The 47,694-nt window shown below is 74.1% G+C and carries 33 protein-coding genes and 2 pseudogenes (1 of these 35 only partly in view); 11 read left to right on the top strand and 24 right to left on the bottom strand.

Annotation, left to right across the window (positions count from 1 at the left end; all coding sequences use genetic code 11):
- The first annotated feature begins 579 nt into the window (after nt 1–579).
- From ACIA8O_RS04890 to ACIA8O_RS04870, 5 genes and pseudogenes are all read left to right on the top strand, one after another.
- Nucleotides 580–1,420: pseudogene (locus ACIA8O_RS04890) on the top strand (IS5 family transposase).
- 202 nt (nt 1,421–1,622) lie between these two features.
- Entirely contained in the window at nt 1,623–2,249 is a 627-nt protein-coding gene (locus ACIA8O_RS04885; RefSeq protein WP_396292093.1) for an Imm21 family immunity protein, read from the top strand.
- Nucleotides 2,250–2,456: 207 nt separating this feature from the next.
- A complete protein-coding gene (locus ACIA8O_RS04880; protein WP_396292092.1) occupies nt 2,457–3,089 on the top strand; it encodes an SMI1/KNR4 family protein in 633 nt (210 codons plus the stop codon).
- Between the two features lie 116 nt (nt 3,090–3,205).
- A complete protein-coding gene (locus tag ACIA8O_RS04875) occupies nt 3,206–3,568 on the top strand; it encodes a hypothetical protein (RefSeq protein ID WP_396292091.1) in 363 nt (120 codons plus the stop codon).
- Nucleotides 3,565–4,389 (top strand): hypothetical protein, encoded by an 825-nt coding sequence (locus ACIA8O_RS04870; protein WP_396292090.1) that lies wholly within the window; start codon nt 3,565–3,567, stop codon nt 4,387–4,389. The genes ACIA8O_RS04875 and ACIA8O_RS04870 overlap by 4 nt, the downstream gene beginning before the upstream one ends.
- Before the next feature lie 358 nt (nt 4,390–4,747).
- Here ACIA8O_RS04870 and ACIA8O_RS04865 read toward each other — a convergent pair whose 3' ends face one another.
- On the bottom strand, nt 4,748–6,343 hold the full coding sequence (locus ACIA8O_RS04865; RefSeq protein WP_396292126.1) for a TolB family protein: 1,596 nt from the start codon (nt 6,341–6,343) through the stop codon (nt 4,748–4,750).
- Between ACIA8O_RS04865 and ACIA8O_RS04860 the strand changes: the two are divergent.
- Nucleotides 6,258–6,850: pseudogene (locus ACIA8O_RS04860) on the top strand (IS630 family transposase); the annotation flags it as partial. The gene ACIA8O_RS04865 and the pseudogene ACIA8O_RS04860 overlap by 86 nt on opposite strands.
- A gap of 251 nt (nt 6,851–7,101) precedes the next feature.
- Here the strand turns inward: ACIA8O_RS04860 and ACIA8O_RS04855 are convergent.
- The 6 genes from ACIA8O_RS04855 to ACIA8O_RS04830 form a co-directional block, all read right to left on the bottom strand.
- Nucleotides 7,102–11,232, bottom strand: coding sequence for a trypsin-like peptidase domain-containing protein (locus ACIA8O_RS04855; protein ID WP_396292122.1), 4,131 nt, complete (start codon nt 11,230–11,232; stop codon nt 7,102–7,104).
- Between the two features lie 92 nt (nt 11,233–11,324).
- On the bottom strand, nt 11,325–11,681 hold the full coding sequence (locus ACIA8O_RS04850; RefSeq protein ID WP_396292089.1) for a CU044_2847 family protein: 357 nt from the start codon (nt 11,679–11,681) through the stop codon (nt 11,325–11,327).
- Between the two features lie 155 nt (nt 11,682–11,836).
- The gene (locus ACIA8O_RS04845; RefSeq protein WP_396292088.1) at nt 11,837–11,962 is read right to left on the bottom strand and encodes a hypothetical protein; all 126 of its coding nucleotides are present in this window, start codon (nt 11,960–11,962) and stop codon (nt 11,837–11,839) included.
- Between the two features lie 402 nt (nt 11,963–12,364).
- Nucleotides 12,365–12,895, bottom strand: a complete 531-nt coding sequence (locus tag ACIA8O_RS04840; RefSeq protein WP_396292087.1) for a hypothetical protein — start codon at nt 12,893–12,895, stop codon at nt 12,365–12,367.
- Between the two features lie 47 nt (nt 12,896–12,942).
- Nucleotides 12,943–15,339 carry an FtsX-like permease family protein gene (locus ACIA8O_RS04835; RefSeq protein WP_396292086.1) on the bottom strand — a complete coding sequence of 799 codons (2,397 nt, stop codon included), beginning with the start codon at nt 15,337–15,339 and terminating at the stop codon, nt 12,943–12,945.
- 1 nt (nt 15,340) lies between these two features.
- A complete protein-coding gene (locus ACIA8O_RS04830) occupies nt 15,341–16,156 on the bottom strand; it encodes an ABC transporter ATP-binding protein (RefSeq protein ID WP_396292085.1) in 816 nt (271 codons plus the stop codon).
- Between the two features lie 109 nt (nt 16,157–16,265).
- Here ACIA8O_RS04830 and ACIA8O_RS04825 point away from each other — a divergent pair, with 109 nt between their 5' ends.
- Together ACIA8O_RS04825 and ACIA8O_RS04820 are read left to right on the top strand one after the other, a co-directional pair.
- Nucleotides 16,266–17,507, top strand: a complete 1,242-nt coding sequence (locus tag ACIA8O_RS04825) for a sensor histidine kinase (RefSeq protein WP_396292084.1) — start codon at nt 16,266–16,268, stop codon at nt 17,505–17,507.
- Between the two features lie 11 nt (nt 17,508–17,518).
- Nucleotides 17,519–18,151, top strand: coding sequence for a response regulator (locus ACIA8O_RS04820; protein WP_396292121.1), 633 nt, complete (start codon nt 17,519–17,521; stop codon nt 18,149–18,151).
- A gap of 31 nt (nt 18,152–18,182) precedes the next feature.
- On the opposite strand, the gene ACIA8O_RS04815 is transcribed toward ACIA8O_RS04820, so the two are convergent.
- The 11 genes from ACIA8O_RS04815 to ACIA8O_RS04765 form a co-directional block, all read right to left on the bottom strand.
- The gene (locus ACIA8O_RS04815; RefSeq protein ID WP_396292083.1) at nt 18,183–19,130 is read right to left on the bottom strand and encodes an ABC transporter ATP-binding protein; all 948 of its coding nucleotides are present in this window, start codon (nt 19,128–19,130) and stop codon (nt 18,183–18,185) included.
- Nucleotides 19,127–22,105, bottom strand: coding sequence for a hypothetical protein (locus ACIA8O_RS04810; protein WP_396292082.1), 2,979 nt, complete (start codon nt 22,103–22,105; stop codon nt 19,127–19,129). Before ACIA8O_RS04810 ends, ACIA8O_RS04815 begins: the two co-directional genes overlap by 4 nt.
- A gap of 151 nt (nt 22,106–22,256) precedes the next feature.
- Complete coding sequence (locus tag ACIA8O_RS04805; protein WP_396292081.1) at nt 22,257–25,613, bottom strand: FtsX-like permease family protein; 3,357 nt, start codon at nt 25,611–25,613, stop codon at nt 22,257–22,259.
- Between the two features lie 720 nt (nt 25,614–26,333).
- Entirely contained in the window at nt 26,334–26,999 is a 666-nt protein-coding gene (locus ACIA8O_RS04800; protein ID WP_396292080.1) for an HAD family hydrolase, read from the bottom strand.
- Between the two features lie 36 nt (nt 27,000–27,035).
- Complete coding sequence (locus ACIA8O_RS04795; RefSeq protein ID WP_396292079.1) at nt 27,036–28,448, bottom strand: hypothetical protein; 1,413 nt, start codon at nt 28,446–28,448, stop codon at nt 27,036–27,038.
- A gap of 38 nt (nt 28,449–28,486) precedes the next feature.
- Complete coding sequence (locus tag ACIA8O_RS04790; RefSeq protein WP_396292078.1) at nt 28,487–28,981, bottom strand: hypothetical protein; 495 nt, start codon at nt 28,979–28,981, stop codon at nt 28,487–28,489.
- A 195-nt stretch (nt 28,982–29,176) separates the two neighbouring features.
- The gene (locus tag ACIA8O_RS04785) at nt 29,177–30,550 is read right to left on the bottom strand and encodes a hypothetical protein (RefSeq protein WP_396292077.1); all 1,374 of its coding nucleotides are present in this window, start codon (nt 30,548–30,550) and stop codon (nt 29,177–29,179) included.
- A complete protein-coding gene (locus ACIA8O_RS04780; RefSeq protein WP_396292076.1) occupies nt 30,547–31,554 on the bottom strand; it encodes a RimK family alpha-L-glutamate ligase in 1,008 nt (335 codons plus the stop codon). Before ACIA8O_RS04780 ends, ACIA8O_RS04785 begins: the two co-directional genes overlap by 4 nt.
- A gap of 75 nt (nt 31,555–31,629) precedes the next feature.
- A complete protein-coding gene (locus ACIA8O_RS04775) occupies nt 31,630–34,053 on the bottom strand; it encodes an MFS transporter (protein WP_396292075.1) in 2,424 nt (807 codons plus the stop codon).
- Nucleotides 34,050–35,273: an acetyl-CoA carboxylase biotin carboxylase subunit family protein gene (locus tag ACIA8O_RS04770; protein WP_396292074.1), complete on the bottom strand. Its 1,224-nt coding sequence runs from the start codon at nt 35,271–35,273 to the stop codon at nt 34,050–34,052. The genes ACIA8O_RS04775 and ACIA8O_RS04770 overlap by 4 nt, the downstream gene beginning before the upstream one ends.
- A gap of 30 nt (nt 35,274–35,303) precedes the next feature.
- A complete protein-coding gene (locus ACIA8O_RS04765) occupies nt 35,304–36,368 on the bottom strand; it encodes a pyridoxal-phosphate dependent enzyme (protein ID WP_396292073.1) in 1,065 nt (354 codons plus the stop codon).
- A 233-nt stretch (nt 36,369–36,601) separates the two neighbouring features.
- Between ACIA8O_RS04765 and ACIA8O_RS04760 the strand changes: the two genes are divergently transcribed.
- Nucleotides 36,602–37,930 (top strand): AMP-binding protein, encoded by a 1,329-nt coding sequence (locus tag ACIA8O_RS04760; protein WP_396292072.1) that lies wholly within the window; start codon nt 36,602–36,604, stop codon nt 37,928–37,930.
- A gap of 217 nt (nt 37,931–38,147) precedes the next feature.
- Here the strand turns inward: ACIA8O_RS04760 and ACIA8O_RS04755 are convergent, their stop codons facing one another.
- Together ACIA8O_RS04755 and ACIA8O_RS04750 are read right to left on the bottom strand one after the other, a co-directional pair.
- Nucleotides 38,148–38,903 carry a DUF1775 domain-containing protein gene (locus ACIA8O_RS04755; protein ID WP_396292071.1) on the bottom strand — a complete coding sequence of 252 codons (756 nt, stop codon included), beginning with the start codon at nt 38,901–38,903 and terminating at the stop codon, nt 38,148–38,150.
- 78 nt (nt 38,904–38,981) lie between these two features.
- Nucleotides 38,982–39,425, bottom strand: a complete 444-nt coding sequence (locus ACIA8O_RS04750; protein ID WP_396292070.1) for a hypothetical protein — start codon at nt 39,423–39,425, stop codon at nt 38,982–38,984.
- Nucleotides 39,426–39,622: 197 nt separating this feature from the next.
- Between ACIA8O_RS04750 and ACIA8O_RS04745 the strand changes: the two genes are divergently transcribed.
- Both ACIA8O_RS04745 and lnt read left to right on the top strand, forming a co-directional pair.
- Nucleotides 39,623–40,666 (top strand): cation diffusion facilitator family transporter, encoded by a 1,044-nt coding sequence (locus ACIA8O_RS04745; protein WP_396292069.1) that lies wholly within the window; start codon nt 39,623–39,625, stop codon nt 40,664–40,666.
- Nucleotides 40,667–40,814: 148 nt separating this feature from the next.
- The gene (lnt, locus tag ACIA8O_RS04740) at nt 40,815–42,425 is read left to right on the top strand and encodes an apolipoprotein N-acyltransferase (protein ID WP_396292068.1); all 1,611 of its coding nucleotides are present in this window, start codon (nt 40,815–40,817) and stop codon (nt 42,423–42,425) included.
- 37 nt (nt 42,426–42,462) lie between these two features.
- On the opposite strand, the gene ACIA8O_RS04735 is transcribed toward lnt, so the two are convergent.
- From ACIA8O_RS04735 to ACIA8O_RS04720, 4 genes are all read right to left on the bottom strand, one after another.
- Nucleotides 42,463–42,903, bottom strand: a complete 441-nt coding sequence (locus ACIA8O_RS04735) for a WD40 repeat domain-containing protein (protein ID WP_396292067.1) — start codon at nt 42,901–42,903, stop codon at nt 42,463–42,465.
- Nucleotides 42,887–43,576, bottom strand: coding sequence for a hypothetical protein (locus ACIA8O_RS04730; protein WP_396292066.1), 690 nt, complete (start codon nt 43,574–43,576; stop codon nt 42,887–42,889). The genes ACIA8O_RS04735 and ACIA8O_RS04730 overlap by 17 nt, the downstream gene beginning before the upstream one ends.
- A complete protein-coding gene (locus ACIA8O_RS04725) occupies nt 43,462–44,556 on the bottom strand; it encodes a trypsin-like peptidase domain-containing protein (RefSeq protein WP_396292065.1) in 1,095 nt (364 codons plus the stop codon). Before ACIA8O_RS04725 ends, ACIA8O_RS04730 begins: the two co-directional genes overlap by 115 nt.
- Before the next feature lie 135 nt (nt 44,557–44,691).
- Nucleotides 44,692–47,694: the 3' portion of an AfsR/SARP family transcriptional regulator gene (locus ACIA8O_RS04720; RefSeq protein WP_396292064.1), read on the bottom strand. The gene runs 195 nt beyond the window's last position; the window shows 3,003 of its 3,198 coding nt (coding positions 196–3,198); its start codon lies beyond the right edge, outside the window; its stop codon occupies nt 44,692–44,694.

Below are 47,694 nucleotides of genomic sequence, written 5' to 3'. Positions count from 1 at the left end.
CTCCCACCTCGGCCACGTCAGCCCACTCACCTACGAAGCCACCCTCGCGACCACTTCAACTACACTCACGCAAGCCGCATAAGACGTGTCCTCACTTCAGGGGGAAGCCCCGGTGTAGGCCCACTCCTCCACCATCTCTTTGTCGAAGTCCCACTCACTCACCGCTGCTTCCTCATGGTCCGGGGTGGCCCGACCGTACTGACAGGATCGAGTTCCGTGCCCCTCATTTTCATGCTTCGTAACGATGCGCTCGCTTCCAGCGCCGGAGGGCGTCGAGGACATAGCTGGCCCAGAAGCGGTACGCCGCACGGTCGACTTGGCCTACCGCTTGACGCCTTGGCTCCCTGACTGGGCGTTTCGCTCCTGAATACATCTGTTGCTCCTGTTTCGGGGCCCTCCCAGGCGTGTTGCCTGTGGCGGCCCTGGGGTTGGAATGGCAGGAGTGAAGTGTGTGCACGGAACCGCGCCTGACTTGCACTTCTCGTCCTGTCTCATCCCAGGACGCCTGGCTGGGGCGAGTTTGCGTGCTGAGCTACGAGGGCTCTGGGCCGAAGTGAAGTTCCGCAGTATGCCGTCATCATGACGGATCGTCGGCCGTATCCGAGTGACCTGTCCGATGCCCGCTGGGCACTGGTCGAGCCCACCCTGACCGCCTGGCGCCAGGCCCGCACCGAACGCGCCCTGGATTTCGGCCGCCCACCCGAGCACGACCTGCGCGACCTGCTGGACGCGATCCTCTACGTCGACCGCACCGGCATCCCCTGGCGCTACCTCCCGCACGACTACCCACCCTGGGAAACCGTCTACGCCTACTTCGCCCGCTGGCAGAAAGACGGCCTGTTCGAGCAGCTCAACAGCCTGCTGCGGCGCCTGGTCCGCGCCGCGGAGGGCCGCGACCCGGAGCCGACGGCCTGCATCCTCGACTCGCAGAGCGTGAAGACCTCCACCAACGTCCCCGCCGCCGGCCAGGGCATCGACGCCGCGAAGAAGATCGTGGGAAGGAAACGCAGCATCGTCACCGACACGATCGGCCTGCTGCTGGCGGTGCTGGTCACCGCCGCGAGTGTCCAGGACAACGCCGCCGGCCGGCGCCTGCTGACCCGCATCTCGGCCGAGCACCCCACCGTCCGCAAGGCCTGGGCCGACATGGGCTACAAGAACGCCGCCATCGAACACGCAGCCACTCTCGGCATAGACCTCGAGATCGTCCGACGCGACCCCGCTACCAGGGGATTCGTCGTCCAGCCCCGCCGCTGGGTCGTCGAGAGAACCCTCGGCTGGCTCATGAACCACCGCCGCCTCGCCCGCGACTACGAAGCACTGCCGGCCTGCTCCGAAGCCATGGTCCACGTCGCCATGATCAACCTCATGACCCGCCGCCTCACCGGGGAGACCACCCCCCACCTGGCGCGGAACATGAACCTCAGGACCAGGGACGAAACGCCCAGTGAGATGTCTCAACCGACTCCTCGGACAGCTCTTCCACTGCCTCCAGAACCGCCAGCTCTTCGACGAACAACACGCCTTCTCAGTCCCGCAAGGGCCCGCTGCAGCGGCGGCGTAACCGCCGAGGGACAGCCCCGGTCCGCCCAGCTGTCACAGCCCAGCGTCACACTGCGCGCATGACTTCTGATCGACACGCTGACCATGAGGCCCCCGAGCCAGGCTGGGTCGACTCCATGGGAGGCCCGCTGATTGTCGTCCCGGTGTCCGCGCTGGAGCAGTGGGACGGCTGCACCGAGACCGGCATGATCGTCGGAGACGGTGACCAGCCGGACGACTACGATCGCGCCTGTGCGGTCGGGGACCTGGCCGAGGTGATCAGCCTGACCGGCCACAGCACCGTCTCAGCGCTGGTGCTGGGCGACGAGCCCTCCAGCACCTGCTACATCGCTGAGCGGCGAGCCTTCGTGCGCTGGCTCGCCGCCGACTCCGATGCCGAGTTGCTCGCCGCCGCCGAGGCGATGCTGAACGATCCGACGACTCCGTGGGAGGACTGCGGGGTGTGGCAGACCGACGGACCGGCCGTCCTGATGGATTCGGCCGAGGCCGGCCAGAGCCTCGGTGTGCCCTACCCGGACGGCAGGGGCCAGCCCGAGCAGGCCCCGGTGCCTGTGCCGGCGGGCCGCTGGCGGGTCCGCGCGTTCCACGACTGGTCCAGCGAGTCCACGTGGGTCGGAGTGGTCCAGCTCCTGCCGGAAGTTGATGCCCAGCCAGCAACTGCACTGTCAGCCCCGGCTACCGCTTGACGTCCTAGCGCCCTGAGATGTTTCAACCGACTCCTCGGACAGCTCTTCCACTGCCTCCAGAACCGCCAGCTCTTCGACGAACGCCAAGCCTTCATTGCCCCTGTCACGTCGTCAGCAGCGGCCGCCGCGTGACCCATCGGTTCACTGCCCGAGCAAGCAGCCGAGCCCTTGGTCCGCCGCGTCGGACACGTGAGGCAGGATGACGTCATGAGTCAGCAGATCTTGCCCCCGTCAGAGTCATGGCGCCGGATCGACGCTTGGCTGGCGACGCACTCCGCTGCCGACCTCGCCGTACTCAACCCTCCGGCGACACCGGACGAGGTTCGGGACGCGGAACAGACCCTCGGCATCCAGCTGCCCAACGACCTCGCCGAGTCACTGCGCTGCCACAACGGGCTGAGCACCTGGGCGACCCTCCTGCCCGAGCAGTCTCCCCTGTCGGTGAGCGGAATCGTGGACCGCTGGCAGACCTGCATGAACGTCGCGACCGAGAACGACGGCTTGACCACCCGCACCTGGGACGATGAGCCCTGGTGGCATCCGCTCTGGGTGCCCTGGGCAGAGAGCGCCGACGGCGTGGCACAGGTCATCGACCAACGGCCCAGCCCACAGGCGGGGCGTCTGGGCTGGGCCGGCCACAGCGACGGCGGAGACTTCACCGACTCGTGGCCTGGGCTCGCACATCTCCTTCACGCCGTCGCGCAAGCACTTCACCACGGTGGAGGTGTCCGCGACCTCCACCCCTACCTCACCGAGGAGGGCGATCTGTGGTGGGACGAAGAGGATGCCCACGAGTTGAACGGTCAGCCGCTGAGACCGGCCCCGGTTGGACTGTCCTGACGGTTGACACGGACCCGTGCTCAGCCAACCACCGGGGCACGACCCGCTCTGAGGCGCTCATGGCCGCTGGCACGGCTTGACATCTTGGCTCGCTGAGATGTCTACGGTGGTCGGCCATGGGCTACGACATCCACCTCACCCTGCGCGCGAACTGGTGGGACGACGAGGGCGAGGACATCAGTGCTCCGGAGTGGCGGGCGGTCGTGGAGGCCGACCCCGAACTGGTGATGATCCCGTCCCCGCAGGACTGGGCCGGGGACGTCGAGGTCGTCCTGGGGGAAGGGCAGTCGGACCGTTGGCCCCTGTGGTGGCGGGACGGGCGGATCTCGACCAAGAACCCGGGCGACGCCGTCATCCTGAAGATGTGTCAGGTGGCGAAGCTGCTGCACGCACGGGTCCAGGGCGACGACGGCGAGCGCTACGAGGCGTCGGTCTCCGGTGCCACCGAGAGGCTCGTCGTCGTACCGTGGGGCCCATGACGATCATGTGGAGCGGGCCGCGGAGGCTCGGGGTGGCGGACGGCGGTGCCCGGTTGCAGTTCGCGGTCGAGGAGAGGAAGGGTGCGGCCGGACGCAGGGTGCTGACGGTCGACGGGCAGCCGGCGTTCGAGCTGAGCTTCTGGTGCGGAACCTGTCCGTTGCTGTTCCGGCGTCTGGAGGGGTCGACGGAGACCCTGTCACCGGAGAACACGCTGGAGCGACTCGCGGAAGGACTGGCCGGGTTCGACGAGGGTGTGCTGGAGACCTTCGGGGCGCTGCTGCCCGAAGGCGAGTACCTGCCGATGCTGCTGCGGGTGGAGCCGCGGTTGATCGTTCCCGGCAAGGCCGGGGACTACTTCGGCGAGGAGCAGGTGACCACCTGGGGAGTCGACCAGTTCTGGGGCCTGCCGGAGTACCCGCACACGCCGTACTACCGCACCTTCGAGACCGCGGTGGACGCCGCCGCCCACCTCTACGAGTTCGTCGTCCCGATGGTCCCGCCGACCTGGAACACACGGGAGCGCGTCGAGGAGTACGCCCTGCTCATGGAGCGGGGAGCCGTCCCGACGGCCGTGGCGGTGGCGACCCTCGACGTGTGCGAACCCGCCGCCGGCACCCCCGACGACCACTACCGCCACTGGGGGTTGACCCACTTCCTGCTCGACGGCCACCACAAACTGGAAGCCGCAGCCCGCACCGGCCGCCCGGTGCAACTGCTCTCACTCCTGGCCCTCGACCAGGGCCTGGCGACCACCGAGGAGACCACCCGCCTGCCCGACCTGCGCACCCGCCCCAGGTCGGCCCGGTCGAGCACCGTCTGAACGCCCCTCGGCCCCTCAGCCTCCGAGGGTGCCCGTGCACGTCATGCACCGGCTCGTCGCCCTGGTCCGTGCCGGGGCCCGCTTCGAACGCGGCCATCGCGTCGAACACCCCGACGTCCCTCCACTGCCGGAAGCGATTGTGGACCGTCGACCGGGGCACCGAACTCCCGAGGCATCGCCCACCACTGACCGCCACTGACCACCCGTGCGAAACCGCCGGATCACACCCTTGAGCTGCAGGAACACGAACTCCCAGTCAGCATCGGTCAGTTGCACTCGCGTCACTCGACACGGTCTACCGGTCCGGGCGCGGCCACACAGCCGAAACCCGCACATTGATCACCACCAGACACGCACCCTAGTCGGCCGGTGCGCGGTTGACGGCGGCTCGTAGCTGCAGCCAGGTCGGATCGGTCGCGGCGGTCTCGGTCACGGCGGCAAGGTCGCCCTGGGACCAGGTGCCGCTGCCGTCCGTGATGAGGAGGTGGGGCTCCAGTTCGCCGTCTTCCGGCACGTCGTCGGTCGATGCCAGGAACGTCGCGGCCTCGTCGCCCAGTACGGCGGGGGCGGTGGGGTGCGTCGACAGCAGGAGCAGTTCGCCGTCGGCACGGGCGGCCAGCAGGTGGCCGGTCGCGGTGGCGGTGAGGGCGGAGAGGGAGAGGCCGGAGAGCAGGTCGTGCTCGACGGCCGACCGGGCGGTGACGTCCAGTTCGATCAGGGTTCCGGTGGGAGAGCCGATCCAGAGCACGCCCGGTGCGGCACCGAACGCGAGGTTCTGGCGCGGCCACTGGCCGGGATCGTCGGGCTCGCCGAGCGAGGTTGACAGGACCCTTTGCAGGGAGGGGAGTTCGAAGACGTCCACGGAGTCGAAGTACGCGTTGCCGCGGATCGCGAGGTGTCGTCCGTCCGGGCTGAACAGTGGGGTCCCGTAGCCGTCGACGTCCAGGATCAGGGCGTTCCGGAGCTGCCGCATCGTGCCCCCGGCCGGGCGGGCGAAGAGACAGAAGGTGGTGCTTTGGTCACTGACCAGGGTGGCGAGGAGCTCGCCGGAGGGGTGGGCGGCCACGCCGGTGTCCCAGCCGCGGGCCGTGGTGGTGGCGCCGGTGGCGAGGTCGAGGACGTCGGAGGTCTCCCATCCGTCGGCGGACGGCGAGGCCCAGAGGTGGCCGCCGTCGGGGCTGAACGCGAGGCACTGGTAGGGGGTCGGGGAGGGTTCGACGGCCGACGGACCGTCAGGCGTCCAGCGGGTCAGGGCGGTTCCGTCGGTGACGAAGAGCAGCGGTTGCTCGGGGTGCCAGGCCAGCGGGAGGCAGCCGCCGGGCCACCAGGCGGACCGGTCGTCCGCGGGCTCCGAATCGACGCCGACGGGGGCGAGCTCGCGGAGTTGCCCGTCGGCGAAGTCCCAGATCCGGACCAGACGGCTGCCGGCGGCGGTGGCGGCCGCCAGCGGGAGGCGCGGGTGGCAGGTCAACTGCTCCACCGGGGGGCCGTCGCCGGTGTGGACACGGGCCAGGACTGCGATTTCGGTCATGGGCTCACCGTAGGACCGGGGTGTGACGGAGACCGGCCGGTTCTCCAGCAGTGCACGACAGGCCCGGTGCCGGCGGCGCTTCGGGGCCCGGCGGCGGAGCGAACGGCGGGCCGCCCCCTGTCGCAACGGGCTCCAGGCCTCCTCGTCGCGGGCGAGTTCGTCCCCGGGGGAGGTCGAGGAGCCCCTCCGGAGCACCCGCTGGCGGGCCACGTGGACGACGGCCCGCATGTTCGACTGCCAGGCCGCGGCGATGTCGAACGCGGCGTCCTCGAGATGCCGTTCGGCGCTGAGTTCGCCGTGTCCGGTGTCGATCCGCAGGCCTCGCCGGGACTGGTACCGGGCGGTCGTGCTCTGCGTGGACGAGAAGTCCCAGATCCAGGCGCTGGACCGGTCCCAGCCAGTGCTGCCGATGATGCCGGGCATGCCCGAACGCCGCACCCACGACTACCTACGGCACGGCATCACCAGCCTGTTCGCCGCCTTCAACATCGCCGACAGCACCGTCATATCGGCACTGCACCACCGCCACCGGGCGATCGAGTTCAAGGAGTTCCTGATCACGATCGACAAGGCGGTGCCCGCCGGACTCGACGTGCACCTCGTCTGCGACACCTACGCCACCCACAACACCTCCGAGATCAGGACGTGGCTCGGCAAGCACCCCCGCTTCCACGTCCATTTCACCCCCACCGCTCCTCCTGGATGAACCAGGTGGAGCGGTGGTTCGGCCTGCTGACCGACAAGCTCATCCGCCGTGGTGTCCACATCTCCGTGAAGGCACTGGAGGACGACATCGCCGCGTGGATCGACACCTGGAACGAGAACCCGCGGCCCTTCACCTGGACCAAGACCACCGACGAGATCCTCAACTCCCTCGCCGACTACCTCACCAAGGTCGGAACCACCAACCGGCAAACAGAGCAAAGCTGACCCTCAGGATTTCTGGCGCAGCACACTAGCCGGAGGCCTGCGGCAGGATTTGCTGCCGCAGGTGAGCCGGTCAAGGGCGACCCGCTGTACCCAGTTGGCTCGCTCCCTGGCTGGTGACAACAGCGGCGCCCGATGAGCTGGCGCACAGTGCGGAGGCTCACCCGTGCCGGACGGCTGCCGGTCATCTGACCGGCAGCCCCGCTCTGCAGGCGGGTCGTCAGACGGTGGCGGCGATCCGTTCCCGTACCGGCTCAAGGGGGCGGGCAGAGCGGGTGGGTCGGCACTTGTACAGGCAGGCTCCTTCGTTCGTCCTCGGTGAAGGACCGGTAGCCGATGATCCGGCACAGTCTTCTGCGCCAGTCGGCCGGATCGAGGACGAGGGTCGTACCGTTCCGCTTCTCGTCGGAGTAGAGAACAGCCTTGCCGCCCCTGGCCACACTGTGGAAGGAGAAGGGGTTCTGCCGTTGGCTGTCCGCTCGGCGTCCGAAGTCGTACGAGTCCACGTACGCCTGCTTACCGGGCCGATAGATACGGACCGCGTTGTTGGCTGCGATCATGAAGCGACCGTCGCCGTCGAGGAACCGGGCGTCCCACTCCTGCTGATCTACTCCGGTCACTCCCGGCAGCGGCCCAACCTCGCGACGCAGGGGCTCACGGCGCCACATTTCCACCCTCGCACCTTGGAGCATCAGCCCGAAGTACTTTCCCTCGGAGTCGAACCCGACGCCGGTGATGTCGTTGTGGCCGGTGTCGAGTGAGGCGGTGATGCGGCCCGTGCTCAGCTCGATGACGTTGAGGACGGGGCTGCCCTCGCTCCACGCGACCACCATGCCCTCCTGCGGATAATCGCTGACGTTGGGATAGGGGTCGCGGAGGACGGTCGCGATGTCGAGGCGGGTCCGCAAAAGGCCGGTGCGGGTGTCCCATCGTTCGACCGTGGTGCCCGAGACCGTAAGAAGGTCACCGGGCCGGCCAAAGTCGAAGAGGTACCTGAGCTCGCCGGGCTTGCCGTGGACCGTCGGTGGAGGCGTGGCAGTGATCCGGACAGAGGGGCGCAGCGTGCCGGTCTCGCGGATCATCACGGTGTTGGCCCCGTCCCGTAGGGCAACGAGGGTGTTGTCGACGTTCAGTCGGAGCAGGTCCTCCCGGTCGACCCAGGTAGTCGGGACCGCGGGAGTCTCCGCCAGTACCTGGGAGTCCTCCCCCGCGGTGCGGAGCTGGTACCGGCCGTCGGCCAGTTTGAGCACCTCACTGCCGCCCTCCCCTATGAGTTCGACGTGAGTTGCCGTGATGAGGCTCTCTTCACTCGGAACCTGGACGTAGACGATGGCGCTGTCCCGCAGTTCGGCCAGGTACAGCCTGTCGCCGCGTACGGCCATGTCGCGGGCGAATCCCACTGCGGGCGCCGATGCCGTCAACCGGGCCACCATCTGCCCCTGATCAAGATCGACCACGCTCAGGCGATCCGCTGCACCCGTGACCACCCTGCGTCCGGTGACGTCCGCCGCCCTCGGGTCGATCGCGATGCCGTCACTGCGGAACGGCTGTCCCACCGGCGCGCCGTCCGAGGTGCGGTGCCGCGTCAGGACAGCTCGGGACCGGGCCACTCCGTCGCTCTCGGCCTTCTCTTCGTATTGGACGACGACCGTGTCGCGATCACCGGAAAGCAGCAGACTCTGGGTACGGTCCGCGAGAACGGTCCGGACCGAACGGCTGGTGGTGTCGATGGCGATCAGGCCCGCCACCAAGACTTCCTCCTCCGACCCCGTCTCGGCCAGCAGGGTCTGCCCGTCGGGGGTCAGCCACACATGGCGCCGCAGGTACTGGCGGACCTTCAGGTCACCCGCCACGATCCCGGCGGTGAGGTCCCACCAGACCAGTCGGTGGTCCCAGCCAACGGCGATGAACCGGCCGTCGGCCGACATCGCGGCCCGGTCCCAAGGGCTGAACGGGAAGCTCTCGACCAGCGAGGTCGCCGGCAGGAGGTGAAGCGGCCCCACCGGGTCGGCCGCGCCGGGGTCGATGTCGAACCACCCCGCTGCACCGTTGGAGTTGACGAATCCCGCCCGTCGGCCGTCGGGGGTGACCAGCGGCTGGATCACGTAGGCGGCGTCGAGCGGGATGCTGCGGACTGTACCGGTCAGAGCGTGCAGGAACAGGGTCGCCCGGCCGAGATCGGTCCGGACCAGTACGACGTCGCCGTCGCGGCTGGTGGCGAACGCCCCGACCTTTCCCAGCAGGCCGGAGAGAATCCGGTCGTCCTGACGGTGCGTCACGTACTCGCGCAGGAGCTGGTTGCGCGCCTCCTGGGTCGGCGCGGCGTCGTAGCCGGCCATGGCCAGCATGGCCGCGCGCGCCGGGTCGTGTGAGGCCTCGTCTTGCGACGCCTGGGCGAGCGCGCGCGAATCTGCGTCCGCCCGGCGCTCGGCGGCCTCCCGGCTGGTGACCGCGACCAGGGTTCCCATCACCATCGCGAGCGCGGCCAGCGAGCCCAGCAGCGCGCGAACCACCCTCCGTCGACGGGTGCGTGCGCGGTGGTGGCGGTGCCCGGCCGCCAGGTACACGATCTCATCGCCCGTCAGTTCCGCCCGCCGCTCGGACAGCCACGGCTGGGCCGCGGCAAGCGCGGGGAGGGTCGGTAACAGGTCGGCGGCGCGTCCGCCGGCCTCCCAGCGCTCCAGGTCGTGACGCAGCGATTCCCGCCACTCCAGGAAGGTCCGGTCCTCGCGGGCCTGCTCGCGGAGCAGTTCCCAACCGCTGATCAGAGTCTCGTGCGCGAGTTCGACGACCTGCTGGCCCTCCGCGCTGTGGCTGAGCACCAGGAGGCGGCCGACGGCCAGGTGCTGGGCGACGCGCCACTCGTCCTCCCCGAGCTCCGCCCGGGGCACTGTGCGCCGGGTGGCGGCCTGGGTGCCCAGCGGGAGCCGAACCAGGCGGGTGAGCAGGCGCTTGGCCACGGTGTCGTCATCCGCCTTGACCCGCAGACGCCACTGCTGGTTGGCGTAGCTGTTCAGTGCGCCTTCGATCCGCCCGATCTCCTCGTAGGTCTGGTGGCTGAGCAGGCTGCCCCGGCGCTGCCGCCACAGCAGGTCAAGGGCAAAGCTCAACAGCGGCAGCGCGCCGGGGTCGCTGCCGGTGTCGGTGAGGATGCGCTCGACCAGGTGCGGCTCGTAGCGGACCCCAGGAGTGGTCCGCAGCGGCGCCCCGACGATCTCTCGCAGCTGACTCTCGGTCATCGGCCCGAGGGCGTAGAGCTGCCGGCTGCACAGCGGCCCGAGACGCGGATGGGCAAGGACTTCCTCCAGGAAGTCCGCCCGCAAGGTCACCAGCACCCCCACGGCTGGCGGCAGGCTCTCGGCGAAGAGCACTTCGGCCAGGTCGTCCACAACCTGTGTCGAGCGAGCCAGGAGCTCCTCGAACTGGTCGACCACCACCACAAGACGGTGCCCGGCGTGGGCCTCGAGCACCTGGGCCGTGTGGTCACCGAGCCCCCGGCGCCGCAGGTGGTCCGCCACGTCGGGGGTCCGTGCCGCGATGTCAGGCCTGGACAGGCCCGGATCCAGGATCCGCAGGAGCGCTGCGGCCAGGGCGGACAGCGGGTCGGCGCCGGAGGACGGGCGCACGACCAGCGGCACGACCCCCAGCGACCGCAGCCGCGGCACCACTCCGGCCATCGCCAACGACGACTTGCCCGCCCCGGACGGGCCGACCAGTGTCGTCCACCGCTCCCGCAGGGCCAGGGCGGTCAGCTCCACAGTCTCGGTCTGCCGTCCGTGGAAGAGTCCCGCGTCGGCCTCGCCGAGAGGTGCCAGCCCGCGGAAGGGAGACTTCGGCAGCGCGTGGTCGGCCAACTCCGGCCACGCTGCCAGCAGCCCCTCGGTCGGGATCAGGTAGCTCGACGGAGGACTGGCCGCTTCGGCCGCCACCATCATGCCCACCACACCGGCGAGTTCGTTGTCCCAGACCGGTCCGCCGCTGAAGCCGGGGGACACCCGGTAGCCGTTGGCCTCCATGTCGACCTGCAGCAGCCCCTCGGTCTGTGAGGCCCGCAGGATGCCGGAGTGCCAGACCCCGCCGTCGCGGCCGACCGGTACTCCGAACGCCCGGGCGCTGTGGCCCCAGACGTCCCCAGCCTGGACCAGCCCTACGGCCCTGGCCCCGGCCACCGGGGCACCCAGGCGCAACACCGCCACGTCGCCGGTCCCGTCCCGCTCCCTCGGGACCCACCGTTCGATCGTGGTACGCACTCGCGGCCGACCTGCCGCTCCGTGGAGCGGCAGGTCGACCTCCGGTCCGTCACCGGGCTCCGGCCATGCACCGTGCTCCAGTCCGAGTGCGGCCACCACGACGTGGGCACAGGTCAACGCCAAGTCCGGGCTCACCAGGAAGGCCAACCCCACAGGTATGCCGCGATGGTCGTGGACCCGCAGCAGTGCGGAGTTCAGGGCTTCGGGGCCGGAGGGCCCCGGGACGCTCACGAGGTCGGGCCGGCACTGGGCACCGGCACGCGGTTCCAGGTCAGCGACACCTTGAACTTCGCCTCTGTGGCCGTACTGGAGATCACCACATCGGCCTGCGTCGGCAACGACAGGCCGGACTCGAGGGCGGCCTCATCCGGAGCGTGCGCCCGACCTCGGAACCCATCGACAAAGTCCTGCGGAGCCGGCCGGACCCCCACCAGCATCTCGCCCGGCGACCGGGGCACCCTCGCGACCACCTGCCCTGGCCGGGCCACCTCCACCAGGCCCTCCCCAGCCTTCTCGATCATTGCCCGAACCGCCTCTGCCGTCTCGTCGACGGAGTCCAGCGGCAGCTCGACGAAGTAGGACACGGTTCCCCCCGTGATAATTCAACTACCCACCTGCGAGGCTCACTTGTGCACACAGTCTTACCAGGCGACTGACATCGAAACGCGGCAGCCACCGCACCACTTCCGGGGCCGAGCTGGTGCACCGGGCTTCCGGCGGAGTGTCAGGAACTGGGCTGTTACCGCTGGGACAGGGTGAGCGCTCCTGCACGGTCGGACTGCGGAGCCCGAAGGTCCCGCACGGCGTAGAGCACGTCTGCGGCGTCGACCAGGTCCTGAGGCGGTGCGTCGCCGTCGTTGATCATCGCCTGATCCTACGAAGCGACAGTGGCTCTGACCAGCGAGCTTCCTCTGGTCGGGCCGTGGGGCCGAGTGCCTGGGACCCCGAGCGACGGCTGGGAGTCAGCTCGACTTCCGCCCTACCGGACCCAACAGCCCGCACACGTATTCCCGCATCCGCTTCCGCGGCTCCACCCGCGTGAAGCGAGCCCCGATCCGCAAGAAGAGTTCGGTCAGTTCCCGGTCCCACACATCCGCCAGATCGTCATTCACACCGAGGAGCTGTCCGCGGCGCTGCCACTACATGCGCCGCGGCCACCCGTTCGCGCGACGTCCCCGCGAACACCCCTCCACCCCCGGCGCAGCCCGGCTACACTCGCCGCCACCAGGCCGCTGACCAGGGAAAACGAAGGACTCTCACTGGAGTACTAGACCCGGGCGGACGGGCAGTGGTCGAGGAGGTCGGTGAAGGCCTCGGGGAGGGCGTCGCCCGGGAAGGTGCGGAGGAGGGTGGCCAGGTCGGCGGAGGCGGTGGCGTAGTGCTCGGCGTCGTGGGAGAGGTCGTCCCAGTCCTCCCAGCGGTGGGCGCGCAGGAGGTAGTGGCCGCAGCGGTTGCAGCGCATCCAGGGGACCAGCACCAGCCCGGGCAGGTCGGGGCCGCCGGGGAGGAGTTCGTCGGCCTCGCCGTCGAGGAGGCGGACGGGGGCCGACGTGCCGTCACCGAGGCAGCGCAGCAGGCCCGGTGCGAGGACCTCGCGCTCGCCCCACTGCTCCGTGAACACTGCGATCAGGGCCCGGTCCGCGCCGCCGAGGGGTACCTGGAAGGCGAGCAGGCCCTCCACCAGCAGCCGGAGTCCGGCCTCCTGCTCGCCGGTCTCCCAGCAGTCCTTGACCTCCGCCGCGGCCGCCTCCGGCAGGAGGTCGGCGATCCGGTACCACTGGGTCCTGTCCACGTTCATGATCTGGACTCTAACCCGCGGCCGGCCGCGCCCCTCCCGACGGTCCGTCAGTCCCGGCGGTGCGGGGAGGGGCGGGCGGCGGAGACGGCGGCCAGGACCGCCGAGCCGACGCAGGCGGCGAGCACGGTGAGGATCGGCCCGGCCGGGAGGAGCAGGTGGACGGGGCGGCCGAGGTCGGCCGACAGGCCGGAGCGGACGCCGAGCAGGGCGCCGAGGGCGACGGTGAGGCCGAGGGTGGCGCCGGTGCCCGCCACGAGCGCGGCCTCCGCCGCGACCACGCGGCGCACCTGACCCGCCGTCGCGCCGGTGAGCCGCAGGACGGTGAAGTCCCGGCGGCGTCCGGAGACCGCCAGCACCAGGGTGTTCACGATGGCCAGGCCGGTGTAGGCCACGGACACCGCGATCAGGATCAGTACGAAGATCCGGACCAGTTCGTCGTCGCGCGCGGAGGCGTCGGAGCGGTAGTCGGCGCCGGACACCGCCGTCGCGCCCAGCCCGGCCAGCACGCCCCGCAGGGAGTCGGGCGGTACGCCGTCGACGTACGCCAACTCCGTGAGGGCGTCCGGGTCGTGGGCCCGGAGGGTGGCCCGTGGGATGACGAGGCCGGGGGTGTCGGGGGCCTCCACCACGGCGACCACGCGCTGCGGGACGACCTGCCCGTCGGCGAAGGTGACGGCCACGGTGTCGCCGATCCCCGGTGCCGCGCCGTCGGGAGTGCCGGGCCCGGCCGCGACCGCCGTGCCGGGCGGGCCGAAGTCGGCGAGCGAGCCGGCCAGCACCCGGGGGCGGAAGGCCGCCGGGGAGACCGCGTTGACCCATCCAGCCGCGCCGTCCAGCCGGGCGCCGACGGTGGTGGAGGCCGTGGTCGAGTCCGGTGGGAGGGCGTCGAGGACCGCGTCGGAGAGGCCCGGGGTGCCGGCCGGCCGGACCACCGTGGAGTGCTGGACGGCGGCCGTGCCGCGGCTGCGGTAGGCCTCGGCCATGGTGGCGCTCTGACCGAGGACCAGGACCGCGAACCCGACCGTGACGATCACCGGGGCGGCGGTCGAGGCGGTCCGCCGGGCGGCACCGAGCGCGCCCTCCCGGACCAGCAGTCCGGTCGCTCCCCCGCGCCGGCCGAACGGCCGGGTGACCAGCCGGACCACCGGCGGCACCACGGCCGGGGCGAGCACGGTCGCCGCGGTGAGCAGCGCCATCGCGGCCAGCAGCGAGGTGGTGACCAGGCCCTGGCCCTCCGCACCGACCAGCGCGGCCACGAGCCCGAGCCCGGCCGCCGCGAACACACCGCCGGCGATCCGCCGCCCGCGCCCCATCGGCCGCCGGTCGTCGGCCGCCTCGCGCAGCGCCTCCAGCGGGGCCGCCGTCCCGGCCCGCCGCGCCGCGGCCCAGGCACCGGCGGCCGCCACCGGCAGGCCCGCTGCCCAGGCCGCCAGCGGGGGCCAGGCGGTGATCACGGTGGTGAAGCCCGGGGGTTCGAAGCCCGCCGAGACCAGCAGCCGCCCGAACGACGGGGCGACCGCCGTGCCCGCCAGTGCGCCCACCGCCCCGGCGACCGCCGCCACGCCCAGGGCCTCGCCGAGGACGGCGCGGCGGACCTGACGGGGCGTCGCCCCGACCGCCCGCAGCAGGCCGAACTCACGGCGCCGCAGCCCGGCCGAGAACGCGAAGGTGGAGGCGGTCACGAAGACCGAGGAGAAGGCCGCCAGCGTGACGGTCGCCGAGAGCACCTGGGCGCCGATCTCGCGGACGGCGGTCCGGCCCGGCTCCTCCAGCGCGGTCCGCCGCTCACCGCTGAGGACCTCCCCCGCCTCGCCCACCACTGCGGTGACCGCGGCTGCTGTCTCCGGACCACCCTGGACCCCCAACAGCCGGACGCCGCCCGCGAGGCGCTCCGCCTCCGCGTCGGCCACGTACAGGCCGGTGCCGTCCACGGTGCCGGTGACGGTCCACCGGACCGGTCCGGCCGCCGTCAGCACGGTGACGGTCGCCCCGGGGGCGAGGCCGGGCGGGTCGCCGGGCGAGCTGCCGAGGGAGTTGCCGAGCACCACCTCACCCGGGGAGGACGGAGCCCGGCCGGTCCGTAGGGGGAAGGGGGCGAGGGCCGCCGCCGACCAGGCGTTGCCCTGCCGGGAACCGCGTTCGCCAGGCCCCACGGGCCGTCCGTCCAGCAGGAGTTGGGCGTAGAAGGGGTGGTCCGGGAGCACGGCGGTCACCCCGGGCAGGGCGGCGATCCGCCCGGTCAGGTCCCGGACGGTCTCGGGCGACCAGGGCACCTCGCCGCTGCGCACGTACACCGGCGCCCCGGCCAGGCGGTCGGGGACCCGGGGGCGGGCGGAGAGCTGGACCAGCAGGGCGGCGGTGATCAGGGCGACGCCGAGGGAGAGGGCGAGGAAGGTGGCGGCGAAGGCGGACCGGCGGTGGCGCAGCGCGGAGAGTGACAGCACGTCAGCCCTCCGTCCGGGTGGTCCGGGTGGTCCGGGTGGTCCGGACGGCGATGGCGGAGGCGTCGAGGCCGTGCGCCACGTCGGCCACCCGGCCGTCGGCGAGGAAGACCACCCGGTCGGCGACGGCGGCGGCGACCGGGTCGTGGGTCACCATCACCACCGTCCGGCCGTGCCGGTCGACGGCGCCGCGCAGCAGGGCCAGCACCTCCCGGGAGGAGGCGGTGTCCAGGGCGCCGGTCGGTTCGTCGGCGAAGAGCACCTCGGGGCCGGTGACCAACGCCCGGGCGATGGCGACGCGTTGCTGCTGGCCGCCGGAGAGCTCGGCGGGCCGGTGCCCGGCCCGGTCGGCCAGGCCGACCTCGGCGAGCGCGGCGCGCACCGCCGCACGGTCGGGCCGTCGGCCGGCGAGGCGGAGCGGGAGGGCGACGTTCTGCTCGGCGGTCAGCGAGGAAACCAGGTTGAAGGACTGGAAGACGAAGCCGATCCGCTCGCGGCGCAGCAGGGTCAGCTCGTGCTCGCCGAGCGGGCCGAGGTCGGTACCGGCGACCAGTACCGTGCCGCCGGTGGGGCGCTCCAGGCCGGCCGCGCAGTGCAGCAGGGTCGACTTGCCCGAGCCGGAGGGGCCCATCACCGCCGTGAAGCTCCCGGCGGTGAACCCGAGGGTGACGCCGTCCAGGGCGGTCACCGCGCCCTCGCCCGTTCCGTGCACCCGGCGCACGTCCCGCAGGGTCACCGCCTCCGCCGGAACCGGGGCGCCGCCGGCCCGGGCGGCGCCGGCCGGTACGGTCCCGACTCGTTCTGTTCGATGGATCGTCATGGGCCCAGCCAAGCGGCCCGACCGGCGCGGATCACGGGCCCGGGCTGGAGTCCCGGGGGTAGAGCCAGCACTACTGCCGGCGCCGGAGCGGCTCGCTAGAGTCGCCCGGGTGACCGTACGGACCGCCTGGCAGGCCATCACCCGCAACCCGGTGCACTTCCTGGCCTCCTCCTGGCCCTGGCGGTCGCTCGGCTACCTGGTCTCCGGGGTGCTCACCGGCGCCGCGACCGGGGCGGTGCTGCTCGGCCTGCTGGTGGGCGGCGCGCTGCTGACGCTCTTCCTGGTCGGGTTCGCGCTGCTGTTCGCGGCGGGCCTGTCGGGGGTGGTGGTGGCCCGGCTGGAGCGGTGGCGGCTGCGGCTGGTGGACCTCGACCCGGCGCCCGACCCGCACCGCGCGCCGGAGCTGCCGGGCGTGCGGGCCTGGCTGGCCGTCCGGCTGCGCGAGCAGCAGACCTGGCGCGAACTCGGGTACGTGGCGGTGTCGGTGCTGGCCCTGTGGTGGCTGGACCTCGGGGTGCTGGTGGCCTCGTTCGCGCTGCCGGTGATGGCGGTGACCGAGATCGTCGTCGACCCGTTCCTCCCCTGGTACGGCCTCGCCCTGCTGCTGCTCGCCACCCCGGTGCTGCTGCTGGTGGCGGCCTTCCCGGTGACCGTCTGGGCCGGCGCGCGGGCGGCCTTCGCCCGCTCGGTTCTCTCACCCAGGGAGGTCGAACTCGGGGCACGGATCGGCGAGTTGGCCCGCTCGCGGGCCCGGCTGGTGGACGCCTTCGAGGTGGAGCGGCGGCGGATCGAGCGCGATCTGCACGACGGGGCCCAGCAGCGGCTGGTGGCGCTCACCATCGCCCTCGGGATGGCCCGGCTGGACCTGGAGGAGGGCTCGCCCGCCGCGCTCCGGGTGGCCGAGGCGCACGACCAGGCCCGCCTCGCGCTGGCCGAGCTGCGCGAGCTGATCCGCGGCGTGCACCCGCAGGTGCTGACCGACCGGGGTCTGGCCGCCGCGACCACCGAGGTGGCCGGCCGCTCGCCGGTGCCGGTCGCGGTGGACGTCGCGCTGCCCGGCCGGATGCCGCCGGCGGTCGAGGCGGCCGCGTACTTCGTGGTGGCCGAGGCGCTGGCGAACGTGGCCAAGCACAGCGGGGCTTCCCGGGCCGAGGTCCGGGGCCGGCTGCTCGGCGAGGTGCTGGTGGTGGAGGTCCACGACGACGGCACCGGCGGGGCCGACCCGGCCGCCGGCACCGGACTGGCGGGGCTGGCCGACCGGGCGGCCGCGGCGGACGGCACACTGTCGGTGTCGAGCCCGATCGGCGGGCCGACCGTGATCACCGTGGAGATACCGTGTCCGAGCGCGTAGGCGTCCGTGTCGTGCTGGCCGAGGACTCCGCGCTGCTGCGCGGCGGTCTGGTCGGCATGCTGGAACGCTTCGGGCACACCGTGGTGGCGGCCGTCGGTGACGCCCCGTCACTGCTCGCGGCCGTGGCCGAGCACGCCCCGGACGTCGTGGTGACCGACGTCCGGATGCCGCCCGGCTTCACCGACGAGGGGCTGCGCGCGGCCGTCGCCCTGCGGAGCCGGCGGCCCTCGCCGGCCGTCCTGGTGCTGAGCCAGTACGTCGGCCAGACCTTCGCCGCCGAGCTGCTCGACTCCGGGCGGGGTGCCGGGGTCGGCTACCTGCTCAAGGACCGGGTCGGCGAGGTGGAGGAGTTCGTCGACGCGGTCGAACGGGTCGCGGCCGGGGGGACCGTGATCGACCCCGAGGTGGTGCGCCAGCTCCTCGGCCATCAGCGGGCCCCGCTCCAGCGCCTGACGGCCCGTGAGCGGGAGGTGCTGGCGCTGATGGCCGAGGGCCGCTCCAACGCGGCCATCGCCGCCCGCCTGGTGGTCGGCGAGGCGGCGGTGGCCAAGCACATCGGCAACATCCTGGCCAAGCTCGACCTGCCCCCGGCCGACACCGACCACCGCCGGGTGCTGGCCGTCCTGGCGTACCTGCGCGGCTGACGGCCGGTCAGGGCGGGGCGGGGAGCGGAGGTCAGGCCGGGCGGTCCCGGTCGGGCCAGACGGTGATGCGGTCCTCCTCCAGGACCAGCCGCACCCGGTGGGCCAGGCCCAACGATTCGGTGAACTCGCGCGGGAGTTGGAGACGGCCGACCCGGTCCAGGACGGCGTACTCCTGGCCCGCGAGCGGAGCGCCGGCCTCCTCCGCGTGCCGGAGCACCTCGGTGGAGATCCGTCCGTCGCGGATCCGGACCGTACGGCGGACCTGGTCGGCGACCAGGGCGTCGTGGGTGACGATCAGGACGGTGGTGCCGAGTTCGGTGTTGGCGGCGCGCAGGGCGCCGAAGACCTCCTCGGAGGTGGAGCTGTCCAGCTCGCCGGTGGGCTCGTCGGCGAGCAGCAGCCGCGGGCGGTTGGCCAGGGCGACGGCGATCGCCACCCGCTGCTGCTCGCCGCCGGACATCGCGCCCGGGGTGCGCCCGGCCAACCGCTCGATGCCCATCAGGTCGAGCAACTCCATGGTGCGGGAGGCCCGTTGACGGCGCGGCAGGCCCGCGTAGGCCATCGGGAGCTGGACGTTCTCCCGGGCCGTCAGGTACGGCAGCAGGTTGCTCGCGGTCTGCTGGCGCACCACCCCGACGGTGCGGCGCCGGTACGCCGTCCGGGCCCGGCGCCCGAGCCCGGAGAGGTCGGTGTCCGCGACCCGGACGGTGCCCGCGCTCGGGGTGTCCCGGCCGGCCAGGATGCCCAGCAGGGTGGACTTGCCGGAGCCCGACGCCCCGACCAGGGCGAGGAGTTCGCCCTCCTCGACGGTGAGGTCCAGGCCCTGGAGGGCCTGCACCTCGGTGCCGCGGCGGCCGGCCGCGCCGGTGCGGAAGATCCGCACCAGACTCTCGCAGGCCACCATGGGGGCGGCGGGTGGCCGGGAGCCGCCGCCGTCGGCCGCGGTGCGCACGGGCGGTTCGGTCGAGCGGACGGTCACAGTGCCTCCCCCAGTCGCAGCACGGCCCCGAGGCCGCGTCGGCGGCTGACCGCCGCCTCCAGTGCGGCGGCCCCGAGGAGCAGCGCCGCCAGTGCGGCGCCGAGCGCCGCGGTGGTGGTCCAGTCGACCCGGACGGCCGGTTCGAAGGGTCCGCCGGTCAGTGACCGCAGCTCCAGGCCGGGGCCGAGGGCGGCGGGGAGCAGCGCTCCGAGCGCGGTGCCGCCGATCGCCGAGGCGGCGAACAGCGGGAGCAGCTGCAGCAGTTGGAGTGCCGTCACGCTCGCGCCGCCGAGCCCCAGGGTGCGCAGGTAGGAGGTGGTGCGGGCGCGCTCGGCGGAGCCGAGCACCAGCTCCAGGGCGACCGCGCCGAGGGCGAGCAGCAGGGCGGTCCCGGTGGTGAGCCGGAAGGCGAGCCGGAGCGAGCGGGCCAGACCGTCGTCCCGCAGGACGGCGAACTCCTCTGCCCGGTCCCGCAGTTCGACCGCCGGGCCGACCATCCCGGCCGGCGACAACGCCGCACCGGCCGCCGTCCGGACGGCGTCCCGGTCCACCGGCGGGCCGCCGGCCGCCGGGTGGAGCAGCAGGGCGGACGGGTGGCCGCCGGTGGCGGGCAGCTGCCGCTGCGCCTGCGGATCGGTGAGGACCAGCAGGGCGGCGGGCGGCTGCCCGCTGCCGAGCACCGGCCCGAGGACCGGGTCGCGCAGCGCCTCGGCGGGCAGCGGACCGGCCACCCGTACCCGGAAGTTGGTGGTGCCGAAGGCGGCCACCTCCAGGACGGTGTCGGGGAAGGCCCGGGCCAGCGCGGGGTCGGCCAGGGCCGTCAGCACCCGCTCTCCGGTACCGGCTCCGCCGCTGGCCGGGGCACCGCTGGCCGGGGCACCGCCGGCTGGGTCACCGACGACGGCGGCAGCACCGGCCGGGGCGCCGACGGCGGGCGCGCCGCCGTCTTCGGCCGGGCCGGCCTCCCGGGCCGCCAGCAGAGCGGCGGCCAGCGGCGAGGAGGGGACGGCGGCGCGCAGGGCTTCGGCGTCCAGGGCGACCAGTTCGGCGGCCGGGACGGTGGTGCCGCTCTCCTGGGCGGTGAGCTCACCGCTGGCTCCGGTGACCAGTACCTGGTGGCCCACGGTCGGGACGCGTGACAGGTCGTCGGGCAGTCGGCCGCGCGGCCCGACCAGGGCGGTGGGCGCCCCGCCGGTGCGCCAGTCGGCGGTCTGGGCGCGGCTGTCCTCCAGGGTGCGCGCGACCATGCCGCCGAAGACCCCGCTGCCCATCGCCAGGACCAGCACCAGCAGGGCGAGCGCGGCCGCCCCGCTCTGCGCCCCGGCCCGGGCCAGCGCCACCAGGGGCACCAGGCCGGAGGAGCGGCGGGCCCAGCGGGTGCCGCGCAGCAGCAGCGGAGGCAGCGCCCGGACCAGCGCCACCACCAGGACCAGCGCCAACAGGACCGGCACCAGGGCCAGTTGGAGGTCGATGCCGTCGCCACTGAAGGCGCCCCGGCTGCGCAGCGCGGCCAGCCCTCCCCCGGCCGCGAGCAGCACCAGCGCCTCCAGGACGATCCGGCGCGAGCGCGGCAGGGCGGCGCCGTGCCCGAACGTGGCGAGCAGGACGGCGGCCGGTGCGCACCAGACCAGCAGCGCGGCCACCACCACCGGCACCGCCGATCCGAGCTCCGCGCCCGGCGGGGCCAGGACGCGTCCGAGCACCAGGCCCGCGGCCACGCCGAGGCCGACCGGCAGCGCGGACTCCGCGAGCAGGCGGCCGGCGATGCCCGACAGCCGGGCACCGCGCGAGAGTTGGAGCGCGAACGCGCCGGCCCTGCGCCGGGTGCCGAGCCGTGCGGCGGCCACGGCGGTGGCCACCACCACGGTGAGCGTGCCGACCAGGGCGAAGCCCTGGAGCTGCTCGGTACGGCCGCGCTGGGCGGCGAAGGCCTCCAGCTCGGGGGCCAGGCGGTCGATCAGCTCGGGCCGGTGGATCCGGTGGTCCTCCGCCTCGCAGTACCCGGCGGTCGCCGCGGCGCAGAGCCGTTCGGTCTCCACCGCGTGCAGTGCGGCAAGCGCTTTCCGCTGTCCGGCGACCGCGGCCGGGGTGGCGGCCCGGCCGGAGCGGTCGACGGTCACCGTCAGGTCCCAGGCCAGGTCGAGCGGGACCTTGCCCCGGGCCTCGGCCTGCTCGATGCCGCCGGAGCTGGTGAGCAGCTGGCCGTTGAGCTGGCGGCCGACCCGGGAGGTCACGGTCGCCGGTGAGACCAGGAGCGGGTACTGCTGCCAGAGCCGGGCGGCGCCCCGGTCGGTGCGGAAGACCCCGACCAGGACCACCGGTGTGCTCCACCCCTCGCCCTTGAGCTCGAAGCGCTGACCGACCGTCAGGCCCAGGCCCGCCAGGCCGCTCTCGGAGAGGGCGACCTCGATCGGCGCCGGGTCGGCCGGCCTCGCCTCCGGCGCCCCCGCCCCCACCCCCACCAGCGGATCGGCCAACGGATCGGCCGGCGGCTGCGCCGGGGCCCGGCCCCGGACGTACTCCACCGGACCGTCGGGGCCGGGCTGGGCGTAGGCCAGGCCGAGCAGGGGCGGCAGGCCGTTGAAGGTCGGCACGCCGGGCCCCTCCGCGGTGGCGGTCGGCGTGGCCGCCCGGCCGGGCGCGGAGCGCAGCAGCCCTGCGAGCGACGGCTCCGCGGCGCGCCGTACCCCGTCGCCGAGCTCGGTCAGGGCCTTGTCGAGGCTGCCCCGGCCCACCTCCGCGGGGAGCAGGGTGGTGTAGGAGGCCCTGGGCTCGGTGGTGCTGCGGAGGGTGAGCAGCGGTTCGTCCCGCTGGGCGCGGTCCAACCGCCCCGCGAGCGTGTCGGCCGCCAGCCGGTCGGACTGCGGCGGCCAGCTCAGCGGCAGGGCGGTGAGCAGCACGGCCAGCAGCGCCAGGACGACGGCGACCGGCCAGCCGATCCGTGCCTCCCGCAGGATCAGACGCAGCGTCAGCATGCGGAGCCCCTCCCCTCGTCCTCCCGAACCGCACCCACGACCGCCCCGTCCCACACCCGGGCCCCGTCCCCGGAACGGCCCGACCCCACGGCCACCGATCCGTGCGCACGGGCCACGTCGGCCGATCCCCGCACCCGCGTCACCGCCCGGCTCATCCGTCCTCCCCCGCCCGCAGCACCCGCACCAGGTCCACCTTCGCCAGCAGCCGGGTGAGTACCAGCACCGCGAGCGTCAGCAGCACCCCGCTCCCCAGCGCCGTCAGCACGGCGGCGGGACGGCCCGGTGCGGCCAGCAGTGCCGGGAACAGCGGCCCGGCGTCGTCGTCCAGCACCACCCACGGCAGCAGCCCGGTCAGCACCAGCCCGAGCAGCCCGCCGAGCAGGACGGGCAGCGCGGTCACCGCCACCTGTTCGGCGCGCAGCAGGGAGACCAGTTCGCCGCGGCGCACCCCGAGGGCGCGCAGCACCGCGAACTCCCGCCGCCGGGCCCGGGCGGCCCCCACCGTGTGCAGGGTCAGCGCCGTCACGGCGAACAGCGGGGAGGTGGCCAGCACCAGCAGCCAGGCGCTGCGCGGGCCGGCCCGGAGCGCGTCGTCCCGCAGCTCGTCGGCGACCGCCCGTACGCTCTCCGCCCGGCCGAGTTCGCCCCGGGCCTCGGCGGCGGCCAGGGTGGCCGCCGGGTCCGAGCTGCGCAGCCACCAGCGGCTGTCGGTGGGCGGGGCCAGGCCGGCCACGGCGCGGGCGGCGGCGAGCGAGCGCAGGTCGAGGAGCAGGTGGCCCCGGGTCCGTTCGTCGCCGGGCAGGGCCTCCACGGCCGCGGTGATCCGTACCTGCCGGGTGGTCGGCGAGCCGTGCTCCCAGCCCAGTTGGACGGTGTCGCCGACCGCCGCGCCGAGTGCCTCCAGCAGCGCCCGGTCGGCGACCGCGGGCAGGGCGGGGAGGACGGGCCGGGCGGTTCCGGTGCCGGGGAGCACCACGAAGACCGCGTCCCGGGCGGTCTGGTCGGTCCGCCCCGAGGGGTCGTGGGAGCGCAGTACCGTGCGCAGCAGTTCGCCGTCGCCGCCCTGCCAGCTGCAGGCGGTGGCCCAGGCGTCCTCGGGGAAGCCCACCGAGTACTTGCTCGTGCCGCCCTCGGACTCCGGGGTGGGGCAGCCGACCGCGGCGGGGGTGCCGAAGGCCGTGCCGGAGCGGAACCAGCCGGAGCCCGCGGGGAGCGCGAGGTCGGCCCTGCCTCCGGGGCCGGTGGCCTCGGCCCGCGGCACCCGCACGTCCAGGGTGGTGCGCGCCTCCAGCTCGGCCGGGAAGCGGACGCCCAGGCGGCTGACGCTCAGCGGGTGGGCCCGGCGCTCGCCGTCGGCCAGCGGCAGGGTCAGGGTGTGCGGGCTGCCGTCGGCGGGCAGCGGGGCGGTCAGACGCTCCGTCAGACCGTTGGCGTCCTGGACCCAGAGGTGCAGCTCGGCTCCCGCGAGCGGCCGGTTCGGGGTGGCCCGCACGGTCACCTCCAGCGCGGTGGGGCGGCCCGGGACGGGCAGGCCGTCCACCGACCCGGGCGTCCCGGCCGCGGCCGGGACCAGCGGGGCCAGCAGGTCGGCGGCCGGACGGTCCGCCTGGTCGGCGCGGAGCAACGGCAGTCCGTGGGCCGCCGCCGCGGCGGTGTCCACGGCGACGGTCTGCACGACCGTGCCGCCCACCTGGGCGGGCCGCTCGGCGACGGGGGTCAGCCCGGTGACGCCCGGGAGTGCGGCCAGCGCGGCCTGACGCTGCGCCACCGGGCCGGACACGCCGGTCAGCCGCAGGTCGGCGCCGACCGCGAAGGCGGCCCGGTCCCGGTCCCCGGCCGGCAGCGCGCCCAGCACGCCGGCGGCCAGGCTGCCGCAGGCCACCGCGAGCACCGTGGCCAGCACCGGCACCGCCTGCCGCCCGCTCTCCCGGCTCAACTGCCAGGCGCCGAGCGGCAGGACCAGGCCACGGCTGCGGCGGGCCGCCCGCTCCAGCAGCCGGCCGACCGCCGGGAACAGCCGCAGCATCAGCACCGCGCCGGCCACCGCCAGGACCGTCGGGGCGAGCACCAGCACCGGGTCCACCGCGGCGTCGAAGCCGTCGGCCGGCCGCCGTGCCACCAGGCCCCGGTAGTGGCGCAGTTGGAGGAGGCCGAGCACCGCGACCACCAGCAGCGCCAGGTCCGCCCCGGCCCGTTGGAGGCCCAGCCGGCGCGATCCGTCCCGGCGCGGGGCCCACCGCCGGGCCGGGCCCGCCAGCTGCCCGGCCGACGGCAGCAGCAGGGCGGCGCCGTGCACCAGCAGCGCGAACCCGGCCGCCCACCAGGCCGTCCGGGCGCCGCTCACCGCCAGGGCCGACAGCTCGGCGCCGTGGGCGCCGGAGGCGCGCAGCACGGCGGAGAGCAGCGGGCCGGCCAGCAGCAGTCCGGCGGCCGCCGCCGGTACGGCGGCCAGGGCCCACTCGCCGGCCGAGGTCAGCAGCAGCCGGGCCGCCCCGGCGCCCCGGGAGTGCCGCAGGGCCCGCTCGGCGGAGAGCGAGTCGGCCAGCCGACGGGCCGTCAGGACCAGGACCAGGGCCGCCAGGGCGGCCAGCAGGGCGAGCGGCACGGCGGCCTCGGCCCTGGACTTCAGGGCCGGGACGGCCTGGCGGTCCACGGCGGCGGGGAACTCGCTGCGCACCCGGGTCTCGGCCAGCGCCGGGGTGGCGCCCCGGTAGACCGAGCGTGCGGTGGTCGACCCGGCGAAGGCGGCCACCCGGTCGCGCAGGCCGACCAGTTCGGGCAGGCCGAGGCCGCCGAGCTCCGGCCGGGCCAGCCAGACGGCCAGGGTGCGGTCGGCGAAGGCCGGCAGGGTGGTGAGCTGGGCGGGGTCGGCGAGCAGGAGTTCGGGGGCCTCGCGGTCGGCGCCCCCGAGGTGGGACCAGAGCGCGGTGGCCGCCGGGTCGGGGCGGTAGACGCCGGTCACGGTGAGCAGGAGCGGGCCGCCGGTGACCGGGTCGCGGACGGTCGCGGTGCCGCCGGCGTCCAGGCCGAGCCGGTCGGCCGCGCTCTCGGGGAGCGCCACCCGCAGCCCGGCGCCGCCGGCCCCTGCGGGCCAGCCGCCGCTGCGCAGGCGGGCGTGGCGGCCGGGGTCGGGAAGGGCGACCGGGAGGGCGGCGAGGGTGGTCTCGGTGGTCAGCCGCCGTCCGGCGGGCGGGAGTTCGAGGTCCAGGGCGCTGACCGAACGGACCGCGGTCTCGGTGCGGAACGGCGTGCCGCCCATCACCCGGGCCAGCGCGGCGCGTACGGCCCGGTCGGCGGCGGGCAGGCCCTGGGCGTTCCAGCGCGCGTCCACCTCCACCGCGCCGGCCGCGTCGCGGGCGAGCCGTTCGCGGACCCCGACCGTGGCCGCCGCGCCGGCCAGTCCGGTCACCGAGGCCAGTACGGCCACCGTCACCAGGACGCTCACGGCCGCCGAGGCCGTCACCAGACCGTGCTGCCCGACCCGGCGCCCGACCCCCGTCAGTGCCATCCCACTCCCATCGCCACCCTCCGCGGCGGAGGGGCGCGTGCCGGGTCTCCCCCGTCACGGAGCTGACGTTCTATCACAGCGGCCGCCGGGTGGTCTGTACCAATCCGACCCTTGGTCGGGGCCCGCCGCCACTCCTGCCCGACCGGTCATCCCGACCCCGTCCGTACGGGCAGCGCGAGCGCAACGGCCTATTGCATTAGCGACCACTCGTTGCAACGATAATGCGGCAACTAGCTGCAAAGACAGCGGAATCGTCGAGGTTTCGTGTTGCCTGAACAGGAAAGGCAACGTAGCGTTTCCCCTGCAAGAAACACCAACGAGGGGGCAGGGCATGAAGGCGTTCACGCGCTACGTACTGTGCGGCGGCACGACGGGGGTCCTCTCCGGCCTCGCCGTGGCCGCCCTCGCCGGCCTCCTGCCCTGGGCCCTCGCCAACGCCCTGGTGACCGTGGTCTCCACCGTCCTGGCCACCGAGCTCCACGCCCGCTTCACCTTCGGCACGGGCACCCGCGCGACGGCACGTCAGCACGCCCAGGCCGCCGCCTCCGCCGTCGGCGCCTACCTCGCCACCTGCGGCGCGATGCTCCTGCTCCACCGGGCGGTGGACTCCCCCGGCCGCCTCACCGAGCAGGCCGTCTACCTCTCCGCCGCCTCGCTGGCCGGCCTGGCCCGGTTCGCCGTGCTGCGCACCCTGGTCTTCCTGCGCGAGCCGACCCCCCGTCAGTTCCCGTCCGCCGTGAGGATCACCCGCACCGCCTCCGGCACCGAGGCGACGGTGACGTCGGGGGCGACGCCCGCGGGTGCCTCCTCCTGCACCCGGCGCCCGGGCAGCCAGGCGGTCCTGAGCCCCACGCCCTGCCCGCCCGCGATGTCGGCCGACAGGCGGTCGCCGACCATCCAGCCGCCGTGGTCGAGCACGGCCCCGCAGCGTTCGGCGGCCAGCCGGAAGATCCCGGGCTCGGGCTTGCGCACCCCGGCCTCCTCCGAGACGCACCAGGCGTCGACCAGCTCCGCGAGCCCGGTCCGCCTGATCTTGGCCAGCTGAACGTCCTCCCCGCCGTTGGTGACGATCGCGGTCCGCCAGCCGGCCTCCCGGAGTTTGGCCAGCGCCGCCAGGGCGGCGGGCGGACACCCGATCAACTCGGGCATCCGCGCCCGGTAGCGGCCCCAGAGCTCCTCCACCGACGGACCGAGGCCGAACCGCTCCCGCGCGTTGACGAAGAAGCCGCCCATCGGGCCGCTGTGCCGGGCGTCCTCCCCCATCAGCCAGTCGAGCGCGCCCTCGCCCAGGCGCCAGGAGTCCGCGAACTCCCGCGCCCAGGCGGCGAACGCGGCGTCCCGGTCGAGCAGGGTTCCGTCGAGGTCGAAGAGTGCCAGTCGCTGCATCCGGCCACCGTAGCCACCGGGCCGGGGCCGTGCCGCTCAATTACCGGCGGGCCGCCAGACCCGGAGGTGGTCGGCGTTCAGGACGATGGGAGCGGGCCCCTCCGGGGCCGGGTGCCAGCTTCCGGCGTCGATCGAGAGGTTGAGGATCAGGTAGGCGGACCAGTCCTCGGGGACGCCGGTGTGGTCGGAGAAGACCTGGCGGCCGTTGACGTACCAGTCGTTGTTCGTGGTGCCGTAGTGGACGCCGATGGTGATCCAGGCGCCCGGGTACACCGTCCCGGGGTCGGTGTAGTAGGTGGAGGCCGGGCGGATGCGGTTGCTCAGCTCCAGCAGGTTGGGGTTGTCCGGGTGGTACTCGAAGGAGTCGATCTCGCTGCCGCCGTCCTTCCAGGTCCACAAGGCCGGCCAGGCGCCCTCGCCGGACGGCAGCTGGAGCCGGACCTCGGCGTAGTCACCGGGGCGGACCTGGAAGCCCTGCTGGGTGGACTCGGTGGTCAGCAGGCCGGTGTTCCAGGCGAGTTCGCCGTTCTCCAGCCGCTGGGTGCCGGGGCTGCCGGTGAAGGAGGAGTCGCCTCCGGCGGTGGCCACGGCGCCCGGGTCGATCCAGTCCAGCTTGTCGTCGTCCGGGTTGTGGGTGCCGTAGCGGTAGGCGCTGGTGGTGGCGTTGTTCCAGGTGGTGCCGGTGTCCAGCGGCCCGTTGAAGGTCTGGTCGAAGACCAGCCGCCCGCCCACCGGCGGCACCGGCGGGGTCGGCAGTCGGCGGACCGTCAGCGCCTGGCTCGGCAGGTCGTGGTACTCGGTGCCGATCCGGTACCAGCCGAACTCGGTGTACGTCCCGGCCGGGAAGGAGCGCTCGCCGGTGGTGAGCGTGTACCCCTGCGGGCAGACGGTGACGGCGCTCGCCGTGCCCGGGAAGTCCAGGTTGGCGTCGTCCTGGTCCCGCACGCCGACGCCGAGTTCGTCGACGGTGGTGCAGGCGTCCGCGGTGACGGTGAGGCCCGCGGACACCGGCCGGCCGTCCCAGGCCTGCTCGGGAACGAGGGCGCGCTGCCGCAGCTGCGGGGTGGCCACCACCAACGGGCGGCTGTCCAGGTCGAAGTAGCGCGAGCCGATCCGGTAGAAGCCGAACTGCCGGTACGTCCCGGCGTCGAAGGAGCGCGTACCGGTGGTGAGGGTGTAGCCGTCCGGGCAGATCCGGATCCGGCCGGTGGAGCCGGGGTAGTCGAGGTTGCGGTCCGCCGAGTCCCGTACCCCGACGCCGAGTTCGTCCACCGTCAGGCAGCTCGCGGAGCGGACGGTCAGGGTGGCGGCCACCGGTGCGCCCGGGACGGCTTGCTGCGGGGTGAGGCCCTGCTGCCGCACCGGCGGCGCGGCGGCCGCCCCGGGGGCCGGGAGCAGTGGCAGCAGCAGGATCAGGGCGGCCACGGCGGCGCGGCGGGGCAGGGACAACGGGGCTCCGTTCGAGGGGTGTCGGGGAAGGGCGGGGCTCAGCCCACGTCGATCGAGAACGCGCGGCTGTGGGTGCGGCCGGGCCGGTCGGGGTCGTCCACCGTCACCAGGCCGCCCTCCAGGCGCTCGCCGTCACGGACGTCCTCGGCCAGCCGGACGGGGATCAGCACCGTCGCGGTCCGCAGCAGCGGCAGGCCCTTGCGGAAGGTACAGCTCAGCTCCGCCTGCTCCAGGCGGCAGGTGCGGGGGAAGTGCGCGCCGGAGGCGAGCGCCCGGAGCGGCACCCGCACGGTGGCGGTGAAGTCCGAACCGACCGCTCCGGGGCCGTGATTGGCGATCAACGCCCGCACCGTGGTGACGCCGTGGGCCCGCACCGGGTCCACCGAGACGTGCACCACCCGCAGGCCCTCGGGTGCCCCCTCCGCCTGCGCCCGTGCCCGCTCCTGCGGCGCCCCGGCCTCCGCCACCGCCGTCCCGGCGGCCGCCGTGCACACCACGACCGCCACCGCGGCCCGCCACCACCACGCCCGCATCCACCGCTCCCTGCCCACCGGACATCCCGTGCCGAGGACGCCCTCGAGAACGTCCGTCCACAGAGTGATCCGGCCCGGGTGCCCCGCCCCGGCACCACACCGCGCCGCACGCGGGCGGCACCCGGACGGCGTAGGCCCGGGGCCCCGGCCACCAGCCGGCCGGGGCCCCGGAGCGGGGGGAGGGCCGACGCGGCGTCAGCCCAGGGGCGTGGTGCGGCGCAGCGTGAGGGCCCCGGCGGCCTCGGCTCCGCTGGAGGCGTTGACGGTGGAGTCGGGCCTCGGCGGGGCGTGACGGACGAAGATGCCGGCCGGGCGGCCGCCGAACAGCAGCGGGGCGAGCACCAGTTCCCGCTCCGCGGTGGCGGTGCCGGGCAGGGTGAGCCGGGCCGGGGGCACCCGGCGCTGCAGGACGTGGCACTCGCCGGGGGCGTCCAGACGGCGGTGGAGCTCCTCGGCCCAGGCCGCGTCCGAGTGGACCAGGCCGAAGGCGATGTCCTTGCCGCCGTAGGCGGCGGCGGGCTTGCAGACCAGCCGGGCCCGCTCGTCCATCGCCCACTCCAGGGTGGAGGCGTCCAGCACCCTGGTCTCCGGGACGTGGGCGCGGACCAACTCCCGTTCCTCCGCGGTGAGCAGGCCGGTGAAGCGGTGGTCGAAGAGCAGCGCCAGGTTGGCCTTGTTGTCGTGGAGCGCGGCGGCGGGAGAGCCGATGAAGTCGACCTTCCCGGCCGCGTCCAGCTCCATCAGCCGCCGGGTGAGCGCGGGCGGCACGAAGCGCCGGGTCTCGTCCCAGGTGTAGCCGGTGAAGACCGCGTGCACCCGCTCGCCGCCGAACCCCACGCCCTCGTCGGAGAGTTCGAGGTCGTGGACCAGGCCGGAGCTGATCCGGTACCCGGCCGAGCGGATCATGTCGGCGAAGAACCGGCGCCCGCCGGCCGGGTCCGCCGGATCGGCCGCCGCCTCGAAGACGTGCAGCGGGCCGTCGTCGGTGGTGCGCAGCAGCGAGCCGAAGACCTCCAGCCAGATCCGCGAGGTGTCGGCGCCGTGCAGCCGCAGGCCCTGCGCCGCCAGGTGGCGGGCGAAGCCGGAGTCGGCGGCGGCCGCCGCGTACGGGGCGCAGGTGCTGAGGCCGCCGAGCGAGACCGCCACGTTGAGCTCGACCAGCTCGAGGCCGTTCTCGGTGACCACCAGGTCGGGCCGCATGAAGGCGGTGGCCACCTTGGCCAGGTGCGGGTGGTCCAGTGCCTCGTCGATCAACTCGGCGTCCGCGTAAGGAAGTCGGAGGTGGGCGAGCCAGGCGGAGCGGTCACCGCCGAAGGCCCGGTCGGGGAAGCCGGTGATCAGCTCGGCCAGTCGCAGCGCGAGGGTCTCGGCCGCCGCCACGGCCTCGCCGGTGAGGACCTGCGGCGGGTAGGTGTGCACCCAGCCGGGCCGGTGCAGCCGCTCGGCGAAGACGGCGCCGTCGGCCTCGGCGGCGCCGGTGGCCGCGTACTGCTTCCAGCCGGCCACCGCCCTCGGGTCCAGCCCGTCCCAGGCCGCCAGTGGCGCCGACCCGGGCCAGATGGCGGTCACTTGAGCTTCCCGGATCCGCGCAGGACGGCCAGCAGGGTGTTGACCGCCTCGGAGGACCGGTCCTCGCCGGTGGCCCGCTTGTGGTAGCTGAGGCCGCCGGGGTTCACCATGTTGACCTCGATGACGTACGGGTAGGCGAGGTCGATGCCGGAGTAGTAGATGCCGAGGTCCATCATCCGGCGGCCCAGGCGGCGGACGAACGCCTCTTCCTCCTCGGTGAGTTCGAGGGGGGAGAACCGTGCGCCGAGGGTGGCGTTGGAGCGGTGGTCGTGCTCGGGGTGGTGGCGGTTGAAGCCGGCGACGGGCCGGTCGCCGATGATGAGGACGCGCTTCTCGTTCTCCCGGACGTTCGGGATGTACTCCTGGACGGCGGTGTGGCGCTTGGCCATGCCGATGATGTCGCGGCCGTAACGCCCGTACCGGGAGGCCGCGTTGCCGGTGGCGGAGGAGAGCAGGGCGGAGCGGTTGCGGTCGGCGCGGCTGACCACGTAGACGTCGGCGCCGCAGCTGTCGTTGGTGGGCTTGACCACCCAGGAGCGGTCGCCATCGGAGTCGACCAGGCCGTTGAGGAAGTCGAAGTCGTTGGTGACGTAGCTGACCGGGAGGTGCTCGGGCGGCACGATCGCGCCCAGGTTGATCTTGCTGTTGAGGTAGAACAGCGCGGTGGCGTCGTTGACGAACGGCACCCGCTGGTTGAGCAGCCAGAGCAGGCGGAAGGAGTCGTCGCCGGACTCGGGGTGGGTGCCGGTGAGCACCCAGACCAGGTCGAACTCCTCGGCGGAGGCGTAGGCCCCGGTCAGGGTGGGGAACTCGCCGCCGGCCGCGAACTCCTCGGTGAGCCGCACCCGGTCCACCACGACCACGTTCTCGTGCACGTTCAGGCTGTCGATGTCGCCGACGTGCACCTCGTGGCCCTCGCGGTGCAGCGCGCTGGGGATGATCGAGTGGTTGTTGAGCTCGACGGTGGACGCCTCGGACACCAGGATCAGGATCTTGTAGGACACGGGGCACGGGCCTCTCTGTGCGCGGGGCGGAGGGCTGGGGCGGAGGACTGGGGGGAACCGGGGCCTGACGGGCGCTCAGGCGTTGGTGGCAGCCGCGGCCTTGGCGGTGAGGGTGCGGACGGCGCAGTCCAGCCGGGCGTCCAGCTCGTCCCGGGTGTCGGCGACGGCCAGCACGAAGCCGTGCCGGTCACCGGACTTGAGGACCGGCGAGGGCAGCCGGCCGACCGGGACGGTGATGTGCACCTCCGTCACGCCGGGCAGCGAGGCGACCAGCTCGGTGCTGGTCTCGGGCATCGGGAGGGTGCCGTCGAAGGTGACGTAGCGGATGCCCGCCACCCGGGGGTTCCGGCGCCCGGTGGGCAGCGGCAGACCCAGGACGGCGGCCATGGCGAGCGCGAACACGTCCTCGCCGAGGGCGAGTTGCTGCATGTCGCTGATCCGGTCGCCGCCGGGGCGGCCGTGCGACTCGACCAGCCGGGGGCCGTCGCCGGTGAGGATCAGCTCGGTGTGCGAGGGGCCGTAGCGGTAGCCGGCGGCGTCCAGGGTGGCCCGGACCAGCGCGGTGACGGCGGCGGTCTCCGGCTCCGGGAGGCGGACCGGGAGGGTGTGGCCGGTCTCCACGAACTGCGGGGCGCCGGTGGTCCGCTTCTCGGTGATCGCGACGATCCGGTGGCGGCCGGCCACGCTGACCGCCTCCACGCTGAACTCGGGCCCGGTCAGGTACTCCTCGACCAGGAACGGCCCGGCCTCCCCGGCCTCGCGTAGGAAGCAGGTGGCGTCCTCACGGTCCGTCAGCAGCCGCACGCCCGCGCTGCCGGTGCCGTCCACCGGCTTGACCACGCAGGGCAGGCCGATCCGCTCGATCCCGGCGGCCAGCTCGGCGGGGGTGCGGCCGAGCGCGTGGGCCACCGGCTTGCCGGCCCGGTCACCGACCAGGGCGCGCAGCCGGGCCTTGTCCTTGAACGCGGCCAGCGCCTCGGGCGGGTTGCCCGGCCAGCCCAGCGCCCGGTTGACCTCGGCGGAGACCCCGGAGCCCAGCTCGCCGAAGCCGAAGCAGCTGACCGGTCCGGTGAAGTCGAACTCCCGCAGTCGGTCCACCAGTTCGGCCGGGTCGGCGGTCCAGGTGGTCTCGATGACCGGCCAGTCGGTGGCCGGGGGCTTCGGCTGGGTGGGGTCCGCCACCACCAGCACGGCCAGACCGAGGGACTCGGCGGCGGTGATCACCGTGTCGCGGGGGCCGAGCAGCACGGCGGTGGGCATGGTCTCGGGCATCGTCCCGGAGCCTTTCGGTAGGAGGAGGGCGGTGGCCGCGGCCAGGGCCGCCACCGAGCTGACGACGAGCCAGGTCCCGGTGCCCTCGCCCAGGGTCTGCAGCAGCAGCCCGCCGCCGGCGGCGCCGAGCAGGCTGCCCACGGCGCCCGCCCCGCTCATCGCGCCCAGGGCCAGGCCGGTGCGGCGGGCGGGGACGGCCCGCACCGCCTGCTCGTCCAGGCTGGGCGAGACCAGCATCTCGGCCAGCGTGACCGGCAGGACGAAGACCAGCAGCGCGGCCCAGCCGCCGAGCGGTACGAAGACCAGGTAGGCGGCGGCGAAGGAGAGGAATCCGAGCACCAGCAGGGTGCGGGAGGAGGCCCGGCCGAAGACGTGCCGCAGCAGGCCGTACTGGAGGAGCACGCAGAGCACGCCGTTGACGGTGAAGACCGCGGTGATCGCGGCGGGGCTGCCGGTGAGGCGCTCGGCGGTGATCGGCAGCACCACGTTGAGCTGGCTGTAGAGCGCCCAGTAGGCGGTGCCGACCAGCAGCAGCGGCACCCACCGGCGGCGGCGGACCCGGGCGGCGGGCGGCTGCGGCCTTCCGGCGGCGGCCGCCGCCCCGGCCTGGCCGCCGGTGGGTGCCGGCTGCCGTCCCTGCACCGGCTGTCGGTCACGGGCCGGCTGCCGGTCACGGGCCGTCAGGCGGAGGCCCAGCAGCAGGTGCGAGGTGACGCAGGCGGCCAGGATCCAGCCGAAGCCCAGCGGGTAGACCGCCGCGCCGAGCGCCGGGCCGGCCACCACGCCGACGTTGACGAAGGTGGAGCGCAGCGCCAGCATCTCGCGCGGGGCCTCGCCCGCCTCGCGGACCAGCCGGGTCTTGATGGACAGTCCGAGCAGCGAGCCGCCGACCCCGACCGCGACGATCCCGGCCGTCAGGGCGGGCAGCGCGGTCGGGCCGGTCAGCCCGAGGCCGAGCAGCAGGTACCCGGCGATCCGCAGGGTGAAGCCGGCGCCGAGCACCGTCCGCGGCCGGAGCCGGTCCACCACTGCCCCGCTGACCAGGGAGAAGCCCTGGCTGCTGAAGGACAGCAGGCCGACCAGGAAGCCGACCTGACCGGTCGGCAGGCCTTGGGCGGACAGCCGGACGGCCAGCAGCGGGATGAACATGAAGGTGGTCAGCCCGGTCAACAGGACCGTCAGCAGCAGGGCCCGGCCGGTCGCGGAGGTGCGGCGCCAGGTGGTCACGGGGTGGTCACCCCCGGGGCCTCCACTGCCCTCTCCCCGGTCCCCGCCTCGGGCTCGACCAGGTTGGCCATCAGCCAGGCCTCGGTCTCCAGCACCCGCTGCTCGACCTCGGCGAGGTCGGCGCCGCGCACGATGGCGAAGCACAGGTGCGAGGTGCTGTTGGCGGGCTTGGCGCCGGGGGCGAGCGCCGCGTTCACCTCGTAGTGGTCGATCCACTCGAAGGGCGGGCGCGGCGGGGCGCCGACCGGACGGCCCTGCGGGACCACCGACACGGAGCCGCGCACGAACTCGGGGGCCTCCACCGGGGCCGGCGGCACCGGCAGGCCGACCGACTGCCGCAGCCAGGTGCGGTGCAGGTCCACCCCGTAGGTGGCCCGGGTGAGGTGCGGGATGCGGTTGCCGCCGACCCGGGAGGCGATCTCGCAGAGCACCAGCCGGTCGTCGGGGGTGTGGAAGACCTCCAGGTGGTAGGCGCTCGTCCCGGGCGTCTCGAAGGCGTCCAGCACCTGGTCGAGGAACTCCTCCAGCCGGGCGGCGAACTTCTCCTCGGGGTGCAGCTGGAGCGAGCCGTTGTTCTCGCCCGAGAGCACGCCCAGGCAGCTGCGCAGGTAGCGGGAGGAGGCGACGAAGCGGTAGCCGGGCGCGATGACCGCGTCCACGTGGTACATCGGGCCCTCGACGAACTGTTCCACCATCAGGTCGTCGCGCCAGTGCCGCCGGGTGAACTCCACCAGCTCGTCGTCACCGTGCAGGGTGACGATGTCGCGCGAGCCGCCCTGCTTCACCGGCTTGACCACCACCGGGTAGCCGGTCTCCGCGACGAAGCCGGTGAGGTCGGTGACGGTCTCCAGCCTCGCGTGGCGCGCCACCGGCACGGTTTTTCCCGCGGTGCGCTTCATCACCTCCTTGTCGCGGAAGGAGAGCGCGCTCTCCGGTGACTGGCCCGGGATGCCCAGGTCGCGGCGGATCCGGGCGGCGCGCTCCAGGTCGTACTCGTTGTCGGTGATCACGTGGGTGAACGGCGCGTCCCCGGCGGAGCGGCGGATCATCAGCTCCGGGTACGGGACGAACTCGCAGTCGGGCACGTACTCGTAGTGGGCGAAGCCCTCGGTGCCGGCCAGCTCGTGGTGGCTGTAGACGTGCAGCGCGCCGGCCACCTCGGGGAGCATCGCGGCGTAGTCGCTCTTCGGGCCGTAGTTGATGACGGCGATCTTGGTCATGGTGTGCGGGCCTCTCGGCGTGAGGGTCCGTCAGACGGACGCGGACGCGACCGCGGCCGTCGCCGGGACGTAGGGCGGCAGGTCGTCGTGGACCTCGTACGGGCGGCGGGCCCAGTCCATGGCGCTCCACGGGCTGGTCAGCCCGGCCAGGTCCTCGATCACGGTCGGCGCGTACGCCGGGTCCGGCCCGAGCGGGCCCTCGGGCGGGAAGACCTTCTCCACGTACCGGTGGCCCGGGTCGGGCGCCAGGAAGACGATCGGGGCGCCGTCCGGCGAACGCTCGCGCAGGTACTTGGAGACCTGCCAGCCCGCGCCCGAGGAGAGCCCGGCGAAGACGCCGGTGGAGGACAGCAGGTCGCGGCAGCCGGCCGCCGCGACGTCGAAGTTCAGCCAGTGGATCTCGTCGTAGGCGTCGTGGTGGATGTTCCCGAAGCGGATGCCGCTGCCGATGCCCGCGATGATGAAGCCGTCCAGCGGGATCGCCTCCCCGCCGAAGGAGCGGCTGCCGAAGGGCTGGATGCCGACCATCCGGAAGTCGGCCACCGCGCCGCGCAGGAAGCCGCTCATGGCCGTGGTGGAGGCGCCGGTGCCGACCCCGCCGACCAGCGTGAGGGCGGCCGAGCCGAGCTCCTTCACCAGCGTGGCGGCCACCCGCTCGTAGCCGGCGAAGTGCACGTCGTCGTGGTACTGCTGCATCCAATAGGCGTCCGGGTGCTCCTCCAGGTAGGCGTGCACCAGCCGGACCCGGGTCTCCTGGTCGTGCCGGAGACCGCCGTCCCCGCCGGAGGTCACCTGGGTCCAGGTGGCGCCGAGGTACTTGAGCTGGGTGCGGATCGCGGCGTCCACCGCGACCGAGGCGAAGACGTGGGCCTTGAGGCCCAGTTCGCGGCAGACCAGCGCGAGGGCGTGGCCGTAGATGCCGCTGGAACTGTCCACCAGGGTCTGGCCGGGCCGAATCACGCCCCGGTCCAGCAGTTCCTTCACGGCGGCGTAGACGGAGGTGACCTTCATGACCTCGAAACGCAGGACGTGGATGCCATCGCCCAGGTCGATCAGGTCCGGCTCGGACAGCTTCTCGGCGAAAGACTTGTACACCGTTTCCCTTCCCGTCAGCTCGGCTTGCTTCTGCTCGGTGCGGTGCTGCTCGGTGCGGTGCTGTTGCTGTTGCTGTTGCTGAGGTTGTGGCCCCACCGCGTGCTCCCCGTGGGAACGGCGTCCGGAGCCGGTGCCATGGGGAGGTTGGAGCCCCCGGGTACCGGCGGGTTCCCGTTCCGTTCCCGGAACGGGCCGGGAACCGGACGGGAAAGCCGCGCGGATGCTGTGCTGGCATGACGACTCATCAGCCCTTCGTGCTCGCCGCCGGTCCGGCGCTGTCCGGGACCACCGAGCGCGTCCCCGCCACGGTGCTGAGCCGGGCCGAGCGCCATCCCGACCGTCCGGCCGTCATCTGCGGTGACCGGACGCTCGGTTACCGCGACCTGGCCGGGGCCGCCCGGGCGACCGCCGCCGCCGTCGACGCCCACCCGGCCGGGCCGGCCAGCCGCCGGATCGGCGTGCAGGCCGCCCGGAGCGAGCGGACCGTCGCCCAGATCCTCGGCACCTGGCTGAGCGGCCGCTCCGCCGTGCTGGTCGACCCGCTGGTCCAGGAGCGGACGCTGGCCCGCATCCGCTCCTCCGCCGGACTGCTGCTCACCACCGACCCGGCCACCGACACCCTGCTCCACCACCCCCTCCCGGCGGGCACCCCGCTCCCCGATCCCACCCCGTCCCAGGAGGCCTACGTCCTCCACCCCTCGGGCCCCACCGGCCACCCCCGGGGCGTCTCGGTCTCCCACCCCAACCTGACCGCCTCCAACTCCGCCCGCCTGGCGGTGTACCGGGAGTTCGGCGTCCCGGTCCTCCTGCTGCTCCCGTCCTTCCACACCGACGCCTCGGTGGCCGGGACCTGGGGCACCCTGACGGCCGGCGGCACCCTGGTGGTCGCGGGCGAGGAGGAGCACCGGAACCCGGGCGCGCTGCTCGGTCTGATCGCCCGTCACGGCGTCACCCACCTGCTCGCCGAGCCCGGCTTCCACGCCGAACTGCTCGCCTCCTGGGCCCGGCACCCGGACGCCGCCGAGCTGCTGGCCACCCTGCGGGTGCTGATCAGCACGGGCGGGACGCTGCCGCAGTCGCTGATCGAGCAGCACTTCGCGCTGCTGCCGGACGTGGCGCTGGCCGGCGAGTACGGCCCCACCGAGTGCACCGTCTGGTCCACCCACCGGATTCACCGCCGCCCGGCCCGCTCCACCGCCGGCTTCCCGATCCCCGGCACCCAGCTGCACCTGCTGGACGACCGGCTCCGGCCGGTGGGCCCCGGCCAGACCGGCCGGATCGCCGTCTCCGGCCCGGGCGTGGCCTGCGGCTACGTCGGCGACCGCCGCCGCACCGCCGAGGTCTTCGTCGACCTGGCCGCCCCCTGCGGGCGGGTCAGCCGCGCCCACCTCACCGGCGACCTGGGCCGCTGGAGCGACGAGGAGGGCCTGGAGGTGCTCGGCCGGGTGGACGACGAGGTGCGGCTCACCGTCGAGGCCGTCGAGGAGGCGTTCGCGGGAAACCCGGCCGCCCGCGCGGCCCTCGACCGGCGGGCCGGGGCGGGGCTGCTCTCCCGGGTCTGACGCCGCACCGCCGGTGGAGCGGAACGGACCTGACAGATCGTCGGCGGGCCGGATGACAGCGGCCCTGGCCCGGCGGATCGTGGACGAGGAAGCCTTCCTGACGCCGACGGCCTGGCGGTCGGCTCCCCTACTGGCACGGGGAGCACCCGCCAGGCCGTCCTCGTGTCCGGGCCGTCCTCGTATCCGGGCCGTCCGGACCGGCGCCGGGTCAGCCGGGTCAGCGGCGGTCGGCCCCGCGCCGCCTGGACCACCCCAGGGCGACGACGACCAGGACCACCACGGCCGCCACGACCACCATCACGGTGCCGGTGTCCACCCCGCCGTCCTCCTCCGGCTGCACGACCTCCTGCGCCGTGCTCGCCGCGTCCGACGGGCTCAGGGTCGCGGCTGGAGTCTCCGTCGGAGTCGGGGGCGCTGCCACGGTCGCTGCCGCGGTCGGCGACGGTGCGGCCACCGGCGTGGCGCCGGGGGCGGCGGCCCGGAGCTTCAGCACCGGCGCGGGGTTGTCGGACTTGGCCGCGTCGGCGGGGAGGGCGATCCAGCGGGAGACCTTGCCGTCGCCGTAGGTCTCGACGGTCTTGAAGACCAGGGCGTCCGCGTCCGGCAACTGGCGGACCAGGATGCTGTGCTCGGCGTCGGTGCCGATCTCCAGGGCGGGCCCGGCGACGGTGTAGCCGTTCTCGGTGGGCGTCAGGGTCCACCCGGTCGGGGCCGACTTCAGACTGACGCCCTGCGCCGGGATGCCCTCGGGCAGCACCACCTGGAGGCTGGTCACCCCGGCCGTCGTGGACTCGGCCTCGGACTTGAACGTCACGGTGACGTTCTCGGCCAGCCGCCGGGGGTCGGAGGCGCTGACCCCGGCGTGGGCGGAGGCCGGTCCGGCCACGGCCACCAGGAGGGCCGTGGCCGCCAGCGCGGCCGCCGCGCCGCGGCGCAGGACGGGGAGGGGGGAGGGGATGCGGTTGACGGTCATTCAGGTGCTCGCTTCCGGGTGCTCGCCGCACGCTCGCGGTGGGATGCGGCGGCCCGGTCGGTCCGGTGCGCCGCGTGGTCACGCGTGCCGGGTGGCCGTCCGTCGGACGGCATCTCCCCGGCGCGACGCGGCCGGCGGCCCTCGGCGCACCAGGGCGTGGACGAGCATCAGCCGCCGGATCCGGCCGCCGGTCGGCACCGCCCCGGGCCGTCCGCCCGGGCCCGGCCCCGGACGCACCGGTCCGGTCACGGCGGGGATCACGGTCCGCCAGATCCGCCGGCCGAGCCTGCGCAGCGCCGGGCCCCGGGAGTCGAGCGCGAGCAGCAGCCGGGCGAGCAGGGCAGTGGCCAGGACGTACGCGACGAGCACCACCGGCCCGGCCGCCCGCACCCCGTGCCCCGCGGTGGCGACGTGGTGCGCCGTCAGGGCCGGCGCGGTCGCGGCGAGGGCGAACAGCACGGCGCGGCGGCCGCCCGCGACGGGCCGTCCGCCGACGTCGGGAGGCCCTCCGGGTGCGTGCACCCGAACGACGGTACAGGGCTGCGGGGCCTTCCGTCAGGAAGCCTGTCACCTTGCACGAACTCTCACGTCCTCGCAGGTCAGAGGCGTGTTAACGGAGGTGAAAACCGTCATCAGCGCAGCCTTTGCAAAACCCCCGGGGGGTACGTTTCACTTCCATCGACCGGGCACGCCGAACACGAGGACGAGGGGGCACGGACATGACGAAGGGTCATGAGCAGGACCACGGTCACGACCACGGAGGACACGCGCACGGCGCCCACGGCGCGCACGGCGGGCACGGCGGGCACTCGCACGGGGTCTCCGCCGACGCGGACCGGCGCTGGCTGGGCATCGCGCTCGGCCTGATCACCGTCTTCCTGGCGGTCGAGACCGTCATAGGCGTGGTGTCCGGCTCGCTCGCCCTGCTGTCGGACGCCGCGCACATGCTCACCGACGCGTTCTCGATCGTGCTGGCGCTGGTGGCGATGCGGCTGGCCGCCCGGCCGGCCCGGGGCGGTTTCACCTACGGGCTCAAGCGGGCCGAGATCCTCTCCGCCCAGCTCAACGGGCTGACCCTGATCCTGCTCGGCTGCTGGCTGGCCTACGAGGCGGTCGATCGGCTGATCAGCCCGCCCGAGGTCGAGGGCGGTCTGGTGGTGGTCACCGCACTGGCCGGGATCGTGGTCAACATCGCCGCCGCCTGGTGCATCTCCAAGGCCAACCGCAGCTCGCTCAACGTCGAGGGCGCGTACCAGCACATCCTGAACGACCTCTACGGCTTCATCGCCACCGCCGTCTCCGGCGTCATCGTGCTCACCACCGGCTGGGCCCGGGCCGACTCGATCGTGACGCTGATCGTGGTCGCGCTGATGTTCAAGGCCGGCTGGGGCCTGCTACGCGAGTCGGGCCGGATCTTCCTGGAGGCCGCCCCGGCCGGGGTGGAGCCGGACCGGATCGGCGACGCGCTCGCCTCCCACCGGGGCGTCAGCGAGGTGCACGACCTCCACGTCTGGGCCATCACCTCGGGCCAACCCGCCCTCTCCGCCCACGTGTTGGTCGCCCCGGACCAGGACTGCCACGCCGTCCGCCGGGACCTGGAGCACGAACTCGCCCACGACCACGGCATCACCCACACCACCCTCCAGGTGGACCACGCGCCCCAACGGGTGCTCAGCCTGACGGCCGCGGCCCCCGGCCCCTCCGCCGGCCACTGCGTCGACCCGCACGGCCCCGTCCACCACGACGGACCCCACGAGCACTGACCGACCGTCCGCATGCGATGCTGCGTCACGGCGCGACGGGCCGTCCCGGCGGTCGTCGCGCCGCGGCCGTACCCCGGCCCGCACCCGACCGTCGCGTGCCCTGTGGGCGGCACCGGCCCGCCCCGATGCGCGAGGAGCACCACGCACCATGAGCACCGCCACCGCCGACGCCACCACCGACGCCAACGCCGGGCGCCGGGCGGCCGCTCCCCCCGCCCCTCCCCGGTGGCGCCGACCGGGGGCGGCGGCACGGCTGCGGCTCCCGCTCGCGCCGCTCGGCGGGCTGCTGACCGCCGCCGCCTTCCCGCCGCTGGGGCTGTGGCCGCTCGCGGTGCTCGGCCCCGCGCTGCTGCTCACGGCCGTCCGGGGCGTGCGGGCCCGGACGGCCTTCCTGGCCGGCACCGCGTACGGGCTGGCCTTCTTCGGGCCGATGCTGCTCTGGCTGCGCAACCTCGGCGCGGCGCCCTGGCTCGGCCTGACGCTGGCTCAGTCCCTGCTCTGGGGCCTGCTCGCGATCGGCCTGCCCGCACTGTGGCGGCTGCGCGGCGCCCCGTTCTGGCTGGCCTGCTGGTGGGTGGCGGCCGAGGCGGTGCGCTCCCGCTTCCCGCTCGGCGGGTTCCCGTGGGGCCGGCTGGCCTTCAGCCAGGCCGACGCCCCGACCCTGGGCTGGGTCTCGGTCCTCGGCGTCCCCGGCCTCGGCGGACTGCTCGCCTTCACGGCGGCCTGCCTGGCCCTGCTGCTCACCACCCGCGGCCGGGGCCTGGCACGCAGGATCATCACCTTCTCCGCCACGGCCGCCACCGCGCTGGCCGGGGTCCTGCTGCTGCCCTCCGCCACCGGCGGTCCGAGCGCCACCGTGGCGGCCGTCCAGGGCAACGTCCCCCGCGAACGCACCCTCGCCGAGCAGGCCCGGGTACGGCAGGTGACGGCCAATCACGTCGCCGCCACCGACCGCCTCGCCGACGACATCGGCGCCGGTCGGGTGCCCCGCCCCGACCTGGTGGTCTGGCCGGAGAACTCCACCGACACCGACCCCCGCCCCGACCGCCTGCTCTCGCACCAGATCGGCGGCGCCGTCGACCGCCTCGGCGTCCCGGTCCTGGTCGGCGCCATCCTCGACGGCCCCGACGGCCGCATCCGCAACGCCGGGCTCCTCTGGCGCCCCGTCAGCGGCCCCGGCGAGTGGTACGCCAAGCAGCACCTGGTCCCGTTCGGCGAGTACATCCCGCTGCGCGACACCATCGGCGGCCTCGGCGACCTCCAACTGATCCCCCGCGACTTCGTCCCGGGCACCGGCCCCGCCGTCTTCCGGGTCGGCCCCGTCACCCTCGCCGACTCCATCTGCTACGAGGTCGGCTACGACAGCCAGGTCCGCAACGCGGTCCGGGCCGGCGCCAACCTCCTCGCCGTCCAGACCAACAACGCCACCTACATGCGCGACGGCTCCCTCGGCGAACCCCGGCAGCAGCTCGACATCGCCCGCGTCCGCGCCGTCGAACACGACCGCTCCGTCGTCCTCGCCTCCACCACCGGCATCAGCGCCACCATCACCCCCGACGGCCGCACCACCGCCCGCACCGCCCCCTGGCAGCAGTCCTACCTCGTCGCCTCCCTCCCCCTCCGCACCACCACGACCCCCGCCGCCCACCTCGGCCCCTGGCCCGAGGCCCTCCTCACGACCCTGGCCGCCGCAGCCCTCCTCCTCCCGGCCCTGCGCCGCCGCACCGCCGTGCTCCGGCGGACCAAGGCGACCTCCTGACGAAGCGTCGGCACCACACGTCCCACGACCTGAGCAGTCAGCCCGGACAGACGGACACGGAGGACCGAGCGGGGAGGTACATCGCACGCTCCGCAGAGGTGAGGTCACGGGAAACGGACTTGCAGACCTTGACGTCCGCCTCTCCCAGCGGGGTGTACGACCACAGCCTGGCACTACTGCTGCTCAGGGCGGCACTGAGGGAGTGTCCGTCGGAACCGAATGCCACCGAGACCACGGGATCAGTAGTGCCCGTGAGGATGGCGATCGTTCTGCTCGTGGCCACGTCCCACAGTCGCACCGTGCTGTCACGGCCCGCGCTGGCCAGGGTGCGCCCATCAGGACTGAACGCCACGGAACCCACTGGGTAGCGGTAGCCGACGAGGGTCGTGATCACCGTCTCCGTGGGCACGTCCCACAACCGCACAGTCCCAGACTCGCCCGCAGCTGCCAGCGTCCGCCCGTCAGGGCTGAACCCCATTGATCTGACCCTCCCGGAAACCCGGCCAGGCAACGTGGCGAAGGTCTTGCCTGTTACCACCTCCCACAACAACACGGCGCCACCAGACCGCTGGGATCTGCAGTACTTCGTCTGCCGGGCGCACCAAGGCGGTCAGGATCCTTCGAGCGATGTCGCGCTGGTGGAGGTCGAGTTCACGCAAGGCGGTGTCGCACCAGTCCGCGAGGGCGCCGGTGACGGCACCGATGCGGCGATAGGCGTCATGGGTGAGTCGGCCGTCGTGGTCGAGGCGGCGCTCCCACAGGCGGGTGAGGGTCACTTCGAGCAAGGGCAGGACGGTGACCGGTGCCTCGGAGGCCGAGGCGGTACGGGGATTGAGGGCAAGGACGTCGGCGATGATTCGCTCGGTCAGACCCACCTCCAGGTCCGTGCCGAGGTCCTGGGCGGGCTCGGTGACGATCTCGCCCAGTTCCGAAGTGGTCAGCATCGCAGGCACGTTCAGCACGCCCCGGGCCTGCAGCGCGGCCGTCAGCAACGCGGGGGCCAACGCAGACAACCGGGGGTAGAAGTCATCGCGCATCACCAGGACCACGCTGAGCACGGTGTTCTCACCGATCGCGTCGGCGATCGTCTGTAGAGCCTGAACTGCTTCCGGTCCCGTGAAGGGGACGAGGAGTTCCTCGAACTGGTCCACGACCAGCACTGTGCGACCGTGGGCCGGGTCCACCGCGAGCGAACCGGTGGTGGCCCTTCCGGTGCTGGTTGCTCCGGGCAGTCCTGCCATCGCAAAGGCCGCCCATAGGTCGGGGCCGGCCGTACGACCACCTGACGCCAACGGTCACTGCCCGGCAGCCGACCCTCCGTCAGCGCGGGCAGCACTCCCGCCTGGACGAGCGAGGACTTGCCCGACCCCGAGGGGCCCAGCAGCAGGACCACCCTGCGACGGCCCGCCAGCCCCGCCAGCACCTGACGCACCGCCTCCTCCCGCCCCCGGAACCACCGGGCGTGCTCGGCCGTGAAGGGCTCCAGCGCCCGGTAGGGCGTGACGTCGTGCTCACCGAGTTCGGGCCGCACCGTCCGCAGGACGGCGGAGGGTGTGGCGTAGGCGATGCCCGAGCCCCGGTCGTGGCGGTCGGGCGGGGTGATCGCGGTGAGCATGCCTGCTACCAGGCCGGTCAGCTCGTCCACCACCGGGCCGCCGCTGAACCCCGTGGTCAGGTCGTTGGCGCCGGTCAACTGGAGCAGCTCACCGATCCCGTCGCCGGCCGGGAGGAGCCCGCCGGCCGTCGCGAAACCGAAGTGGCCGCCCGGTGGCGCCTGCGACGGGAAGCCGAACGAGCGCACCCGGTGCCCGCGGGACGCCACCGCCGACCCGAGGCGCAGCGGTGCCACCCCGACCGCCTCCGACAGCCGTACCAGCGCGATGTCCTGGCCCTGCGGGTCGCGCCAGCCGTCCTCCAGCACCCGGCCCTCGACCGCGGGCCCGCCCGGAGCGTGCGGGAAGCGGAGCCTCACCACGTCACCGGGACCGTAGCCGCCGTCGGCCAGGACGTGGGCACAGCTGAACAGCAGGTCCTCCGCGACCAGGAAGCCCGCACCCGTCACCGCACCTGCCGCGTCCACGACTTGGGCGACGGCCGCGGGCACGGCCCCGCCCCGGATGCCCTCACTCACGGGTCTGCCGATCCACGTGTTCCTCCCCCGTGGCCTCCGATGAAGACCGCCCCGCACTGTACACGGACGAGCGCGCCCAGCAGCAGCCAACTGACCGGCCCGGCAGAACATTTGACGTCGATCACGAGAGCGGGTTCAGGCGGCGCGGCGGCGTTCGGGGACGGCCATGGTGTCGAAGAGGGCGTCGGCGATGCGGAGTTGGTTGGTGGCGCGGATGGTTTCGCCGAGGGCGCGCCAGGCGGCGGCGAGGCCGGCGCGGGCGTGGGCGGCTTCGAGGCGGTGGCCGATGGCCTCGGCGCGGGTGAGGGCGCTGCGGTGGAGGGCGAGGGCGCGGCGGGGGGAGCCGCTGCGGCGTTCGACCGCGCCGAGGAGGTTCTCGACGGTGGTGCGGCGGACGGCCGCGCCGTGCTCGCGGATCAGCCGCGCGGCCCGCTCGGCGCAGGCGGCCGCGTGGGCGGTGCGGCCCAGTCGCTGGTGGACGTCGGCGGCGACGGCGTGGGCGAGGGCGAGGTCCTCGGGGCGGTGGCGTTCGTCGCCGCGGTCCAGCGCGCGGTCCACCGCCTGTCTGGCGGCGGCCAGTTCGCCTCCGGCGAGCCGGGCCAGGGCCAGGCCGGTGAGCGCGGTGACCTCCTCGCCGCCGGGGCCGAAGCCCCGCCCGAGCCGGACGGCGCGCTCGGCGGCGGCGACGGCCCCGGGGTGGTCACCGAGCCAGAGCCGGACCGTGCTGAGGGCGCAGCAGGCGAGCCGTTCCCGCCGTTCCAGGTGCCCCCGCCGTTCCTGACGGCCCGTTGCCGCCAGTTCGCCGTACATCCGCACGGAGCGCTCCAGGTGGGCGAGCGCCTCCGTGAGCCGTCCCTCGCTGCTGTGCATCAGGCCGAGGAGGTGCGCGGCGGCGGCCTCGCCCTCCGGCTCACCGAGCTCCCGGGCCAGTTCCAGGGCCTCGGTGGAGGCCCGTTCCCCCTCCGCGAAGCGGCCGAGTTCCCAGAGCACCGCGGCGAGGTCGGTCAGGCCTGCGGACAGTTCGCGGCGGTCGCCGGAGAGCCGGGCCGCCTCCACCGCCAGGGTGGCCGCCCGGTGGTGGTCGGCGTGGCGGCTGCGCGCGTCGAGGTGGACGGCCAGGTTGCGGGCCAACCGGGCGGCGTGCCGGTGGTGGCCGAGCCGCAGGGCCCGCTCCGCCGCCAGCAGCAGGGAGTCCTGCTCCCGGTCGAGGAACTCCTCCGCCCGGTCGGGGTCGGCCAGGCAGGGCAGGTGGGTGACGGGAACGCCCTCCCCGCTCCCGTCCGCCGCCGCCGCGTGCCAGGGGTGGCGGGACCGGCAGGCTGCGTCGGTGACGGCCACGTAGTAGTCCAACAGCCTTACCGTGGCCGCCTCTTCGTCCCCCTCCCCCACTGAAGCGGCGGATGCGTCGGATGCCTCGGGCCCGGTCAGCCGCTGGGCGAACTGCCGCACCAGCCCGTGCAGCGCGTACCGGCCGAGCTCGTGCTGCTCGACCAGGTGGCTGTCCATCAACTGCTCCAGCAGGTCTTCCGCCTGGTACGGGGCCAGCCCGAACAGCGCCGCCGCCCCGTGGACGTCGATCCCGCCGCCCGGGCAGCGGCCGAGCAGGCGCAGGGCGCGCCGGTGCCGCTCCCCCAGCACCTCGTAGGAGAGCCGGACGGCGGCCTCCACGCTCCGGTCGCCCGACCGGAGTTCGTCCAGGCGCCGGGACTCGTCCGCCAGGCGGTCCGTGAGGTGCCGGACCGTCCACAGCGGACGGTTGCGCAGCCGGGCGGCGGCGATCCGCAGCGCGAGCGGCAGGTGCCCGCAGTGTTCGGCCAACTCCCGTACGGCGTCCGGGTCCTGGCCGGTGCGGGCGGCGCCGAGGGTGGCGGTGAGCAGTCCGGCGCTCTGGCCGGGGGTGAGCAGGCCGAGCGAGACCGCGTCCGAGCCGTCCAGGCCGACCAGGCGCCGGCGGCTGGCGACCAGGACCCGGCAGCCGGCCGAGGCGGGGAGCAGGGGCCGCACCTGGGCCGCGTCGGCGGCGTTGTCTAGCACCAGCAGCACCCGACGGCCCGTCAGGGCCGAGCGCCAGAGCGCGGAGCGGGCCGCGACGCCCTCCGGCAGCTGCTCGCCGGGCACGCCGAGGCAGCGCAGCAGGGTGCCGAGCACCGCCGCCGGGTCGCAGGGCCGTTCGCCGGGGCTGAACCCGCGCAGGTCGGAGTAGAACTGGCCGTCGGGGAAGGACGGGGCCAGCCGGTGCGCGGCCCGTACCAGCAGGGCGGTCTTGCCGCTGCCGCCCATGCCGTCGACGGTGAGGATGCGCACGGGGCCCTCGACGCGTCCCGTCCCCTCGGTCAGACGGGCGAGTTCGGCCTCGCGGCCGGTGAAGTCGGCGAGGTCGTACGGCAGGGTGCACGGGGCGGGGGCGACGGTCGCGACGGAAACGACGGCCGCGGCGGGGACCGCCGAGGCTGCCGCGTCGACCGCACCCACCGGGCTGCCCTCGCTGCCCGCGCCGACCGGGCCGCCGGAGGGCTCCGGCCGCCGGAGCGGGGACGACGACGCGGGCGCCGGGGCGGCGGCGGGTCCTCTGCCGTTGCCGGCCAGTTCGGGGCTGCCCCGCAGGATGGACTGGTGCAGGCGGCTCAACTGCTGGCCCGGCTCCACCCCGAGCTCCTCGACCAGCAGGGCCCGGGTGGCCGCGTACTCGGCCAGCGCCTCGGCCCGTCGGCCGGAGCGGTGCAGGGCCAGCATCAGATGCCCGCGGAAGGTCTCGCGGAGCGGGTGCTCCGCGCACAACTCCCGCAATTCGCCTACCAGTTGCTCCGACTCCCCGAGCGCGAGCCGCAGCTCCAGCAGCTGCCCCACGGCGGCCAGCCGCCGCTCCTCCAGCACGGCCGAGGCGGCCGCGATCACCGAACCGCCGTGGCCCGCCATCACCGGGCCGCGCCAGAGTGCCAACGCCCGCCGCAGACGGTCGGCGGCCTCCGGGAGCCGCTCGGCGTCGAGCGCCTCGCGGGCCTGCCGCAGCAGCTGGGTGAACAGGCTGAGGTCCAACTGCTCCTGGCCGAGCTCGACTTGGTAGCCGGGGCCGTCGGTGAGCAGCAGGGCGGGGCCGCCGGGGATGCGCTGGCGCAGCTCGGCGACGGCCTTGCGGAT

The organism is Kitasatospora sp. NPDC051853, from assembly GCF_044452665.1.
Classification (GTDB): Bacteria; Actinomycetota; Actinomycetes; order Streptomycetales; family Streptomycetaceae; genus Kitasatospora.
This window is presented reverse-complemented; position numbering and strand designations above follow the sequence as displayed.

Excerpts from the sequence above, each read along its gene's own strand:
- ACIA8O_RS04745 (WP_396292069.1), top strand. The coding sequence starts at position 39,623 with ATGACGAAGGGTCATGAGCAGGACCACGGTCACGACCACGGAGGACAC.
- ACIA8O_RS04845 (WP_396292088.1), bottom strand. The coding sequence starts at position 11,962 with ATGATCAACGACGGCGACGCACCGCCTCAGGACCTGGTCGACGCCGCA.
- ACIA8O_RS04810 (WP_396292082.1), bottom strand. The coding sequence starts at position 22,105 with ATGCTGACGCTGCGTCTGATCCTGCGGGAGGCACGGATCGGCTGGCCG.
- ACIA8O_RS04870 (WP_396292090.1), top strand. The coding sequence starts at position 3,565 with ATGACGATCATGTGGAGCGGGCCGCGGAGGCTCGGGGTGGCGGACGGC.
- ACIA8O_RS04770 (WP_396292074.1), bottom strand. The coding sequence starts at position 35,273 with ATGACCAAGATCGCCGTCATCAACTACGGCCCGAAGAGCGACTACGCC.
- ACIA8O_RS04865 (WP_396292126.1), bottom strand. The coding sequence starts at position 6,343 with ATGCCCGGCATCATCGGCAGCACTGGCTGGGACCGGTCCAGCGCCTGG.
- ACIA8O_RS04840 (WP_396292087.1), bottom strand. The coding sequence starts at position 12,895 with ATGAACGTGGACAGGACCCAGTGGTACCGGATCGCCGACCTCCTGCCG.
- ACIA8O_RS04805 (WP_396292081.1), bottom strand. The coding sequence starts at position 25,613 with ATGGCACTGACGGGGGTCGGGCGCCGGGTCGGGCAGCACGGTCTGGTG.
- ACIA8O_RS04885 (WP_396292093.1), top strand. The coding sequence starts at position 1,623 with ATGACTTCTGATCGACACGCTGACCATGAGGCCCCCGAGCCAGGCTGG.
- ACIA8O_RS04790 (WP_396292078.1), bottom strand. The coding sequence starts at position 28,981 with ATGCGGGCGTGGTGGTGGCGGGCCGCGGTGGCGGTCGTGGTGTGCACG.
- ACIA8O_RS04735 (WP_396292067.1), bottom strand. The coding sequence starts at position 42,903 with ATGGGGTTCAGCCCTGACGGGCGGACGCTGGCAGCTGCGGGCGAGTCT.
- ACIA8O_RS04830 (WP_396292085.1), bottom strand. The coding sequence starts at position 16,156 with ATGACGATCCATCGAACAGAACGAGTCGGGACCGTACCGGCCGGCGCC.
- ACIA8O_RS04800 (WP_396292080.1), bottom strand. The coding sequence starts at position 26,999 with ATGCAGCGACTGGCACTCTTCGACCTCGACGGAACCCTGCTCGACCGG.
- ACIA8O_RS04875 (WP_396292091.1), top strand. The coding sequence starts at position 3,206 with ATGGGCTACGACATCCACCTCACCCTGCGCGCGAACTGGTGGGACGAC.
- ACIA8O_RS04880 (WP_396292092.1), top strand. The coding sequence starts at position 2,457 with ATGAGTCAGCAGATCTTGCCCCCGTCAGAGTCATGGCGCCGGATCGAC.
- lnt (WP_396292068.1), top strand. The coding sequence starts at position 40,815 with ATGAGCACCGCCACCGCCGACGCCACCACCGACGCCAACGCCGGGCGC.
- ACIA8O_RS04755 (WP_396292071.1), bottom strand. The coding sequence starts at position 38,903 with ATGACCGTCAACCGCATCCCCTCCCCCCTCCCCGTCCTGCGCCGCGGC.
- ACIA8O_RS04760 (WP_396292072.1), top strand. The coding sequence starts at position 36,602 with ATGACGACTCATCAGCCCTTCGTGCTCGCCGCCGGTCCGGCGCTGTCC.